This window comes from Novosphingobium sp. PhB165 (assembly GCF_004341845.1).
GTDB lineage: Bacteria > Pseudomonadota > Alphaproteobacteria > Sphingomonadales > Sphingomonadaceae > Novosphingobium.
Genome location: NZ_SLVB01000004.1, coordinates 109,641 through 165,899, shown reverse-complemented (window position 1 = coordinate 165,899; position 56,259 = coordinate 109,641). Strand labels below are relative to the sequence as shown.

The following is a 56,259-nucleotide window of genomic DNA, read 5'->3' as shown; positions in this document are numbered from 1 at the left end:
GGCCGATCGTCGCCAGCGCGGAACCGATGGCCAGGTTGAGGCTGGTCTGAACCCGATTGGCCCGCGCGGCGCTGAGCGCGGCAAGGCTTTCGGGCAGCAGCACCAGCGCGGCGATGATGATGCCGACCAGCGCGGGCGGCGCGCCCATCGCCGCAACGGCCGCCTCGATCGAGGGTGACAGCGCCTTGGCCAGCAGGACCACGGCGATCAGCGCCACCGGCAGCATCACCGCGGCGCCGATGGCCTTGGCGGCCGGCACCTTGTCGTGATTGCCGTCGTCTTCCTCGGGATAGAGGAAGTGGTCGCGGTGGCGGATCGTCTGGGCGACCACGAATGTCGCATAGAGCATCAACGCATCGATCGAGACGAAGATCAGCTGATTGTCGTTGTAGAACGGGCCGGCGCTGCTGGTGGTGAAGTTGGGCATGACCAGCGTCAGCACCGACAGCGTCGCAAGGATGGCAAGGCCGTGGTTGACGCCGGACTGGGTATAGCCCTGCTCGTGATGCCGCCCCCCGCCCAGCAGCAGGCAGACGCCGACGATGCCGTTGATGGTGATCATGATCGCCGCGATCACCGTGTCGCGCGCCAGTGCCTGCGCGCCGGAGCCTTCGCTCAGCATGATCGAGACGATCAGCGAGGTTTCGATCACCGTCACGGCGAAGGCCAGGATCAGCGTGCCGAACGGCTCGCCCACGCGGTGGGCGATGACTTCGGCGTGGTAGACTGCCGCCATCACCGCCCCGCCCAGTGCCACGGCGATGATGGTCGCCATGACAATGCTCGAAGGCTTGCCCAGCGCCACCGCGCAGAGCGCGATGATCGGAACAACCAGCGACCACGGCGCCAGGCCGTACGCGGAGAAGCGGGCGGCGGCCTTGGCGGCGGCGGGTTCGGAATGGCTCATGGCCCTGCACTATAGGCGAAATTGGCCGGGCGGCCAGTTGGATGAGTCGGGTGATGAATGCCCGCCATAAACGAAACGCGCCGGATGTTTCCATCCGGCGCGTCCTCCAGCCTATGCCCCCCGACACATGACTGGGCCCGTTGCGGTTGCGACCCGGCAGGCTCCGGGAGAAAAGCGATCGGAGGAAAGCTCAGGCGGCTTCCTTCTCGATCCACTCCGGATAGAAACAGGGTTCGCGATCGGACCAGCCGGGCGCGGTGGCAGCGGCTTCGCTGATTGAATGGAGCAGCAGCTTGCGGCGCTCCGGCGGGATCTGCGGCAGCGCGGCGGCGCCGCAGAAGGCGCCGGGCAGCCAGGGCCGGACCCAGGCGCCCAGCAGGCGCTCGTAGAGGAAGCGGAAGGACGCGAACGACGAAATCCGCTCCTGCGAAAGGTCGAAGGCGGCCACGCGTAGCAGCTTGCCCATGAAAACCTCGACATCGTCAAGGCTGACATCGTCCGGCCGCGCCGTGCGCAGGGCCTTGATGTCGTCATAAGCCGCATATTGCTTGCGGATCGAGATCACTTCGGTGGCGTTGCGCCCCCAGAGCTCGAAGGCATCGTGGCGGCCAAGCCCGACGTCGAGGCTGCGCCGGATATAGCGCTGCTCGCACGCGGAGAAGCTGGCGAATTCGCGCAGTTCGCTGATCGTGACTGTGGCCGTGCCAAGGTAGGTCATGCTCTGGCTCCCGTGATTCGGAAGATCGTCTCTTCCTCACGAGAGCCATTTTCCGCTCTCTCAGATTACAAAGAGCTTAAGCATGCAAAGGTTTGCTTACGGTCGCTCGCGGAAGCATTCCGAAACGATTTCGTTAACCATCAGATCAGGCCGGCAAGCGGGCTTGAAGGGTCCGCATAGCGGCGCTGGCCCATGCGGCCGGCAAGATATGCGTCGCGTCCGGCCTGCACGGCAAGCTTCATGGCGCGGGCCATGCGGATGGGATCTTTCGCCTCGGCGATGGCGGTGTTCATCAGCACGCCGTCGCAGCCCAGTTCCATCGCCACCGCCGCTTCCGACGCGGTGCCGACTCCGGCGTCGACGAGCACGGGCACCTTGGCGCCCTCGACGATCAGCCGCACCGTCACCTTGTTCTGGATGCCGAGGCCCGAGCCGATCGGCGCGCCCAGCGGCATCACCGCCACGGCGCCGCATTCCTCAAGCTGCTTCGCCGCAATCGGATCGTCCACGCAGTAGACCATCGGCAGGAAGCCTTCCTTGGCGAGGATCTCGGTGGCCTTCAGCGTCTCGCGCATGTCGGGATAGAGCGTGCGCGCCTCGCCCAGCACTTCCAGCTTCACCAGATCCCAGCCGCCCGCCTCGCGCGCCAGTCGCAGGGTGCGGATGGCGTCGTCGGCCGTGAAGCAACCGGCGGTGTTGGGCAGGTAGGTGATCTTCTTCGGGTCGATGAAGTCGGTCAGCATCGGCGCCTTGGGGTCCGACACATTGACGCGGCGCACTGCCACCGTGACGATTTCCGCGCCCGAAGCCTCGACCGCTGCCGCGTTCTGCGCGAAATCCTTGTACTTGCCGGTGCCCACGATCAGGCGCGAGTTGAACGTGCGACCGGCGACGGTCCAGGTGTCGGAAGCAGCGGTGGTATCGGTCAAGGTGCGCATCCTTTCGGGGGAGCGTGGATTCGGAAAAAAGGTGAGAGCGGCGCGTGTCGTCAGCCGCCGCCGACGAAGTGGACGATCTCCAGCACATCCCCGTCCGCCAGCACGACATCGCCCAGCGTCGAGCGCGGGGCGATCTCGCCATTGTGCTCGACGGCGACCTTCTTGGGGTCGAGGCCGATATCGGCGACGAGGTCGGCAATGCTGGAACCGGGCGCGATGCGGCGCGGTTCGCCATTGACGGTGAGCAGGATGTCTTCAGCCATGGGCCGCAGATAGCGCGGAGAACGGATTTGGAAAGTGCCCAATCGGCACTTTCCCGAAACCCTCAATGCGCGTGGCGCATGTTCCGGATGTGCGCGAAGGCCACGAAGGAGACGCCGATGATGGTCAGCACCGATTCGGCAAAGCCATGGCCCACAAGGATAGCGCTGGCCATCAGCGCAAGGCCGAGCCCGCCGATCACCAGCGGCGCGATCCGGCCGTGGCGGGCAACGCCGAAGCCGAGCGAGATCACCCCGACGATCACCGCCAGCATCAGGCCCACGCGGTGAATCTCGGGCGACAGCAGCACTTCGCCGCCCAGGAAGTCGCTACCGAGCCCGAGGAAGCCCACCAGCACCACGCCAAGAACACAATGAACGGCGCAAAGCCCGCTCAGGATGACGCCGGCCCGGTCCATCCGGTTTCGAATCGCGATCAGGGTGTTCCGCATGCCGCATTATCTATGTGATGTTGTAACATCATGCAAGACCCCCGAAGAGCCGAACTGCACAAACTCTCGCCCGGTCGGCACCGCTCGCCTCACGATGAACGTCACGGGGCCTTGCGCAATTCGTCGCAAGATCGCAGGGACATGGGCCATGAGAAACGCTGACGGTCGCCCCATCCTCGGAACCACCGACGACATCGTCCCCATGGTCCGCTGGCTCCTGTTCGTAGCCGCGCTGGTGGTGATGATCGTGGCGGTCGGCGGGATTACCCGCCTGACCGAATCCGGCCTTTCGATCACCGAGTGGAAACCGCTGACCGGCGCCATTCCCCCGCTGACCGAGGCGCAGTGGCAGATCGAATTCGACCACTACAAGCGGATCCCCCAATATATCGACGTCAACGGCCCGGCGGGCATGACGCTGGGGCAGTACAAGTTCATCTACTTCTGGGAATGGGTCCACCGCCTGCTGGCACGCCTGATCGGCCTGGCCTTCGCGCTGCCGCTGGCGTGGTTCTGGTTCAAGCGCACGATCCCGCTGGGCTACAAGCCGCGCCTGCTGGCGCTGCTGGCGCTGGGCGGGCTTCAGGGCGTGGTCGGCTGGTGGATGGTCTCCTCGGGCCTGACCGCCGAAGCGGCCGACCGGGTCAGCCACTTCCGCCTTGCCGCGCACCTGCTGGTGGCGCTGACGACGCTGGGCGGCCTTGTCTGGACCGCGCTGGACCTGCTGGAACTGCGGCGCGGACAGGCTCCGGCCCGCCTGACCCGCTTCGCCGCGCTGGCGTTGGCGATGCTGTTCTTCCAGCTGTTCATGGGCGCGATGGTGGCGGGCCTGCGCGCGGGCTATGTCGCCGGTTCCGGCTGGTTCAGCATGGACGCCTGGCCGCTGATGCAGGGCACGTTCTTCCCCGAAGGCGTCGAGTGGGCGGGCGGCGCGCTCCATGCATTGGTCAACGATCCCTACCTCACCCATTTCGTCCACCGCTGGTGGGCCTGGGCCGTGGTCGCCGTGCTGATCGTCATGGCCCGCAGGCTCAAGGCGATGCGTCTGCGGCTGACTTCGGTGGCGATCCACTGCGCCTTCGGCATGCAGGTGATTCTCGGCATCTGCACGGTCTGGTCGGGCGTTGCGCTCTGGCTGGCGGTGGCGCACCAGCTTTGCGCCGCGCTGCTGGTGGCGGCGACGGTCTGGGGCGCGCATGGCCTCGGGCGCCGCGATCAGGTAGGGTTCGGCATATGAACGAAGACGCGCCCACCTCGATCCCGGCCCTGATCTGGAGCCCCTTCCCGGACGAGGAGAGCGCGCTCTACGCTATCGAGACCCTGCTGGACGAACGGCTGGCGGCCTGCGGCAACCTCCTCCCCGGCGTGACCTCAGTCTTCGTCTGGAACGACGAGAAAGGCACCGCGCGCGAGTTCGGCCTGCTGGTCAAGACCAACGCCGCCCTGCTCGATGCCGCTGTCGCGCGGCTTGCCGAACTGCATCCCTACGAGGAGCCTGCCGTGCTCGGCTGGCGCTGCGATGCCGGTGCGCCGGGCACGATTGCGTGGCTGGCGGGGATCGGCGGTTAGGACCGCCGGAGGCGACCGTTCCGGCGTCTCATCACCCGCCCACCGTCCCCTCTCCTCGTACTTTTCCCGGTCATCCCCTTACTTTTTCCCGTCATCCCCGCGAAGGCGGGGATCCCGCTGCCTTGCGCATAACGATCCCATGGCAGACGGGCACCCAAACGGTCAGGTCGCGCGAAGGCAGAAGCGGGGCCCCCGCCTACGCGGGGGCGACGAAGTGTATGACCGGAGGCCGTGCTCCCCCCAAAAACGCCATGCACAACATCCCCCGCAAACCCAAACGGTATTATTTTACCTCTATGGAATCCCGCAGTCTGCTTGACTTGCACGTGCTTTTCGACGATTTGGCCGCCTTCCCGCAGTGCCGGAGATTCGTGAAAGCGAAGCATTCGGCCCCGCGACCTGAACATTAGGGATAGACCAGCCATGAAGGCGCTTACGAAGGTCACCCGGTCGATCAAGCCGGCCGAGGTGGAAAAGAAGTGGCATCTGATCGATGCCGAAGGTCTGGTGGTTGGCCGTCTCGCGGTCGTCATCGCTGACCTCCTGCGCGGCAAGCACAAGCCGAGCTTCACCCCGCACGTCGATTGCGGCGACCATGTCGTCGTGATCAACGCCGAGAAGGTGAAGTTCACCGGCAAGAAGCTTGGCGACAAGACCTACTACAAGCACACCGGCTATGCCGGCGGCATCAAGGAAGTGACCGCGGACAAGGTTCTCGCCGGTCGTTTCCCCGAGCGCGTGCTTGAAAAGGCTGTTGAGCGCATGATCCCCCGTGGCCCGCTCGGCCGCGACCAGATGCGTGCCCTGCACCTCTACGCCGGCACCGAGCACCCGCACGGTGGCACCCAGCCCGAAGCACTCGACGTCGCTTCCATGAACCGCAAGAACAAGGTTGGCGCGTAATGTCTGATACCGAAACCGTTCAGAGCCTGTCCGACCTCAAGGACCTCGGCGAAGTCGCCGTTGTTGAAACGGAAGAGACCTTCAAGCCCGTCGTGTCGAACGCTCCGCTGCGCGAGCAGCAGATCGACGCCCAGGGTCGCGCTTACGCCACCGGCCGCCGCAAGGACGCCGTGGCCCGCGTGTGGGTCAAGCCCGGCAGCGGCAAGATCATCGTCAACGGCCGTGACCAGGAAGTTTACTTCGCACGTCCGACCCTGCGTCTCGTGATCAACCAGACCTTCCAGGTTGCTGGTCGCGAAGGCCAGTACGACGTGATCGCCACCGTCAAGGGTGGTGGCCTTTCGGGCCAGGCCGGCGCTGTGAAGCACGGCATCGCCCAGGCTCTCTCGAAGTACGAACCGGCCCTGCGCGCTGCCGTCAAGGCCGCCGGCTTCCTTACCCGCGACCCGCGCGTCGTCGAGCGTAAGAAGTACGGCCGTGCCAAGGCACGTCGTAGCTTCCAGTTCTCGAAGCGCTAATCGCCTTCGAGAGCCTTACGGCTTTACGAAAAGGGGTCGCGGGAAACCGCGGCCCTTTTTTGTTGCGCGGTTTCGGCAGAGCTGGGCCCTAGAGAGGCACACCGGCTCGACCGGCTGAAATTGTCCCCGCCCCCAACTCCCAATCCCCATCGTCACCCTGAACTTGTTTCAGGGTCCATCGCGCCGGTCGAACCGCCGTGTAATTGGCGAAATGGATCCTGAAACAAGTTCAGGATGACGTTGCGGGCATCAGCCAGCGTCGGCGGGGGACGCTTTCCGATGTCAGGACCAATCCCGCGCGCCGCAGAAAACCGACGGTTTCCCAGCACAATACGCCCATCGCAGATGGCAAGGTACCTTCCTATGACAAGGTACCTTGCTACGCCCTGTATTTCTCAACGCAAGGTACCTTGCGTTACACAGTAGCTGGTTATATACACTCCTCATCCGCAGGAGATGATTCGATGTCCGAAATCGAAATCCAGTTGAAGAAAGGGGTGCTGGGGCTTTGCGTCCTGGCGCTGCTTTCGCGGGGTGACAGCTACGCTTACGAGATCGCCAGCCGCATGGCCGACGCGGTCGATATGGGCGAAGGCACGATCTACCCGCTGATGCGCCGCATGCAGTCCGACGGCCTCGTCGTGACCTACCTTGAGGAATCGCCCTCGGGTCCGCCGCGCAAGTATTACCGCATCACCGAAATCGGCCGCTCGCGGCTGGACGAACAGGTTGCCGAATGGCGCGGCTTCACCGCGGCTGTCGATGGCCTGATCGACGGCAGGATGGTCGCAGACGCGCCGGCAGCGGCGCCGCAGGAAGAAGGGGAGCCGAGCCATGACGCGTAACGAATTCATCCGGCGCCTGAAGGCAGGCCTGGCCGGAATGCCGCAGGACGTGATCGCCGAGATCGTCGCCGACTACGAAGAGCACTTCGAAGCTGGCGCCGCCGAAGGTCGCAGCGAGGAAGAAGTTGCCGCCGCGCTCGGAAACCCGGCAAGGCTGGCGCGCGAACTGCGCTTCGAGGCCGGCTTCAAGAACTGGGAGAGCGGCCGTTCGCCCTCCTCGGCCTGGGGCGCGATCCTGGCCTTCATGGGCCTCGCCACCATCGACATCCTGATCCTGCTGCCGATCGTGCTGCCGGTTCTGGGCGTGATGTTCGGCCTGTTCGTCGCCACCATCGTGATGTTCTTCGTCGGCGGCTTCGTGCTGATCGCGGGACCGTTCAGCGGCTTTCCGGGCGGCGTGCTGGTTGCCATCCTCGGCGGCCTCGGCATCATGAGCGCCTCGGTCGCCGTCGGCGCCCTGCTGACGCTGGTGAGCATCTGGATCATCAATGCCCTCATGTGGTTCGGCCGCCTGCATTATCGCGTGATCGAACCCGCCATCCACCCCGAAGACTGATCGGCACGAGAGAGAAAGGAACCAAGTGATGTTCAGGAAGCTGCTCATCGTATTCGCCAGTGGCGTGATCCTCTCGATCGTCGCCTTCGGTGCAGCCTGGGTCGTCGGCGGCGACAAGTTCCGGCAGGAATTCCGCGACAACGGCGGCTGGAGCTTCGAATTCGGCGATGACGAGAAGGACCACGGTCCCGAAAAGACCCGCACCTTCGCGCTCCAGCCCGGCACCCGCCTGGCCATGGATATCCCCGTCCAGCTGGTCTTCACCAAGGGCGACAAGTCCGAAATGATCGTCACCGGCCCGCAGAAGGTGGTGGACCGCCTGACCTGGAACGACGGCCGCCTCAGCATCGACGGCAGCCTGCACATGCACAAGGGCCTCAAGGTACGCATCACCGCGCCCGAGATCGCGGCGTTCGATTTCGACGCACCGGGCGACGTGACGCTGACCGGCCTCGATCAGGACAGCCTGACGCTGAAGGCACAGGGCGCGATCAACCTCGATGCCTCGGGCAAGGTCCGCAAGCTCGATGTCCAGACCGAGGGCGCCAGCAACCTCGACCTCGGCAAGCTGGAAGCGCAGGACGCCACGGTCAGCGTCGACGGCGTCGGCAGCGTGACGATCGGTGCCACCGGGAATGTCTCGGTCGCCATCGACGGCATCGGTTCGGTCAGGCTGGTCCGCAAGCCCGCCCACCTCACCACCGACATCAACGGCCTCGGCAAGGTCGACCACGACTACCAGTAAGCGCTCGAAAAGAGCCGCAAGGTTCAGGGAAAGGCCGCTTCCGAAATCCCCCCGCTCGGGACGGTCGATACGAAAAGGGCCGCAGCATCTCCACCGGATGCTGCGGCCCTTTCATGTATGGTTAGGTGTCGTCTGGGTGCAGTTCAGTGCACGCTTCAGTGTACGGGCGGATCGACCGGCGGAACCGCGCCGACCGGGGCCACCGGTTCACCCGGTTCGCGCGGCGGCAGCGCATTTTCAGGCACTTCGTCGATCTGCATCGCCACCGTCGGCAGATGTTCCAGATTGCGCGCGACGACGCGGATATCGTCGCCGGTAATGGTGATCTCGTTGAAGCTCGGCGGAGTCGAGCGGATGCGCTTCGACAGGGTGCCGGCGCCGATCATCCGCAGCGGCCCAGCCGGGGTTTCCGCCGTAAGGTCGAACGCATCGTGAATGTGCCCGGACAGCACCGCCATCACCTTGCGCCCGGCCAGAATTTCCATCGTCCGCGTGCCGTTGATGGTGAGCAGCTTGTTGTCCTTGGCTCGCCGCTCGATCAGCGGATGGTGCGCCGCCACGAGCACCCGCGTCCCCTCCGGCAACGCGTCGATCGCGACGAGAGTTTCGCGCAGGGCATGATCGGTAACCCAGCCGTTCGACCAGGGAAACCGCTGCCACTGCGCGCGGGTGGTCGTCCGAAGCGGCACGATGGCGAGCCCCGGCAGATCGAGCTGCGCCTCCACCTGTCGCTCGATCGAGCGAAACCGGCGGTAGGGATCGAAGAACCGCTGGTAGAGGTTGAAATAGGGAATGTCGTGGTTGCCGATCTCCACCGTGACCGGCGCGTCGAGCCCCTTGATCCACTGGCAGGCGGCGCGGAATTCGTGGTGCCGCGCGCGCATCGTCAGGTCGCCGGTGATGGCCACGGCATCGGGCCGCTCACGCGCGATGCAGGCCTCGGCCCAGGCGATCGCCTCCGGATCCTCCAGCCCGAAATGAACGTCGCTCAGGTGAAACAGCCGCAGGGCGCGGGGCGAAGCGGCAGGCGCGGCGGAAGCCTCAGGATTCATCGATCGTTGTCACCAGGTCGACCTCCAGGGTCGCGGGATGGAATTGCTCTTCCGTGCCGCCTTCGAACGGTTCGCCGTCGATCAGCAGACCCATCGGCTCGCCATCGGGGCAGACCAGCCGCAGACGGGTGTGCTTGCCGAGTTCGTCGTGCGGACCATCGCGAAAATCGCGATTGAGCAAGGCGATGCCCTGCCCGGCGAAATCGCCCAGCGTGTCGGCATAATAGCCGTTCGCTTCAAGTCCGGTCGGGTTCGGGGTCACAGTGATCGCGGCATAGCCGTCCTCGCGCCCGCAGTCGACCTCGGCGCAGACCACTTTCGGACCTTTAACCGACCATGCAATCGCCTCGCGCGTGGTGGCGACCACGCCCAGCACGTTCGCCGCGCGCATCGCCTCGCGCACTTCGTTCCAGACCGTGCCGGGTCCGGCCAGCACGCCGGTCAGCGCCATGCCGTGGCGCGTGGCGATCACCGGAGGACGGGTGGTGCGCAAGCGGCCGGGGGCGAGACGCCCGACCACGTCCGTCGCCGCCACGTCGCCATGCAGTCGCTTGGCCAGCATGTTCATGGTGCCGCCGGGCAGAACGAGCAGCGGGCCGTCCCAGCCGACCGCGCTTTCCACCACCGAATGCGTGGTCCCGTCGCCGCCGAAGACCACGAGCAGGTCGACTCCGGCAGCGGCCAGCGCCTCGGGCGCGGGGGAAGGTTCGTCGGGAAAGCGGAACGTACGCTCAGGCGGGAAACCCGCCTCGGCCAGTGCGGCGGCCACTTCGGCGACGGCCGCATCGTCATTGCTGCCGCTGGCGGCATTGCAGATCAGCCAGCAGCGGCGAGAGGAAGTATCAGAGTCTCCGATCATGCCGCCAAAACCGGCCAGAACCGCGCGGGTTCCCTGCAAGATGCGGGCAGCGTCACGCCCGTCCGGAGAAGATGAGCCAGGCGGCCAGCCCGTTGATCCCCGAATAGAACGCATAGAGCCAGGCCCAGGCGATCGATCCGGCGGCGACCATGATCATTGCCCCGACCAGCATGGCATATTCGACGATGAGGCTGAGGCGGCCGCCCATCGGCTCGACCAGCCAGGGAACGTGGCCAAGCATCGGATGGCCCGATTCGAGCACTGCCTTGTGCGCGGCGAAGTTGAACACGCCAAGGCAGAAGACGACAATAAGTCCCATAGCCATAGCGAACTGTACATGCGCCGATGCGATCTTGCCAGCGTCCAGCCGAATCATCTTATCGAATCGGAGAGATAGGCGATTGATCTTCGGCGCTTTGTCGCCTGTGCGCGGCAAGTCATTCGTCGGCCCGGAACGTCGTTCGTCCGCCTCCCTGCCCCTTCGTCGACATGCGGTGCGCTGCGGTCGAGGTCCGCGTGAAACGCCCCTCCGTGCGGTGCACAAGACACTCACCGGGCCGATACGGGACCCCCCGCCCAGCGGCCCACCCAGGAGGAAGACACGATGATCAAGACCACTTCTATCGCAGCCGCAGCCGCTGCCCTCGCCTTTACCGGACTGAGCCTGACCATTGCCGCTCCGGTCTTCGCCAAGGACGTTACCGTCCGTTACGCCGATCTCAACCTGACGTCTGTCGCCGGTCAGAAGACCCTGGAACGCCGTCTCAATGCCGCCGCCCGCGATGCCTGCGGCTACGACATGATCGATCCGGGTACGCGCCTTCGCAATCCTGATGCCGTGGCCTGCTACAACAAGGCGCTCGTCCAGGCCCATGAGCACATGGCTGCGGTCGTCGAGCGCGCCAACGGCACCCGCGTGGCCACGAACTGAGCGCCGTGGCCTTCACGAAGTCCCTAAAAAATAATCGGAAAAAAGACTGGCGGGTCCCCTAGCGGCCCGCCATTTTCTTGACCGATGGCAGATAGGTCCGCCCGATCCGCAGGGCCTCGCCATCGGCGGTCTCGACCGACCAGACCCCCAGCCCTTCATGACGCAGTCCCGAGACATGATCGCGCCGCAGGATGCAACTGCGATGGATGCGGATGAAGTGTTCCGGATCCAGCCGCTGTTCGAGGCTGGTGATCGTCTGAAGCAAGAGATAGCTCGCCCCCCGGACATGCAGGCGCACATAGTCGCGCTCGGCATCGATCCGTTCGACATCGGCGGCCGGCACGCGCACCAGTTCGGAACGGTGCGGAACCCAGAATTCCTCAAGCCACTTGCCGGTCGGCAAAGTGCGTTCGCCCCGCCGGGCACCGACGCGCGAGATCGCGCGTTCCAGCCGTTCCGGCGCCACCGGCTTGAGCACATAGTCCACCGCGTCGAGATCGAAGGCCTCCACCGCGAATTCGTCATGCGCGGTGACGAAGATCACGGCGGGCGCCTCAGCCAGTTCGCCCAGCCGGCGGGCGACGGTGAGTCCGTCCGTCTCCGGCATCGTCAGGTCGAGCAGGACGAGATCGGGCTCCAGCGCCTCGATCAGGCGCAGCGCGGCCTCACCGTCGCTGGCGGTACCGATCACCGAGATCGAGGAAATGCGGGAGCAGATCACCTGCATGCGCTCCACCGCAAGCGGTTCGTCGTCGACGATGAGCGCGCGCAGAGGCGCGGATTCCACGGACTGTAACGATTCAGGCACGAGCAAACTCCAGCGGCATGCGCAGGACCGTGGCGAAGCCGCCGGTCTCGCGCCGTCCGAACGTGATTTCCGCGGCGTCGCCATAGCGTGCCCGCAGGCGGTCGCGCACATTGCCCAGGCCGATGCCGAAGCCCTGCACGCCCTTGACGGTTCCGCCCGGGCCGTCGTCGCTCACGGTAATCTCAAGCATGTCATCCGCACGCCGCGCGCTGATGGCCACCGTCACCGGCCGCTGGGTAGCGGCGACAGCGTACTTGACCGAGTTCTCCACGAGCGGTTGCAGGATCATGCCCGGCACCATCGCATCCGAGACGGCCTCGTCAATATCAATCGTCGAAACGAGGCGTTTCGGGAAACGAACAGCCTCAATCTCGAAATAGAGTTTCTGAAGTTCGATCTCATCGACAAGCTTGAGGTCGCTTGTGGGATCTCCCGAGAGTGTCCGGCGATAGAATGTCGAGAGCGTCTGAATCATCGTTTCGGCATCGTCCTGCTTGCCGGTCATGATCAGCGCCGAAAGCGAATTGAGCGTGTTGAACAGGAAGTGCGGATTGACCTGATAGCGCAGCGAACGCAGTTCGGCGGCGGATGCGGCGCGGCGATATTCGCCCTCGCGCCGCTCGGCCGCGCGGGCTTCCTCGGCTTTGGCCAGCGCGAAATAGAGCGCCGCCCAGGCCAAGACCAGGAAGTAGCGCGTGAAGGCCGTGTCGGCCACCGTCGCCCAGCGTGCATATTCCTGTCCCAGCGCCTTGCCGGTGTGGATGGTGATCGCCGAGGCCTTGGTATCGCTGGTCGTGGTCGGCTCGGGCGGCGGGGGGGGCGGGGGCGGCGACACATCGCTGGCGCCATCGCTCGGCACACCCGGCGCGCCGGGGGCGCGGGGTACGGCGGCATTGGGCAGGTCGACAAGGATATTCCCGGCCTCGTCGCGGCTGATCCGGACTTTGCCCGATTTGACCGCCGCCGCGTCCTCTTCGTCGCCGTACGCCTGGCTCATCTCGATATCGGAGAAGACCGCGTCGTTGATGACGCTGAGCAGCAGCGCGAGCGGCAGTGCGCCCAGCAGCACGATGGTCAGGCGCGTGCCGCCCGATTTGCGCTCCAGCAGCTGGAGCAGCGGCCATACCGCCGCCATCACCAGCATGGACAGGATGCAGATCGTCAGCCGGCGCGAGAAGATCGGCCAGACGAAGTCATAGCCCATGACCGCGCCGCGCAGCGTGGCGACGAGAAAATAGCAGGCCCAGAGCGCTGCGAGAGAAAGGAGGACGACCCGCGCAGGTACGCGCGGCTGATTGGCGACATCCGACATGGTCTACCCGGATAGCGCGAAAGTTCCCGTCTGCGCCAGTTCGCAAATCGGACGGGAATCGACCTTCGTCGAAAGATGCCCGTTTTGGGGCGTTTTCTTTGGGGTTTCCCCGCCCCCGTCAGGGCTTACGGAGCGCGGCAATGCAGGCTGCGCGGTCCACGTCCTTGCCGTCGGATCCGCGCCGTGCGTCCACATACGTCGCCACCGGCTCCTTCGCGCCGGTGGGCGGATAGAGATAGATGTCGAGCAGGCAGGCTGTCCCGGTGAACTGCAACTTGCGGGCATCGCCTTCCATGACGTCGAGCCGAGGCTCGCCGAACAGACGCACCAGCTGCGTGCGGTCGGCGCCGATCACGCCTTCCACGCCCGGGATCGCCTGGAACTTGGGATCGCGCGCGACGTGGCTCGGCTGGCGCACGTCCGGCAGCCGCGATCCGCCGCGATGGACGGGCTTGCTGGGTGCCGGCGTGCTGGTGACCGCACCGCCGCCGCAGGCCGCGAGCAGGAGCGCCAGCGCGGCGGCCGTGAGCGGGCCCCTCAGGCGCCTATGCACGTTGTCGGGGCAGGCGTTTGCGGGAAGAGCGAACGGGATCGGGCTCGTCTGGGTCATGATTGCGCCTCGCATCGCCCGGAGCGCCGGTGCTGTCAACCGCCGCCGCGCTTGCGGAGCGGCCGGGCGCGCGCTAGAGCGGGCCCGGTTGTGAATGGAGGCAGCGCCCGGCCCGCTCCGGGTCTGGTCTGCCGCGTTTTTCCGAGCCTTTCGGGGATTTCCTCCGGCTTGAAAATCCTCCAGTCGCGGCCTGACTTCCCGACATTTCCAGAACCCAAGGATTTTCCAGCATGGCCCAACCCACCGTGCCGCCGACTCTCGATGTGATCGCCATCGGCAATGCCATCATCGACGTCATTGCCAACTGCCCCGATTCGCTGATCGAAGAGCTTGGCCTCTCGCGCGGCGGGATGATGCTGATCGACGCCGATCAGGCCAAGAGCCTTTATGAGGCAATGGGCCCGGCCCGCGAAATCTCGGGCGGTTCGGCCGCCAATACGCTGGCCGGCCTTGCCGCGCTCGGTGCGAAGTGCGCGTTCATCGGACAGGTCGCCGAAGACCAGCTGGGCGAAGTCTTCACCCATGACATCCGCGCCGGCGGCATCGAATTCGACGTGCCCGCCCGCGCCGGCACGCCGACCGCGCGCTGCCTGATCTTCGTGACGCCGGACGGCCAGCGCACGATGAACACCTTCCTCGGCGCCTCGCAGCACCTGCCCGCCGAAGCGCTGGACGAAAGCGCCATCGCCAGCGCCGCCGTGCTCTACCTCGAAGGCTACCTCTGGGATCCCGAGGAACCCCGCGCGGCAATGCGCAAGGCCATCGACGCGGCCCGCGCGGCCGGTCGCAAGATCGCCTTCACCCCGTCGGAATGCTTCGTGATCGACCGTCACGGCGCCGATTTCCGCGATCTGATCGACACCGGCAAGATCGACGTGCTGTTCTGCAACGAGCACGAGATGGCCGCACTGCTTGGCCATGACGATTTCGAGAAGGGCATTGCCGAACTCGCGCCGAAGATTCCGGTGCTCGTCGTCACCCGCGGCGCGGAAGGCGCGGTTGCGGTTTCGCAGGGCCAGCGCGTCGAGATCGGCGCCGAGCCGATCGAACGCGTGGTAGACACCACCGGTGCGGGCGACCTGTTCGCCGCCGGCTTCCTCTACGGCCACGTGCGCGGCAAGACCCTCGAACAGTGCCTCAAGCTCGGCGCGATCTGCGCCTGCGAAGTGATCTCGCACTACGGCGCCCGCCCTGAGGCCGACCTCAAGGTGCTGGCAGCAACTGTTCTGGGGTAATTCCCTCCTGACGACGCGCCATTGACGCGGCACAGACTCCGGGAGAGGTTGGGGGTTCGGTCCCCTCCCTCCCGCGAGGCCGCATGACGCAGACGATTCCGGCATTGATCGATTTCGAGGCAAGCTGCCTGCCCGAATATGGCCAGTCCTATCCGATCGAGGTGGCGATAGCCCGGATCGACGGCGAAAGCCGCGCCTGGATGATCCGCCCGCTCGACGCCTGGAAACACTGGGACTGGTCCGAAGAGGCCGAGGCGCTCCACGGCATCAGCCGCGCCATGCTGGAACTGGACGGCCTGCCCGCCCGTCAGGTGCTGGCCGAAGTGATTGAATTCGTGGACGGCTGCTCGGTCTATTCGGACGCCGAGCTGGACGAATACTGGCTGGAAGTGCTGTGCCAGACGCTCGGCACCGCCCTGCCCTTTCCGATCCGCTATCTCGGCGAATGGATGATGGATCGCGGCTACACCCGCCCGCAAGTCGTCGCAGCGCTGGAAGAGGCCAAGCAGCGCCTGCCCAAGGAACACCTCGCGCGCGAGGACGCCAAGCGGCTGGCCATGGTCGTGCGCTTGTTAATGGAGAGCGAGGCCGCGTGATGGGCAAGAGGGACTAGTAAACTCTCAACCCACCACTATCGCCCCTGTGCAAACCGCCGTCGTCCCCGCGAAGGCCGGGACCCCGCCTTTCTTGAGAAGTCGCGCTAAAAGGTAGCGGGGGCCCCGCCTTCGCGGGGGCGACGGAATGGGTCAGGAATCTTTCCGTTCGACCCTCGTCCTTCGGGAAATCAGTAACCCGCAGCCTGCGACATCGGAGCCTGCTGCATCGGCTGCGGCGCCATTTGCGGCACGCTCTGCTGCGGCAGGGGCTGCCCTCCACCTTGCGCCGCCTGAAGCCGCGCGAGGCACTCATTCTTGCGCTGTTCGCGCGCGTCGGAATAGCTCTGCGCGGTCGGGCCCGGGAGCGCGCAATCGCGCTCAGGACGGATCGGATGCTTGGCCCGGCAGCCTTCCTCGGTCGCGAAAAGATTGTCGCTGCAATCCTGGAACGCGGCAACGTCGGCCTCATGCTGCGCGTGGCAGCTCGCGGTCCAGCGCTCCTTGTAGGACAGCTCCGCGAAATTGAGGCAGTCCTGATATTCGAGCTGGGCCGATTCCTGCCGCTGCTGCTGCTCGGCCTGCGCCTTTTCGGCAGCCTTCTGGCGGGCCTGCTCGGCATCGCGTTCGGCGCTCTCGCGCGCTTCTTCGCGCGCGGCCTGCGCGGGCAGGACCACACCGTAGTAATAACCCACGCCCGAACCGGCGATCAGCGCCGCCGCCGCCAGCGCCAGCTTGAGCGCGGTATCGACCCTGCCCGCCATCGCCTTACGCGTCCTTCGCCTTTTCGCGCGCCACTTCACGCCAGCCGATGTCGCGGCGGCAGAAACCGGTGGGATAGTCGATGACGTCGACGGCGGCATAGGCCGCTGCCTGCGCCTCGGCGACCGAGCCGCCGCGTCCCGTCACGCTAAGCACGCGGCCGCCATTGGCCACCAGAACGCCGTCCTTGAGCGCGGTGCCGGCGTGGAAAACCTTGGCACCCAGCGCCTCGGCCTTGTCGATCCCGCCGATCGCGCCGCCCTTTGCGGGGGTGCCGGGATAGCCGTCGGCGGCCATGACCACGGTCAGCGCGGTCTCCTTGCTGAAACGCGGCGGCTGGATCGCGGCGAGGCGGTTTTCCGCGCAGGCATGCAGCAGTTCGACGAGGTCCGATTCGAGGCGCATCATCATCACCTGGCACTCGGGGTCACCGAAGCGGCAGTTGTATTCGATGAGCTTGGGCCCCTCAGCGGTGAGCATCACGCCAAGGAACAGCACACCCGAATAGGGCATGCCTTCGTTTTCCAGCGTGCGCACGGTCGGCGCGATGATGCGTTCGATCACTTCGGCTTCGAGCGCCGGGGTCAGCACCGGGGCGGGGCTGTAGGCACCCATGCCGCCGGTATTGGGGCCCGTATCGCCGTCGCCCACGCGCTTGTGGTCCTGCGCGGTGGCGAAGGGGACGATGGTGGAGCCATCGGTCAGCGCGAAGAAGCTGGCTTCCTCGCCCTCCATGAATTCCTCGATCACGGCTTCCGCGCCTGCCTCGCCGAAGCGGCCCGAGAAGATCTCGCGCACGGCTTCCTCGGCCTCGGCCATGGTCATGGCGACTGTCACGCCCTTGCCCGCCGCAAGCCCGTCCGCCTTGATGACGACCGGCGCGCCGAACTTGGCAAGCGCGGCCATGGCGTCGGCCTCGGTGGAAACACGCTCATATCCGGCGGTGGGAATGCCCGCCCGCTCGCACAGGTCCTTGGTGAAGCCCTTGGAGCCTTCGAGTTGGGCCGGCTCGCGGTTCGGACCGAACACCGGGAAGCCTTCCGCACGCAGCGAATCGCCCAGGCCGTCGACCAGCGGCGCCTCGGGACCGATCACGATCAGGCCGATCACGTTTGCCTCGCAGAAGGCCAGCACCGCCGCATGATCGGTGACATCGAGATCGATGCAGCTTGCCACTTCGGCAATGCCGGGATTACCGGGGGCAGCCCAGAGCGTCTGGCAGAGCGGGGATTGCGCCAGCTTCCAGGCCAGCGCATGTTCGCGGCCGCCAGAGCCCAGAAGAAGGATGTTCATTAGCCGTGCCTTTCGATGACGACGAATTTGACGATGGTCGTTCCGGGGGGCTGGTAGCGAAGCAAGCGGCCGGGGACAACGCCGCGCCGCTCTCGATCAGCGAGATTTCGAACCTGCTGAAGCGCACGGTGGAAGATCGCTTCGGCTTCGTGCGCCTGCGCGGCGAGCTTTCGGGCGTGAAGCGCGCGGCCTCCGGCCACCTCTATTGCGCGCTGAAAGACGACAAGGCGGTGATCGACGGCGTCATGTGGCGCGGCGGCGCGCAGCGACTGGCGTTCCGGCCCGAAGACGGCATCGAGGTGATCGCCACCGGCAAGCTGACGACATTCCCGGGCCGTTCGAAATACCAGATCGTTATCGAAACGATGGAGATTGCGGGCGAAGGCGCGCTGCTGGCGCTGCTGGAAAAGCTGCGCGCCCGGCTCGCCGCCGAGGGACTCTTCGCGCCCGAGCGCAAGCGCGAACTGCCGTTCCTGCCGCAAGTGATCGGCGTCGTGACGTCACCCACCGGCGCGGTGATCCGCGACATCCTTCACCGTCTGGCCGACCGCTTTCCCAGCCACGTGCTGGTCTGGCCAGTGCTGGTGCAGGGCGAAGGTTCGGCGCAGCAGGTTGCCGATGCCGTGCGCGGATTCTCCGCGATTCGCCCCGGCGGCCCGGTGCCGCGCCCCGATCTGGTGATCGTGGCGCGCGGCGGCGGTTCGATTGAGGACTTGTGGTCGTTCAACGAGGAAGTGGTCGTCCGCGCGGTGGCCGAATCGACCATCCCGGTGATCTCGGCCGTGGGGCACGAAACCGACACCACGCTTTGCGACTATGCCGCCGACCGTCGCGCACCGACCCCCACTGCCGCTGCGGAAATCGCCGTGCCCGTGCGCATGGAACTCGCCGCCACGCTCGACGAACTGGCCTACCGCAAGCGTCGCTGCGCGCTGCGCCCGGTCACGCTGGGACGCGAACGGCTGGAAGCGCGCGTGCAGCGCCTGCCCAAGCCCGAGGCGATTCTCGCGGCCAAGGCCCAGAAGCTCGACGAACTCTCCGAACGACTGCGCCGCGGCCTGCGGGACGAAGCGGGCGCGAAACGCGAGCAGTTGAATCGGGTTGCCGGCAAGCTCTCGCTGCCCCTGCTGCGTCACCGCGTGCAGACCTCGGCCGAACGCGTCGAGCGGCTTGGCCTCCACCCACGGTTGCTTCAGCGCCGTTGGGCGATGGCGCGCGATGCGCTGGCCCCGATGGCCCGCGTCTTGCCACAGCTCGATCCCGACAAGCCGCTGGAGCGCGGCTTCGCCCGCGTTACCGCGCTCGACGGGCGCACGCTGACCGGCCGCGACAAGGCTGCGCAGGAACCCGCGCTGATGCTGCGCTTCCGCGACGGCATGCTTACGGTCACCCCCGGTTCAGGCGCGCAAGGGTCTAGTGCCCCTACCCCGCCTGCGCCGGCCTCGGTCGAAACCCCGACTGCACCCCCGGCACCTGCTTCGGCTCCCAGGCGCCCGGCGCGCCCAAAAGGCGAAGAACCCCGGCAGGGAGATTTGTTTTGACCAGCGCGACCTGCTAGGATTTGCCCATGCTGATGTCTTCCGCCGATCGTCCCGCCAAGCTTCAATACGGCCCCAATGGATTCCGTGTGCTGAGTGGCGGCCACTTCGTGCTCTGCGCCGTTTCTGGCGAGAAGATCCCGCTCGAGGAACTCCGGTACTGGAGCGTCGAGTTGCAGGAACCTTACGCCTCCGCTGAAATCGCCACCCGGCGCCTGCTCGGGAAAGCGTGACCCGTCGCAAGGCCCCCGGGGCAATGCTCAAGGCATCGCTGGTCGCTGGCGGCATTCTTGCCATAGCCGGGCTTGTCGTGCTGGGCGGTACCTCTCCCGCCGCGACAACGGCCGTAGCGGGCCCTTCGGGCATCGCTTACGCCGGTGAGGTGACTCAGGGCGGTTGGGTTCGCGGCAAAGTGCCGCAGGGCACCCGCCTGCTCACGCTCGACGGCGCACCGGTGAAGATCGCTTCGGACGGCGCGTGGTTCGCCGCTTTCGATCGAGACGCCAAGCCGAGCGCAACATTGGTCGCCACGCTGGCCGATGGCCGCAAGGTATCGCAGACGATCGCCGTTGCCCCGCGCGCCTGGCAGATCGAGAATGTCGACATCGCTCGCAAACCGGGCGGCGCGACCGAGGATTTCATGAAGATCCGCCAGCCCGAGCTGGACCGGATCAATGCCGCCCGCGTGCTCCAGACCGATGCGCAGGGCTGGCGCCAGCACTTCGTCTGGCCTGCCAAGGGGCGCATTTCGGGCCGTTTCGGATCGCAGCGCGTCTATCGCGGTGAACCGGCCGCCTATCATTCCGGCCTCGACATCGCCACCGGCACCAGCGGCACGCCCTTCGTGGCCCCGGCCGACGGAGTGGTCATCCTTGCTGCCGAAAAGCCTTTCACGCTGGAGGGCAACCTCCTGATGATCGACCACGGCATGGGGCTCAACAGTGCATTCCTGCACTGCTCGCAGATCCTGGTGAAGGAAGGCGATCATGTGAAGCAGGGGCAGGTGATCGGCCGCATCGGCATGACCGGACGCGCTACCGGGCCACATCTGCACTGGTCGATCAAGTGGAACGACGCGCGGCTCGATCCGATTCTCTTCACCGGGCCGATGAACTGACCTTTCGGAGGTAGCGGGTGCTAATGCGCCTTGCGACGCGCCGCAGAATCCCTATCCCGCTCCTTGTGCGCCGCACCATAGCCCTTCTCGCCCTGCTGGCGCTCCTGCCGCTGACCTGGGGCCGTTCGCCCTATCCTGCCAAGCTGAAGCAGCTTGAACTGGACATCGTCCCGCTCGCCCTGCCCGCGCCCGATCGGATGGCCGCCCATCTGGGTGCGTTCCATCTTGAGCAGGCCTGGCAGATCCGCAGCCGCACGCATCGATTCGGCAGCTACTCCGCCCTGCTGATGCGCAAGGACGGGTCCATGCTCGGCCTCAGCGATTCGGGCAATTTCCTGCGCTTCCGGCCACCGGGCGAATCACAGGCCCATAGCCGGATCGGCGAACTCCCGCTTTCGAACGGAGAGGCCAAGGAAGACCGCGACGTCGAATCGGCCACGGAAGACAGCGACGGTACGATCTGGCTCGGCCTTGAGGGCAAGAATGCGATCTATCGCATGACGCCGAAGTTCCACGTGGAAAAGCGCGTGCAGCCCGATTCGATGCGGGACTGGGGCGTCAACACCGGACCCGAGGCCATGACCCGGCTCGCGGACGGGCGATTCGTGCTGCTGCGCGAGGGGTTCTCGGGCTGGAGCAGCCATCTCCACCCCGCCGTCATGTTCGCTGGCGATCCCACCGAAAATCCCGATGGCCAGCGATTCGTCTTCGACGGGCCGGACGGATTCAGCCCCACCGACATGGCGCAGATGCCCGACGGGCGGCTGCTGATCCTGATGCGCCGCCTGATCTGGCCGATGCCCCAGCATTTCGCCGGACGCATCGCCATCGGCGATCCCAAGACGATTCGCCCCGGGCAGACCTGGCGGGTGAAGGAAGTAGCGCGATTGTCCTCGGACCTGCCGATCGACAATTTCGAAGGCCTAGCCATCGTCCCGCGTGAGGACGGGCGGCTGACTATCTGGCTGATCTCGGACGACAATTACTCACCGCTCCAGCGCACGTTGCTCTGGAAGATGAGCGTCGACCCTGCTCAGCTGCCCTGAAATCTCGCCGATTTTCACCGCAACGCAGACATGCGAAAAGGCGCGCAAGGCCAAAGCCCGCACGCCATTTCACAAATCGTGCTGAAATCACGCTCCCCGACAGGGAGCGCGAGAAATCAGGCGGCGATCTTCTTCTTCAGCTCGCGCTTCACCTTGAGGGCGCGCGTGCTGAGCTTCTCGTCCGAAGACTTGAGCAGCCAGTTGTCGAGGCCGCCGTTGTGTTCGACCGAACGGAGACCGTGGGTCGAAACGCGGAACTTGAAGCTACGCTCCAGGCCGTCCGACAGAAGCGTAACGTTCTGCAGGTTGGGAAGGAAGACGCGCTTGGTCTTGTTGTTGGCGTGGCTGACGTTGCAGCCGACCTGGCGGGCCTTGCCGGTCAGTTCGCAGATGCGGGACATGTCTAACTCTCGCTCGAAAAATTCTGTGGCCGTAAATACGGGAAGGCGCGCCCTTAGCGATTCACCCGGGCATGGTCAAGTTGCACACAGCTTTTTGAGCCGCTAGCGCTGGATCATGACCCGTTGGCCGCTCCCCGAATACATGCAACTCGCCCTCGCGCAAGCCCGGGAAGCCGCCGATTCAGGCGAAGTGCCGATCGGTGCAGTGCTTGTGAAGGACGGAAAAGTGATTGCCGCCGGTCGCAACGGTCCGCGCGAACGCCATGACCCCACCAGCCATGCCGAGATCGAGGCGATTCGCGCCGGAGCGGCGATTCTCGGCAACGAGCGACTCGAAGGATGCGAATTGTGGGTCACGCTGGAGCCCTGCGCGATGTGCGCCGGCGCGATCTCCCACGCGCGCATCGCCCGCCTCTACTATGGCGCCGCAGACCCCAAGGGCGGCGCCGTCGAACACGGCGCACGCGTGTTCGAACACGACCAGTGTCTCCACCGGCCGGAAGTCTATTCGGGAATCGGCGAGGCCGAGGCGGCGGACATGCTGCGCAGCTTCTTCCGGCAGCGCCGCTAGGCTCAACTCAAAGCGGCGTGAAATCCAGCCCGATATCCGCTGCCGGGGCGCTCTGGGTCAGGCGGCCCACGGAGACGTAAGTCACACCCGAAGCCGCGATGGCACAGATGGTGGCCAGGTTCACGCCGCCCGACGCTTCGGTCGGCACGCGCCCGGCAACCAGCGCCACGGCTTCACGAAGCATGTCCGGGTTCATATTGTCGAGCAGGAGGTGATGCGCGCCGGCGGCAATGGCGGGTTCGATCTGTTCAAGGTGATCGACCTCGCAAATGATCTGCGCGACGCCTGCGGCCTTGGCGCGGGCCACAGCCGGGCCGACGCCGCCTGCGACGAGGACATGGTTGTCCTTGATCATCGCCGCGTCCCACAGGCCCATACGGTGGTTCCGGGCGCCGCCCATGCGGGTCGCGTACTTTTCAAGGTGACGGAGCCCCGGAATGGTCTTGCGCGTGTCCAGGAGCGTCGCATGCCCGTTCATGGCGTCAACATACTCACGAGTCATCGTGGCGATGCCCGACAGGTGCTGAACGGTATTGAGCGCAGCGCGTTCGCCGGTGAGCATTGCGCGCGCATTGCCAGTCAGGCGCATGAGATCCGCGCCAGGTTCGACGCGGGCGCCCTCCTCGACAAGGATCTCGATCTCCATCGCCGGATCCAGGCTACGGAAAAAGGCGGCGGCGATCGGCAGGCCGGCGACGGTGATCGCGTCGCGCGAATCCATCACGCCCGAAAAGCGCGCATCCGCATCGATCACACTTTCGGACGTAACGTCACGGCCTCCCCCCGGAAGGCCCACGCCGAGGTCCTCGGCAAGCGTTGCGTCAACAAAGGCGGCAAGGTCGAAACCCGGGATCGCGAAAGTGTTCATGGAGCGCGTCTTTCGCGCGTTCGAACAGGAATGTCGAGTTCCATGCCCGGGTTCAATGATCGTTGGCGGGATGGGCCTCGCGAAAGAGTTGCCATTCCTCGACCACGCGGCCGTCGGGCAAATGGCAGTAGCCGGTTTCGCCCTGCGCCTCCTGACGGATCTCGCTGCGACCGCCCTGTTCCACGCAGTATTTCGAGGCCGGATTGGCCATGCCGATAGGCGCGGGGGCCGGCTGCCCGTCAGAGGCGCAGCCCGCCAGAACGAGGGCGAGCGCCGGGAGGGCAGGAGCGACAACGCTTCGAACAGTCATCTTCGTTTCCCCTCGGAGAAAGAAAAAGGGGCCGGACTTCGAAGCCGGCCCCTTTCATCATCATATGCCTGCAATGCGCGATCAATGCGCCGCTTGGGCCTGATCGGTCGTGACCGGGGTGATCTTGATCTCCACACGACGGTTCTTGGCCCGGCCTTGCTCGGTACCGTTGTCGGCCACCGGGTAGTTCTTGCCCATCCCCTGCGTCTGGATGCGCGAGGAGGAAACGCCCTGCATGATGAGGTACCGCGCGACCGAATCCGCACGCCGCTTCGAAAGGTCGAGGTTGAACGCGTCGGAGCCGACCGAATCGGTATGGCCGTACACGTCGATCAGGCTGTTCGGATATTGCTTCATCGAATCGGCCACTTTGTCGAGCGCCTGCTGGAACGCGGGGCTGATCTCGGTGGAATTGAACGCGAAAGTCACGTCGGGCAGGTTGACGAGAATGCCGTCGCCTTCCTTGGTGACATCGATGCCCGAGCCCGAGGTCTGCTCCTTCAGCTCACGGATCTGCTTGTCCATCTGGCTGCCCACCACGGCGCCAGCAACGCCGCCGATGCCGGCCCCAACGATGCGCGCGCTGCGGCCGCCGATCACGGCGCCCAGCAAATAGCCCAGCCCCGCACCACCGGCTGTACCAAGTGCCGTGCGGGAGGCCTTCCGTTCACCGGTATTGGGATCCGTGACACAGGCCGAAACGGCAAGAAGCGAAAATACGGCAACGGTCGATGTCAGGAGACGTGACTTCATCTTGGCCCTTCCTCTGAGAATTACTTCCAGCAACTGTGTGTAGTCGTGAACGTGAATAGCATATGGACACGGCCCGAGGAACGAGTGCACCGCCCGAGTGTTCCCTTGCAAACAGTGGCTTGAGCTATCTCGGAGGAGCTTTTTACGTCTGCGCGTGTTTCTGGCGCGTTTCGGAATGCTGCATTTGCAACATGCGCTTCGCAGCGACCAAGAATTCTGCTAGCGCAGGTTTATTGTGACGCCCTTTCCCTGGACCGACCTCCTCATCATCGCCGGCCTGATCCTGATCAATGGCCTGTTTTCCATGTCCGAACTGGCCATTGTCTCGGCGCGCTCCGCACGCTTGAAGATCTCGGCCGACAAAGGCAGCAAGAGCGCGCAGACCGCGCTCGACCTTGCTGCCGACCCGGGTAAGTTCCTCTCGACCGTACAGATCGGCATCACGCTGATCGGCATCGTCGCCGGCGCCTATTCGGGCGCCAGCCTGGAACAGCCCGTAGCGGAGCGATTGGAGGCCTGGGGCGTCGCCGCGCGCTTTTCCCACCACACCGCGTTCACGCTGGTCATCATCGCCACGACATATGCCAGCCTTGTGGTCGGTGAACTCGTGCCCAAGCAACTGGCCTTGCGCGCCGCCGAATCGGTCGCGCTGGTCATGGCGCAGCCGATGGTCTGGATGTCGAAAGCCATGGCCCCGATCGTCTGGCTGCTGGACCGGTCCTCCGGCCTGATCCTGCGCCTGATCGGCGTGCGCCGCGGCGGCGAGGAGCAGATCACCGCCGAAGAGCTCCAGATGATCTTCGCCGAGGCCACCCGGTCGGGCGTGATCGAAGAGGAAGACCGCGCGATCATGGCGGGCGTCATGCGGCTTGCCGACCGGCCGGTGCGCGAGTTGATGACCCCCCGCAATCAGATCGACTGGATCGACGTCGACGCCGACGAGGCGACGCTGCGCGCCAAGATCGAGGCATCGCCGCACTCGCTGCTGCCCGTGGCGCGCGAATCCTCTCCCGATACGGTGCTGGGCGTGCTCAAGGTGCGCGAAGTGCTGGCCGCGCTCGTGGCCGGGCGGCCGGTAGAGATCGCGGCGATGATGAAGAAGGCGGAAGTCGTTCCCGACCAGCTCGACGCCATGGACGCGCTGCGCAAGCTCCAGCAGGCCGAAGTGCCGATGGCGATGGTCCACGACGAATATGGCCACCTTGAAGGCGTGGTGACGACGTCGGACATGCTCGCCGCGCTGGCGGGGACGTTCGTGAGCCATCAGGACGAAGGCGACGAGCCGATGGTCGTGGTGCGCGAGGACGGCTCGCTGCTGGTCTCCGGCGCGATGCCGGCCGATGCGCTGGCAGACCGCCTCGGCCTGACGCTCGACGATGACCGCGAATTCGCGACCGTGGCCGGCTACGTGCTGGCCGTGCTCAAGAAAGTCCCGCGCGAAGGCGAGCACTTCGCCGATCAGGGCTGGCGTTTCGAAGTCGTCGATATGGACGGGCTCAAGATCGACAAGATCCTGGTCTCCCGAATCGACGAGGATACCGGCGACGATGGGGTGTCCGGCGAGGGCTGAGCGGGTTTTCAGCGCTGGCCCACCTGACCAGCGCGGGCTCTCACGTCAGCGCGCTTAACCTATACGCTTGCATCAATCCTTAGTCGTCGCCCCCGCGAAGGCGGGGGCCCCGCTATCTTTTAGCGCAACAGTTCAAGAATAAGCGGGGTCCCCGCCTGCGCGGGGACGACGGAGTTTGATTTTGTCGGGGGGCCCTCCGCCCCAACGAAAAAGAGCCGGAAGCGGATACCGCCCCGGCTCTTTTCGTATCTGACCGAAAGGATCAGCCGCCGATGGCGGTCTGCGCGCTCTGGCCATCGCCTTCGGGGGCGGCGAGGATCGCGCGGGTCACCTGACCCTTGGCCACGGTGTAGGTTCCCGGGTCACCCACGGTCGAACGGATCGACGGTTCGGCCGGACCGGCAAGGCTCAGCGCCGACTTCTCGATATCGCTACGGGCCTGCGGACCACCGAACAGCGCGTCGAGCGTCTGCTGCTGAAGCGAATCGTCGCTGGGGCGCGGCTGGCCTTCCTTCGGCGGGCTGAGCGCGAAATCGGGCGGCACCACCAGCGGAGTCTGACGCTGAACGGCGAATTCGTCGGGACGGGCGTGATTGAACAGGCCAGTGCTTCCGCAGCCGGACACGAGCGCCGCGCCGGCGGCGACGAGAATCAGGGCTCCGGTCTTCTTCATGGGCATCAACTCAAATCTCCGGGGCGGCGTTAGCCGTGTCGTGTCCGCCATTCGTGTCCGGCTTGTCGCGCGAAAGCAGTGAACGGGCAAGGATAATCAGGACGCCGATGGTGATGGCGGCATCGGCGATGTTGAAAACGAGGAAAGGGCGGAATTCGCCAAAGTGCAGGTCGGCATAGTCAATGACATAGCCGTTGCCCGCACGGTCGCGGATATTGCCCAGCGCGCCGCCGAGGACCAGCGCGAGCGCAGCGATATCGGGCAACTTGCGCTCACGCAGCAGCCAGACCAGCACGAAGAGCGCGATGGCCGCCGTCATCGCGACAAGCGCCCAGCGGCCTTCGGGCGAACCCGCCGTGAACAGGCCCAGCGAGACTCCGTAGTTCTCGGTCCAACGCAAGTTGAAGATCGGCAGGATCTCAATCACGCGCTCAAGCGTCGGCAGCGTCTTGAGATGGAAGACCATCCAGATCTTGACCGCCTGGTCGATCGCGAAGACCGCAGCCGCGATCAGCAGCCCGATCAGGCGGTTGCGCCAAACGCTCATGCAGGGGTCTCCGTTTCGCCGACGACCTCGTCACAGCGGTCGCACAGGTCACCGTCTTCCGAGACTTCGGGAAGGTGGCGCCAGCAGCGGCCGCACTTGTGGTCGGTGGAGGGCGTGACAGTCACGTCCTCGCTCTGCCCACGCGTCACTGTCGCGGTGATGAACAGTTCGGCCAGATCGCCTTCCGGAGCATTCGCGGGAACGGTCACTTCGGCGGCGAGGCTGGAGCCGACGATCTTCTCGCGGCGCAGCGGCTCGATGGCTTCGGTCACCTTCACGCGCAGGGCGCGAAGCTCGGCCCAGCGAGCGGCATCGGCTTCCACGGCGGGGACTTCCGGCCATTCGAGCAAGTGCACGCTCTGGCTGCCCGGGAAGCGGCTCTGCCAGACTTCTTCGGCCGTGAAGACGGTGACCGGCGCGGCATAGCGCACCAGCGCGTGGAACAGCGTGTCCAGCACGGTGCGATAGGCGCGGCGCTTCGGATCCGAAGGCGCGTCGCAGTAGAGGCAGTCCTTGCGGATATCGAAGAAGAAGGCCGAGAGGTCTTCGTTGCAGAAATCCAGCAGGGTGCGGACGTAAGTGTTGAAGTCGAAGTCCGCGACGGCCTTGCGCAGCGTGGCGTCGACGCCCGCCAGCAGCGAGAGCACGTAGCGTTCCAGCTCAGGCATTTCCGAAACCGGCAGCTTCTCTTCGTCCGAGAAGCCGTCCAGCGCGCCCAGCAGGTAGCGCAGGGTGTTGCGCAGCTTGCGGTACTGGTCGGCCACGCCCTTCAGGATCTCGTCACCGATGCGGTGATCCTCGGTGTAGTCGACCGAGAGCGCCCAGAGGCGGATGATGTCCGCGCCGTTGGTCTCCATGACCTTGAGCGGGCTGATCGTGTTGCCCAGCGACTTCGACATCTTGAAGCCCTTGGCATCCATCGTGAAGCCGTGGGTCAGCACCGCCTTGTACGGCGCATGGCCGCGCGTGGCGCAGGATTCGAGTAGCGAGGACTGGAACCAGCCGCGATGCTGATCGCTGCCTTCAAGGTAAAGGTCGGCGGTGGGGCCGACATGGTCCTCGGCCGGCACCAGTTCGGGCCAGCGGCCGGATTCGAGCACGAAGGCGTGGGTCGAGCCGGAATCGAACCAGACGTCGAGAATGTCGACAACACGCTCGTAGTCATCGGCGCTGTACTTGGTGCCCAGGTATTCCTGCGCGCGCGCGTCCGACCAGGCATCGACGCCCTGTTCGCGGATCGCGTGGATGATGCGGGCGTTCACTTCGGCATCGACGAGATATTCGCCGCTCTTGCGATCGACGAACAGCGTGATCGGCACGCCCCAGGCGCGCTGGCGCGAAAGCACCCAGTCCGGGCGGCCTTCGACCATCGCGCCAATGCGGTTGCGGCCCTTTTCGGGGACGAAACGCGTCTCGGCGATGGCGTCGAGCGCCGCTTCGCGCAGCGTCGGCGAGGCTTCGGCGGTCTCGTCCTGCGGATCGATGGCGCCGCCTTCACCTTCCCAGCGACGTTCGGCGCGGGTCTTGGAGGGCAGGTGGCCGAGAACCTTGTCCATCGGCACGAACCACTGCGGGGTGCAGCGGAAGATCACCTTGGCCTTGGAACGCCACGAGTGCGGGTAGGAATGCTTGTAGTCGGCCGAAGCCGCCAGCAGTGCGCCAGCCTCACGCAGGTCCGAGCAGATCGGGCCATCGGGGGCGTTGAACTTCGGGTTGATGACCGAGCCCTGACCGCCCAGCCAGCCCCAGTCTTCACGATACTTGCCGTCAGCCTCGACCACGAACTTGGGGCCGATGCCGTGCGCCTTGCAGAGCAAGAAGTCGTCCTCGCCATGATCGGGCGCCATATGGACAAGGCCGGTACCGCTCTCGGTGGTGACGAAATCGCCCGCGAGCAGCGGACGCGGCTCGGCGAAGAAGCCGCCCAGCGCGTGCATCGGGTGGCGGGCGACAGTGCCCGCGAGGTCGGCGCCGAGATAAGTGCCGAGCGCATATTCGGAGAGATCGGCCTCACCGGTCACGCTTTCGGCAACCGGGCCAAGCCCGCTGCGCGCGAAGAACGCTTCGAGCAGCGGCACCGCGATCAGGAAGCGGCGGCCGTCATGCGCGCGGTAATGGTGGTATTCGACCTCGGGACCATAAGCGAGCGCCTGGTTGGTCGGGATCGTCCACGGCGTGGTCGTCCAGATCACCGCATGCGCGCCGACCAGTTCCGCAATCGGCGATTCGGTGATCTCGAAAGCCACGTCGATCTGGGTCGAGACGATATCCTCGTACTCGACTTCGGCCTCTGCCAGCGCGGTCTTTTCCACCGGGCTCCACATCACCGGCTTGGCACCGCGATAGAGCATCTGGTGCTCGGCAAACTTCAGCAGTTCGCCGACGATGGTGGCCTCAGCCTGGAAGTCCATGGTGAGGTAGGGCTTGTCCCAGTCACCATTGACGCCAAGGCGCTTCAGCTGCTCGCGCTGCACATTGACCCAGTTCTGGGCATAAGCGCGGCATTCGGCGCGGAATTCCTCGGCGGGAACCTCGTCCTTGTTCTTCTTCTTCTTGCGGTACTCTTCCTCGACCTTCCACTCGATGGGCAGGCCGTGGCAGTCCCAACCGGGAACGTAAGGCGCGTCCTTGCCCAGCAGCGTCTGGGTGCGGACGACCATGTCCTTGAGGATGTGGTTCAGCGCGTGGCCGATGTGCATGTCGCCATTCGCGTAGGGCGGGCCGTCATGCAGCACGAACTTCTCGCGGCCCGCGCGCGCGTCGCGGGTCTTGCGGTAAATGTCCTCATCCTGCCAGCGCGCAAGAATTCCCGGCTCCTTCTGGGGGAGCCCGGCCTTCATGGGGAAATCGGTCTTCGGCAGGAAGACGGTGCTTCTGTAATCGCGCTGTTCGGTCATATGCGCACGCGCACTAGAGCAAATGCGCGGCTCTTGGAAGTCCGTGCGCGTGTCAGCGCGGCCACGGTTCGAGCTGACAGCCGCGATCGGGCGCGAAGGTCGCGGTCTGGCTGGCGAGCAGGGGCACGCTGGCCTTGACGCTGAGGCTCTGCGCGTCCTCCGAAAGCATCAGCAGGCCGCCGGTCCTGCCGAGCCCCGCAACGGCGAGATCGGCCTTGCAGACTCCAAGGTCTCGCCCCGATACGAAACGGCACACGCAGCCGGTTCTGGCCGCATAGGAGGTGCTGACGAGTGCCTGCTGCCGCAGTCCCGGCCACGCGAAAGCCAGCGCCGCCACCAGCGCAAGTGCCGCCAGAAGCAGGACGTTCCGCAGCCAGCGAGATGGTTGCCTTGTCAGCCACCTGCTGTCCCCGGTCCTGTAAGTTCTGGCTGTTGCCATCCGTCCGCGCCTCGCACATCACACCCGCGTCATGCCGGTGCGCCGCCTTCCCCATATCCTCGCCCTCCTCGCCGTGCCAGCCCTCTGGTCCTGCGGAAAGTCCACGCCGGACGGTCCTCCACCGCCAAGTGCCGAGGCCGAGGCCGCGATCAAGGACAATGGCGGCGCCGCGCATGGCGCGCTGGGCCGCGCCATCGACGGTCTGTTCGAAGAATCCGAGGTAGGCCGCACCGAAGCGCTGGTCATCATGAAGCGCGGTTCGGTCGTTGCCGAGCGTTACGGCGCGGGAATCAAACCCGAAACGCGCCTGCCAGGCTGGGCCATGGGCCAGTGCGTCACCACGCTGATGATCGGCCAGCTGGTCAGCGACGGCCGCCTGCGGCTCGACGAATCGGCCCCGGTGCCCGAATGGCAACGCCCCGGCGATCCGCGCGGCGAGATCACCTTGCGCCAGCTTCTCCAGATGCGCTCCGGCCTGCGACATAACGAATCCAGCGCCATGCCCGCGGGCGGTGTCAGCGCCCAGTCCGACCGCATGCGCATGCTGTTCCTCGACGGGCGCGACGACATGGCCGCCTATGCCGAAGCGCAGCCACTGGAAGCTCCGGCGGGCGCGGTCTTCGAAAACAGCGCGGCGACGCCGGTGATTCTCGCCGATCTGGCCGCGCGCGTGCTCTCGCCCGACGCGACTCCCGACCGGCGCCGCGTGGCCGTGAGCGAGTACCTCAAGAACCGCGTACTGCTGCCGCTCGGCATGGGCTCGACGATGGTCGGCTATGATGCGCGGGGAACAATGATCGGCTCGGCCATGGTCCACGCCTCGGCGCGCGACTGGGCGCAATTGGGTGAGTTCCTGCGCCACACCGGCGCCGTTCGCGGCGCGCAGGTGCTGCCGCGCCGCTGGGTACAGTTCATGCTCGCACCCTCGCCGCGCAATGCTGCCTATGGGGCCGGAGTCTGGCTCAATCGCCCCAAGGCCAGCGATCAGGCAATCCTGTTCCCCGGCATGGCGCCGACGAATACCTTCGCCTGTCTCGGCGAATATGGCCAGTACGTGATCGGATCGCCCGACCAGTTGCTCACCGTGGTCCGTCTGGGTGAGAGCAGCCACGCGCAGGAAGGCGAGCTGCACGACCGGATCGGCAAGCTGCTCGCGCTGTTTCCCGGCGGCGTTTGATCCTTCTGTCAGGTGAACCTTGGCAGGTCCTGAAAAAAGGAACGTCCTTTAACCTGATGCGGCGCTTCAAGGCCCTTCGATTGAAAGCTGAAGAATTGAGGTGCCGGGCGGAGCGCACCGGAGCACCGGGCCGTTTTTCCTGCGTGAGCTGCGGGAGATGGAGATTGGTCGAGCCGTTTGTACGGGGGGATTGGGAAATCCAGCGGTGCGGCGCCTATGCTTCGAAACGGGAGAGGGCCGATGCCACGCTGAAAATGCTCCAATTAGCATTTTCCAATGGGCAGCAGCCCGGTAGCCGCAATGCCTCACTGCGAACCATCTGAAGTATAGGAAGTTGCCGCTGCTTCGGATTGCAATGTTTTAATAGCCCCATCCCAAACCGACGTTTTCTTCAGGAAAATCGTCATTCTTAGGGGCTCTGCGCGGGGAAAAAGACAAATCGCTCATGCGAATTGCTCCGTTATATCAGCTCCTTGCATATGCCTTTATAGACTTATTCATCCCTCCCCCATATGCCCGCGCCCCAGTACAGGGGGCATGAATATGGGGGCAATAATCCTTCGATTTCAGTCGATTTTCCACGGGCGCGTTTCAATAAAAACGCAATTGCGCGCCGGGTAGGTCGTTTAATCTTCTACACTAAATCGGGTCGATAATGCACGCTTGGGCTTCGCTATTCAGCGTTTCCAGGCGCCGTTTCGTATTGCCGTCTGTTCGATGGCCAAGGTTCATGGAGTATTGGAATGAGTAGTAATTCACGCGTGGCGCTCGCGGCGAGCGTCTCGGCGCTGGCGATTGTGCTTTCGGCACCCGCCTTTGCGGTGGCTCCGGGAACGCCCGGCGTTAGCCAGTCGGTCACGGGGGCCGATGTTCAATCAACGCTGGTCATCAGCAATGTCGGCGATGATACGGTCTTCGGCGAGGACCTCTCCGGCTCCGGCAACGTATCCGCAAACGTCACCACCGTCGCGAACGGCTCCATCAGCCAGGTCGGCACTGCGACCGGGACGGCCGCGCCTTTCGGCAATGCCCAGATCACGCTTACCAACAGCGGGTCGGCCCAGACTGCCGCCAAAGCTGTCGCCGTTTCTTCGGAAAGCGCAACTGCTGCAGGGGCGCAGGCCTACATCGCGACCGGCATCGATCAACAGGCAACCGGCAACTCCGCAGCCTCGGCAAGCCTGACGAATTCCGGCACGCTTGGCATTGGTGCGCAGGCTTCCGCTACAGCCACCGACACTGCCGATGCCTACGCCCACATCGACCGCGGCTTCAACCAGCAGGTTTCGGGGCAGGATGCAGCGGCGGCTGTCACCAACTCAGGAACTTTTCAGATCGGTTCGGTTGCCACGGCCGTTTCGACGTCGAGCGATGTCTACGCCAATGCGAACATCGATCGCGGAAGCTATCAGGTGGCCAACGGCGAGAGCGCGACGGTCGGGCTCGAAAACAGCGGAACGTTCGACATCCGCTCGGTCGCGACCGCTGAGGCGAGTGGATATGCTGAGGCAAATGCCCATGCTTACAGCAACGTAAGCCAGGTCGCAGACGGCGGCTCGCTTGGGTCAGTGACGCTTGCCAATTCGGCGAGCGGCATACTCACCATCGGCGCGCAGGCGACTGCCAGCGGAAGTTCGGCCCGAGCAGAGGCAGGAATCGGTTCGGCTGTCTACCAGAATGCCTCCGCTGCGGATGCCGGCGGCTCGGCCAGCGTCGCAATCACCAATGACGGCAGCATCTCGATTGCCGCCAATGCCGCTGCTACCGCCGCCAGCAGTTCGGCGTATGCCAACGCTTATGCCGATGGTATCTACCAGTACGCAAGTGCAACGGATGCTGGTGGTTCGGCCAGTGCCGCGATCACCAATGCCGGCAGCATCTCGATTGCCGCCAATGCCGCTGCTACCGCCGCCAGCAGTTCGGCGTATGCCAACGCTTATGCCGATGGTATCTACCAGCAAGCCCGTGGCAATGGAGCCGACGCCTCTGTTTCGCTGGCCAACACCGGCACGCTGACAATTTCGGCTGTCGCTGATACGGCTGCTGAAGACGCCAGAACCAATGCCCGGATCGACAACGCGTTTCGACAGGACGCGTATGTCTATGGCGATGGCGATGCCACCGTCGACCTGACCAATGCAGGCGATCTGGGCATCTCGCTCTCCGCCGGCGCCGCGGGTACCTATCAAGCAATCGCCACTGCTGCGGCCAATACGCTGTTTTACCAGTCTGCCGAAGCCAACGGAGCCGGCAATGCCCAGGCAACCCTTATCAATTCCAGCAAGGGTTCGATCGCCGTTGATTTCACGGCGGACGCCAAGGCCGAGAGCGATAACGCGTTCGCCAATGCATATGGCGACACGGAACTTGGCCAGCGCGCCTACACCTACGGTGGCAACGCAGAGATTTCGCTCTCCAACCAGGGGGCGGTCGCTTTCTCGACGAATGCGACGGCGCTTAGCGGCACAGGTGAAGCAAACTCCAATTCAAATCTGTGGTCGCTAATCAACCAGAACGCCGATGTGTATGGTAGCGGCACGGCAAGCGTAGTGCTCGACAACAGCGGCTCGATCACTTCGAACGCCGCGGCCGTTGCCACCGGCAGCCAGGCCACCGCGCAGGCAGGCTTCAACGGCATCTATCAGAATGCCTATGCCGGCAGTTCGAGCAGTGCATCGAACGGCGATGCCGCCGTCGCGCTCACCAATGCATCGTCCGGCAGCATTTCGTTGAAGGCCGAAGCGACCGCGACCGGCACAAGCGATTATGCACAAGCCTCGTCGTACATCGGCGCGGGCGTGGCCCAATGGGCGGACGCAAACGAGGGCAATGCCAGCGCGCAATTGAGCAACGCCGGACTGCTCTCGTTCGAGGCTGCGGCCACTGCCGATGCCGCTGGAGGCGGAAGCAATACCAGCGCCACAGCTTACCTCGGTAGTGCTCTCTACCAAGAGGCCTACTCGAATGTCGGGGACGCCTCGGTTACCCTGAAGAATTCGGGAACGATTGCCTTCTCTGCGGACGCGAATCTCTTGACTGCAAGCGCAGGCGAGGGCGGAACGGCGCAAGTCTATGCGGGGCGCTCCTACGCGAGTTCCTCCGAAGCGGCGGTATCTCAGGACGCCAGAGGTGCGACCGCAAGCGCGAACTTGGCCAATACGGGAACGATCGACGTTTCCATGAACGGCGGATTCGTCGGCGTCGGCGCAGCATCGGTCCAGGCAATCGGCATCGCCCTGTCCCAGGACGTCCATAGCTATGACGGCAATGCCTCGGCAACGCTGACCAATGCGGCAGGCAAGACGATCCACGTCGCCTCCTCCGCTTCGGGCGAAGGCAATGATGTCGGCGTCAATGCATTTGTCGGCGGCGTCAGCCAGAGGGCAGAAGCCAATGGAACGGACGCGGTAGCTTCGCTCCAGTTCACCAACGCGGGCACTCTCGACGTGGGAGCCAATGCGAACGCGGCAGGAGAGGACAACGGCGTCGCCACTGCCCTCGCTTACGGCGTTGTCCAAGGGTTCGACTACAACAACGGTGCGGCCGGCTTCGCCAATAGCGGTACGATCAAGGTCGCGACCATTGCGGCTGCATCCAACAACGCCATCGCCCAAGCCTATGGCTATTCGGCCTACGGCAACGGCACAGACAACGCCTTTGACGCGAACTTCTCGAACAACGGGACCTTCAACGTCAGCGTCTCCGCTCAGGGATCGGACACCGGTTTTGCGAACGCCGTCGGTGCCTCTATCTCTGCGTCGGAAATCACCGGGAACATCACCAACTCCGGCAAGTTCACCGTTGCCGCACAGGCATCGGCGGAAGGCAGCAGCACTGCCAGCGCCGTCGGCATTTCGATGCAGTCGGGAGCCAACACTGCCAAGGTCACCAACTCCGGAACCATCAACGTTTCGGCAATCACCAATGGCGGTCTGGCGTCAGCCGCTGCGATCCAGGTGACCGGAGGCGCAAGCATGGCCCTGGCGTCGGTGGCCTCAGCCAGCGCTTCGACAGTTCCAGCCTCGGTCGCGAGCGAGCCTCTCATAATCAACAACAACGGCGGCGTGATCGTCGCGCGCCAGAGCGTTGATGGTGGGACGACGTTCACGCATGGGCTGGCAATCGACACCACCCAGGCGGCCAATCCGGTTGAGATCAACCTGACCGGCAAGGGCTCGATCTACGGCAACATCGCTCTTTCGGCAGACGACGTGATCAATGTCTCTGGTGGCGAGACGGCGTTCGACGGTGTGGTCAATCCAAGTGGTGCTCTGGAAGGCCAGCTCAACATCGCGAACGGTGGCGCGCTCTATCTGGTGAACAACCCGAGCGCGAACCCGTCGTATGATGGACCGGCAAAGGTCTACGTCGACAGCCTGAACATTGCTGCCGGCGGCAAGCTTGCAATCCAACTGCCTGAACTCGCTTCGGGCGCGACGTCCGGGGTCGGCATCGTGGCGCAAACCGCGAACATCGCCGGTGCCGTACTGGAAGTACGTCCCACCACCGCGAACGGTCTCTACGCCAACACCGTAAGCTTCAACGACGTGATCGATGCGAACGTGCTGACCGGCAAGTTCGGTTCGGTTGTCGTGGCAGGTGGTTCGCCGCTGCTCAAGATCGCCGCAAGCTATGATGGCGGCGACAACGTCGACTTGACGCTCACCCGTGTCGCATTCGGCGCGGTTGCGGGGCTGACCACCAACGAAGCCGCGGTCGGTAACGGGATCGAAAACGTCTACAATCCCACTTCGACCGGCGCCTTCGCCACCCTGCTCGGCAATCTGTTCACCCTGGACGCCGCCGATTACTCGGCAGCGCTCGAACAGCTTTCGGGTTCACAGTACGCCACGTATCTACAATCGCTCACGGGTGTTGGCAGCCGCTTCAACAGCCTACTTTCCCAAGCTGGTGATTGTGCCGCAACTGCCGAGGACCGCAAGACTTGCCGCGCCGAAGGCACGGGCCGGATCTGGGGCCAGACGAACTACGGCCGCGTCTCCATGGACGGTGACGTCAACGCCCGTGGTTACAATGCCGATGACTGGTACATGGCACTCGGCGCGGACTTCAACGCCGGCGCCAATACCGTACTCGGCGTGGGTGCTGCGTACGTAAAGCATGACCTGAATGTCGACCGGGTCGACAATCGTTTCGGCGGCCGTGTCGATAGCCACGGCTTCCAGGTCGGCGCTTACGGTGCTTACGATCCCGGCCAGTTCTACGTGAAGGGTGCAGTCAGCTACACCGATCTCACGGCAGACGCGCGTCGTTTGATCGTGATCGGCACGATGTCGGGTATGATAAAGAGCAAGCCGGATGCGAACATCTGGGCTCTCAGCGGTGAAGCGGGATACCGTTTCGAACTGGGCAAGGTCTCGACTGTCGCACCTTATGCCTTGGTCGAATACACTGCCGCGAAGCTGAAGAGCTTCACGGAAACCGGCGTGGACGCGGCCAATCTCGACGTCTCCGGCAGCAACCACAATCGTGCTGCCACGGTTCTGGGAGCCAAGTGGGCGGGTTCGTTCGGCGGCATCGTTCCGCAGCTCGATCTCGGCTGGCGCCACCAGTTCGGCGGCCGCACCGCTGCGATCGACGCCGCGTTCGACATCGCACCCGGCAGCGACTTCACGGTTGTCTCGCCGCTCGACAAGCGGGATACCGCGATGGTCGGCGTGTCGGTCTCCGGCAAGCTGTCCAGCTCGGTTGACCTTCGTGTCGGCTACCAGGGCCGCTTCAGCGGCACGGCGCAGAGCAATGCTGGCGGCGTGGAAGTCAAGTTCAAGTTCTGATGTCTATCAATTCTTGATCTGAAGGTAAAAAAGGAGGGAGGCCGCGTGCCTCCCTCCGCTTTTTTATAAAATCATTCGTAAAAACATTTCGGCTGGAGTTTTTGGTAGGATGCGTGCGGTCAAGAGCCCGGAAGTCACTGAAGACCTGATGGCCAGAGTGCAGCACGGCAGTGCCTCGCTGAGCGAGGAGGGGGCCATCGAACTCGCTGGAGAATTCTATTCTCGCGGACGGTATCGGCAGGCGGTGAATGCTTGTCGGCAGATCATTGACCAGAAGCCGGTAGTGGCCGACGCGCACAATATCCTCGGCGTATCCCTGGCCGCCTTGGGGCAGGCCCGCGACGGAATCGCCAGCCTGCGGCAGGCCATTGCGCTTCGCCCGCTCGTGGCCAACTATCATGCGAACCTGGGCGAAATTTTGCGTACGTCCGGCGATCTGACGGGGGCACTGCCCGCATTGACCGAAGCCGTCCGGCTGGATCCGCGCAATGCCCAGGCGCTGAACAACCTGGGGATCGCACGGTACGAGCAGAAGGAGTTCGAGGCGGCGATCGCGTGTTACCGGGATGCGCTGCTGATCGATCCGAACTTCGCGGAGGCTTATAACAACCTCGGCAACGCCCTGCGCTTGACCGATCAGTGCGCGGAAGCGCGCGGGTCTTACGAGCGGGCATTGGCGCTTCGCGAAAACTATCCCGAAGTCTACAACAATCTCGGCACGCTCCTCCGGGAAGACGGCAAGAATGAACAGGCCGCGCATGCCCTGCGCAAGGCCATTCAGCAAAAGCCGGACTATCTCGATGCGCGACAGAATCTGGCCACCATACTTCATACCGATGGCGATGATCTGGAGGCTCTGCGCGAACTGTCGGAGATCCTGAAGATCTCCCCGCGCTCGGCAAAGGCGCTGCTTCTCGCGGCGCGCATCCAGACACAGCGCGGCAATCCGGCCGCAGCCGAACAGGCTTGCCGGATGGTGCTGGAGGATGATCCGGCAAGCAGCCCGGCTCACGCCGCGCTCGCGTCCGTCATGCACGATATCGACCGCTTCGATGAGGCGGTCGAGTGGGCCGCGAAGGCGGTCGAACTCGACCCCGAGGATGCCGAGGCACGCAACTTCCATGGCGTCGCTCTGAAATCGGTCGGGCGTCTGGACGAGGCGCGGAAGCAACTCCTCGAAGCGGTACGGCTCAATCCGGCGCTTTACGGCGCCTACGCGAATCTCAACGACCTCGTCGACTTTTCACGCGAACCCGAACTGTTCGCCGCACTCAGCGAGCAGATGGAAAAGGAAACCGATTCGTCGGGTGCGCATATCCTGCCGCTGCACTATGCCTATGCCAAAGCGCTCGACGACACGGGCGAGCCGGAACAGGCACTCGATCATTACATTCGCGGGGGACGCATCAAGCGCTCTGTCCTGAATTATGTCGAGACCGACACGGCGCAGTTTTTCGCCGATATCAAGGCGACCTTCAGCAAGGAATTCTTTCGCGAAACGACCTTCGCCGGCAACCCTTCGGAAAGGCCCATCTTCATCGTGGGTATGCCGCGCTCGGGCTCGACGCTGGTTGAGCAGATCCTGTCCGCCCACCCCGATGTCTTCGGCGCCGGAGAGGTCAAGCACCTCAACCGTGTGCTGCACGGATTGCGCGACCGGTTCCCGTCACTGTCGCATTATCCGCAGATCATGGGCGAATTGAGCGAGGCACACTTGGCAGGCATGGCATCCCGTTATCTGGAGATGGCGGGTGCCAATGTGGAAAACGCTCTGCGGATTTCCGACAAGCTGCTGACCAATTACTACTTTGTCGGCCTGATCCATGTGTTGTTCCCGAACGCCCGGTTCATCAACACGCGCCGTAATCCGGTGGATACGTGTCTTTCGGCTTTCACCAAGCTGTTCAAGGACGACATGCCGCACAGTTACGACCTTGCCGAACTGGGGCGCTATTACCGAATGTACGAAGACCTGATGGATCATTGGCAGGAGGTCTTGCCTGCCGGGGTGATGATGGCGGTTCAGTACGAGGATGTTGTTGCCCACACCGAGGAGACCGCGCGGGAGATCGTCTCCTTCCTTGGCCTGGAATGGGACGACGCCTGCCTGGCATTTCACGAATCGCGGCGGCCGGTGAAGACCGCCAGCGTGGCGCAAGTTCGCAAGCCGATCTACACCTCCGCGCTGGAGCGCTGGCGGCGGTATGGGCCGGGGCTTGCTCCGCTGATCGGCGCGATCGAGGGTGATCGGTAACGGACAGCGAGCGTACTCGCCGACTGGCCCGCGCAGGCGGACGCGCGGGCTGCCCCCTTCCACTCAGTCCATCGTCACCCGGATCGGCGGCAACACGTCCTTGCCCGCCGGGCCCACTTCATCGACCAGCCCTTCGGGATCGGGATGGATGATGATCTCCAGATCGGGGAACACGGCGTGGAGCCGATCCTCGATCGCATCCATGACCTTGTGCGCCTCCCGCACGGTCATCCGGGCATCGACCCAGACGTGGAACTGCACGAAATCCTTGTTCCCGGACGTGCGCGTGCGGAGGTCGTGAACCCCGGTGATGTCAGGATTCTGGGCGAGGACTTCGAGGAAACGCTGCTTCTTTTCGGCAGGCCACTCGTGGTCCATGAGCTGGTCCAGCACGGCCTGCGAGGCGCCCCATGCGCCCCAGCCCAGCCAGCCGGCGATGGCGAGCCCGAACAGCGCATCGGCGCCCGCGAACCCGAAATTATATTCCAGCACCAGCGCGGCGATCACGGCGATGTTGAGCATCAGGTCGGACTGGTAGTGGACGCTGTCGGTGTGGATGGCAATGCTGCCGGTGCGGCGGATCACATGGCGCTGCCAGCCCACCAGAATGAGCGTGATGACAACGGCGACGGCCGAGACCACGATCCCGGTTGCCGCGCCTTCCACTTTGCCGCCGGTGAACAGCCGTTCGGCCGCGCGGCTGGCGATACCGATCGCGGAAATCGAGATCAGCACGATCTGGAACAGAGCCGCGATCGCTTCGGCTTTGCCATGGCCGAAGCGGTGTTTGTCATCCGCCGGCTGCGCGGCAATCCAGACGCCCAGCAGGGTCGCGAGACTTGCCACGAGGTCGAGCGCGGTGTCGGCCAGACTGCCGAGCATCGCCATCGATCCGGTGGTCCAGGCAGCCCAGCCCTTGAGGCCCAGCAGAATCAAGGCCGCGCCAATGCTCGCCAAAGCGGCACTGCGGGTGAGGAAGGCGTTTTCGCTCATGGTCGGGCCGTCAGGGATAGAGCAGCGAACTGGTCCAGCCGCCCCCGGCCGATTCGTCGCGCACGAAGCGGCGGCGTTCGTGAAGGCGATAGGGCCGGTCCTGCCAGAATTCCATGGCGGCCGGAACCACGCGGTAACCGGTCCAATGCGCGGGCCGTTCGATCTCGCCGCCTTCGAAACGGGCCTTCACGTCCTCGTAGCGGTCCAGGAAAGTCTCGCGGCTGTCGAGCGGCGCGGACTGGTCCGAGGCAACCGCGCCGATCTGCGAATCGCGGGCGCGGGAGTGGAAATAGGCATCCGCCTCGGCGTCGGTGACGGGTGAGAGCACGCCCTCGATACGGATCTGGCGGCGCAGGCTCTTCCAGTGGAACAACAGCGCGACATGCGGATTATCCGCGATTTCGTGCCCCTTGCGGCTGTGCCCGTTGGTGTAGAACACGAAGCCGTCAGGACCGTAGTCTTTCAGCAGCACCATCCGCGCGGAAGGCACGCCGTCGGGAGTCGCGGTGGCGAGCGCCATGGCGTTCGAATCGTTGGGTTCGCTCTCGCGGGCCTCATCGTACCAGGCCTGGAACAGCGCGATGGGATCGCCGTGGGGAATGACCTCGCGCGCTTGTTCAGCTTCCATGTCGGGTTCCTGCGAATTGGGTGCCCAAGGGCACAGTTTACACGGTACCGGGACAGAAATCGCCCGGTTCGCCACATTCCCCGACTGCACCGCATCCGGATCGCCGCGACAAACCGGCAAATCCCGTTCGGGGGGAAGGACATGGCTGCGCCATACCGATGCGGGGGGAACTAGGAAAGCATCGCTTGCCGAGCGGCGCGCGCGATCCTAGCTAGGGGACTATGGCAGCAGACCCTTATTCCACCCTTGGCATATCGCGCACGGCCAGCGAGAAGGAGATCAAATCCGCCTATCGCAAGCTGGCGAAGGAACTCCATCCCGATACCAACAAGGACAATCCCAAGGCCGCCGACCGCTTCTCGGAAGTAACCTCGGCCTATGACCTGCTTTCCGACAAGGACAAGCGCGCCAAATTCGATCGCGGCGAAATCGATGCCGATGGCAATCCGATGGGGTTCGGCGGCTTCGGCGGTGGCGGCGGGGGCCATGGCGGTTTCGGATCGGGCTTCGGCGGTACCGGCCAGCGCGGCTTTTCGGGCGGCTTCGGCGGCAATGACGGGATCGACCTTGAAGACCTGTTCGGCGGGATCTTCGGCGGCACCGGCAACCAGCGCGGTGGTTTCGGCGGCATGGGCGGCGGGGCAGGCGGCCCTGGCGGACGTGCCCGCGCGGCGGCGCGTGGGGCCAACGTCTCCTACCGCCTCTCGGTACCGCTGCTCGACGCGGCTGAGCTGAAGCCCCAGCGCATCACGCTGTCCGACGGCAAGACGATCGACCTCAAGCTCCCCGCAGGTGTTGAGGACGGCACCCAGATGCGCCTCAATGGCAAGGGCGAGCCAGGTCCCGGCGGCGCGGGCGATGCGATCATCACGATCCAGATCCAGCCGCATGCCTTCTTCCGGGCTGACGGCGACGATCTCCGGCTCGACCTGCCGATCACGCTGGACGAGGCGCTGAGCGGTGCCAAGGTCAAGACGCCGACACCTTCCGGCGCGGTCATGCTCTCGGTGCCCGCAGGCGCCAGTTCGGGCAAGGTCATGCGCCTCAAGGGACGCGGCATGAGCCGCAAGGACGGCACGCGCGGTGACCTGCTGATAAGCCTGGAAATCTCGCTGCCCGAAAACGACACCGACCTGACCAAGCGCCTTGAAGGCTGGAAGGACGCGCGCGACGTGCGCGCAAAGCTGGGAATTTAAAGATTCTCCCCCGGCGGGGGAGGATCTTCAGTCCTCGATCGCGGGCGTCGTCCCGTCGATCCATCCGCCACCGATCACGCGATCTCCCGAGTAGATCACGGCCGCCTGCCCCGGCGCCACGCCATATTCGGGCTCGGCGAAGCGAATCGTGGTTGCCGCACCGTTACCGAACGGACCGTCGAGCGTGATCGGCACCGGCTTGGCCAGCGAACGCACTTTCGCCGTGAGCGGACCAGCGGGAAGCGGGCCGATTCGGTTCGTCTCGGTGATGCGCGCGGCCCCCACGCCCAGCAGGCGGCGCGGGCCGACCATCACCCGGCGACCTTCGGCCTCGATTCGGGTCACGTAGAGCGGTTCGGGCTGGCCGCCGATCTCGATCCCCCGGCGCTGGCCGACGGTATAGTGGATGATGCCGCGATGGGTGCCGAGTTCCTCGCCGGTTAGGGCATGGACGATCGGGCCCGTCGCATTGCCTTCAGGCCGCACTTTGGTGACGATCTTCGCATAGTCGCCATCGGGCACGAAGCAGATGTCCTGGCTGTCGGGCTTGGCCGCATTGCGCAGGCCAGCGGCTTCGGCAAGGCGGCGCGTCTCGCTCTTGGGCAGTCCGCCCAGCGGAAAGCGCAGGAAGTCGAGCTGGGCCTCGGTGGTACCGTAAAGGAAATAGCTCTGGTCGCGCGCGGGATCGGCGGCGCGGTGCAGTTCGGGACCGGCCGCTCCGACCACGCGGCGCACATAGTGGCCGGTGGCAAGGCAATCCGCGCCAAGATCGCGCGCCATTGTCAGCAAGTCGGTGAACTTGGGCCCCATGTTGCAACGGATGCAGGGAATCGGGGTGCGGCCCGCCATGTAGTCGTCCGCGAAGCGCTCGACGACTTCCTCTCGGAACTGGCTCTCGTGATCGAACACGTAGTGGGCGATGCCCAGCCGATCGGCGACAGCGCGGGCATCGCGGATGTCGTCGCCGGCGCAGCAGGCACCCTTGCGGCCGGTGGCGGCGCCATAGTCATAGAGCTGGAGCGTCACGCCAATGGTCTCGGCACCGGTAGCGGCGGCGAGCGCGGCGACGACGGAGCTGTCGACGCCGCCTGACATGGCAACGACAATTTTGCGCGCCGAAAGCGGCGCGGGGAGCTGGAACAGGTCGGCAGGATCGAGGCCGGCCACCAGTCCGGAAAGATCGGAGAGGGCGGTCATGGCCCGCCCCATACAGCGAGACGCGCGCGAATCCTACCTTTCTTGCATCATCGGCGAACGGGCGAGGGGCTCTGGCGGTATCGGCGGACGGTTAATCAAGGTGAAGGATGGGTAAACGCGGCCTTTACCGTCCTTTGACCAACCCTGTCGTAAAGACGCCATATGAACATCGCTTTTGAACATGAAACCGGCAAAGCGGGGCATGCGTCAGGTCGCGACGGCGAGGAGTTCATCCCGGAGATCGCACCGATCGACTGGTTTGCCTTGCGTTCCCGACTCTTCGCTGCCCATGATTTTCGCATGGCACTGGCAGAGGAACCGACACCTGTGCGGCAGCACCGCCGCGGCAGTTTTGCCGGCCCTGTCGCCAATGTGATTCACGCGTATGATGGGGGAGCACGAACCGTTAACCCAAATGATTTAACCATTCGCAAGTCAACGACAGTCAATTTCGCTTCCGTCGCCGGCGGACGCAACACCGGCGCACGAGGGTGATGATGATCGAGAACCAGAAGATTCGTCCCGCGCAAGTGATCGGGCCGCTCGGGGAACCGTTGACGCTCGACAGTCTGCCGCCGCCGAGCACCACACGCTGGGTCGTGCGTCGCAAGGCCGAGGTCGTGGCCGCCGTCAATGGCGGGCTGCTGACGATCGACGAGGTGTGCGAACGCTACAAGCTCACGCTTGAGGAATTCGCATCGTGGCAGCGCGCGGTTGACCGCTCGGGCATGCAGGGCCTGCGCGTTACCCGCATTCAACATTATCGCGATCTTTACGAGCGTCAGCAAAAGTACTGATCGCACTATCACAAAGGCCCGCAAGGGCCGGGCAAGCGGCGGTGGACCTCGGTTCGCCGCCGTTTTGCGTTTTTCTTCCGGGAATTCAGTAATTCCGGGTGCAATGGCCTGGCGAAAACGCCATCCTCGACGCTGGTCGATCTCGGTTAGCTACAGGCCGACAGTCGATTGCCACCGATCTGCCGCAGGTATATGGCGTTTCGTATGTTTTTTTCCGCCGAAACGGTGGCGTGTGGCCGTGTGTCCGCGTTGCATTCGGCGGCATGGTCCGGGCCACACCGATGGGTGGGGCCGGATCGTGGTGAGGGGGCCTATCGCAGGATTTGCGGTGATCATGAACTACGACAGCAGAATTGACGCCAAGGGGAACGAGCACGTGGCCATTTCCGGCAGCCCGCTGGAGGGTGACGTTGATCAGGAGCGCCGGTCGCACAAGTGGATATGGATGATCGTCGCTGCCGCCGTGGCCGTGGTGGGCATCTGGTTTTTCGTCCACAGCAGCGGCCAGGGTGACAAGTCCAAGGACTCCGATGTCCAGACCCCGGCGGTAACGGTCGTGGTGCCGGGCCGTACTTCGGTGCAGGGTACGATTTCCGCCACTGGCACGCTGGCGGCGCGCCGCGACATGCCGGTCGGTTCGGTGGGTGAGGGCGGGCAGGTCCGCTCCGTTCTGGTCGAACCGGGCGCCTGGGTGTCGCAGGGGCAGGTTCTCGCCGTGGTCGACCGTTCGGTGCAGAACCAGCAGCAGGCCAGCCAGTCCGCGCAGATCTCGGTTTCGCAGGCCGACGCCCGTCTGGCGCAGGCCAATCTGGACCGCGCGCTCAAGCTGGTGGACCGTGGCTTCATCTCCGCTGCCGATATCGACCGGCTGACCGCAACGCGCGATGCCGCCATGGCGCAAGTCAAAGTGGCGCGCGCGCAGCTCGGCCAGCTTCAGGCACAGGCTGCCCGACTGAACATTCTTGCCCCGGCGGCGGGCCTCGTGCTCGAACGCAATGTCGAACAGGGGCAGGTCGTCGGCGGCGGCAGCGCCGTGCTGTTCCGACTGGCCAAGGATGGCGAGATGGAACTGCTCGCCCAGCTCAGCGAGGACGATCTTGCCCGCATCGGCGTCGGTTCCGAAGCCCGCGTGACTCCCGTTGGCTCGAACCAGACGTTCATCGGCCATGTCTGGCAGATTTCGCCGGTAATCGACCCGACCAATCGTCAGGGCGTCGCGCGCATCCTGCTCGCCTACAATCCGGCCCTGCGTCCGGGCGGCTTTGCCAGCACCACGATCGGCAGCGGCACGGTTGATGCGCCGGTCCTGCCCGAATCCGCGATCCAGAACGACGACAAGGGCCCGTTCGTCTACGTCGTCGACAGCAAGAACAAAGTTCACCGCCGCGCGGTGCAGACCGGTCTCGTCACCGCGCAGGGCATCGTCGTGAAGTCGGGCCTGCAAGGCAACGAGAAGATCGTGCTGCGCGCCGGCGGGTTCCTCAATGATGGCGACACCGTCAAGCCGCGGCTTGTCACTGTCGCCAAACCCGATTGATCGGACGCCCGCGATGAGCCTTCGCAACATCTCGGCATGGTCGATCCGCAATCCGATCATACCGATCGTCTTCTTCATCGGCGTGATGGTCGCCGGCGTCGTCGCGTTCATGCGCATGGACGTCAACAACATGCCGGATATCGAGTTTCCGGGGGTCCATGTCTCAGTCTCGCAGCCGGGCGCGGCGCCAACGGAAATCGAGACGCAGATTACCCAGAAGATCGAGGCCGCCGCACGTTCGGTGCCCGGCGTCGAGGAAATCCAGTCGACCGCCTCGGAAGGCAATTCCTCCACGTTCGTGCTGTTCTCGATCGGTACCAATCCGGATGTTGCCACCAATCAGGTGAAGAATGCGGTCGACCAGATCCGCAGCGATCTGCCCGAAGGTATTCTCGAACCGCAAGTCATCAAGGTTGAAGCGGGTGGCGATTCGCTCGGCTATTTCGCGGTCAGCGCCGATGACATGACGATCGAGCAGCTGAGCTGGTTCGTCGACGACACCATTTCCAAGCAGCTCCTCGCAATCGACGGCATGGCCTCGGTCGAGCGCAACGGCGGTGTCGACCGCGAAATCCGCGTGGTCGTCGATCCCGAACGGATGATCGCGATGGGCGTGAGCGCCAGTGCGGTCAACAACGTGCTGCGCCAGGTCAATACCGACGCGGCGGGCGGTCAGGCCGAAATCGCCGGCTCGCGCCAGTCTGTGCGCGTGCTCGGCAATGCCGAGACGGCCTACGACCTCTCGCAGACGCGCATCAATCTGGGCGGCGGACGGCAGGTCAAGCTGTCCGACATCGCCCATGTCTATGACGGTTATTCGGAACGCACCCGCATCGCCAAGCTCCATGGCCGCGAGGTCGTGACTTTCGGATTCCAGCGCGCGCTCGGCGCTTCGGACGTCGCGGTCTACGATTCAGCGATGACGGTGCTGGACAAGATCCGCAAGGAAAACCCCAACGTCCACATCACCCGCCTGTTCTCCGACGTGGACTACACCAAGGGACAGTACACCAGCTCGATGGAAGCGCTGGTGGAAGGCGCCGTGCTGGCCATCGTCATCGTCTATCTGTTCCTGCGCGACTGGCGCGCGACGCTGATCTCCGCGATCGCGATCCCGCTTTCGGCGATCCCGACCTTCTGGTTCATGGAAATGCTCGGCTTCACGCTGAACTTCCTCTCGCTGCTGGCGCTGAGCCTTGTGGCGGGCGTGCTGGTCGATGACGCCATCGTCGAGATCGAGAATATCGTGCGCCATATGCGCATGGGCAAATCGGCCTATCAGGCCTCGATCGATGCGGCGGACGAGATCGGTCTGGCGGTTGTCGCCACCACGTTCTCGATCGTCGCGGTGTTCCTGCCCGTCGGCATGATGCCGGGCATTTCGGGCCAGTTCTTCAAGGCATTCGGCCTGACCGTCGTCGCCGCAGTGCTGATGAGCCTTGCCGTGGCGCGTCTCATCACGCCGATGGTCGCGGCCTACTTCCTCAAGGCTCACGGCCACGCGGAACACGGCGGCGGCAAGGTGATGGACCTTTACATGAAGGTGCTCGCCTGGACGCTCGACAGCACGGAGGCGCACCGTCTGAAGGCCTTGCTTGTCAAAGCCGAGAGCCGCTGGTGGTACTATCCCTTGGTCGCCGTCGCGCTTCTGGTGCTGGCAGCGGCGGGAATTGGCCTGGCTGTACTGATCTTCATGGGCGCCAAAATGGGGTTCGAGAAGATCGGGCTCGATAAAGCCGCGCTCGTGCTGGCCGCAGCCGTAGCGCCGCTCGGCGTTCCTGTCGGCATCTTCGTGCTCGGCTGGATCCTGCGCATCCTGGCGCGGACCGTCGGCAATTTCGGCACCTGGTATCGCTACTTCACCGACCGCATCATCGCACGCATGCACGATCACCGTTTCTTCGCGTTCTGCGCGGGGATGTACGCGCTGGTCGTGACGTTTGCTCTGCTGGCGGGCCTGCCGTCCCAGTTCCAGCCGAACACCAACAACGACACGAGCCAGGTCAACATCGAAATGGTGCCCGGCACCACCATCGAACAGACCGGTGCCGTGGCGGATCAGGTGACGGCGCTGATCGAGAAGCAGCCCGAAGTCGAACGCGTGCTGGAAGCCACGCGTGAGGGCAAGGCCTCGCTCTATCTGGCGCTCAAACCCGCCAAGGAACGCGACACCACCAGTATCGCGTTCGAACGGCGGCTCGCTCCGCAGCTTCAGGACATACCCGATGCCCGCGTGACGTTCGCCACCCAGTCCGGCGGCACCGGCAGCGGCCGCGACATCTCGGTCATGCTCTCGGGCAGCGATTCGGAAGTGCTCAGGAAGACCGCGCAGACGCTGGCTGACCAGATGCGCAAGATTCCCGGCGTCGTCGCCCCCCGCATCGCGGCGGATATGCAGCGTCCGGAACTGGTGATCGTGCCACGTGTCGATCTGGCCGCGCAGCTCGGCGTCACCACCGCCGCGCTCAGCCAGACGATCCGCATCGCCACGCTGGGCGAGATCGACCAGAACGCCGCCAAGTTCTCGCTGAGCGACCGTCAAGTACCGATCCGCGTGATCCTTGCGCGCACTTCGCGCCGGGACTTCTCGACGATCGAGAACCTGCCGGTCACCACCGCCAGCGGCGGCTCGGTTCCGCTGAAACGCGTGGCCGAAATCCGCTTCGGCGCCGGCCCCACGCAGATCCAGCGCTACAACCAGTCGCGCCGCATCTTCGTCGGCGCCGACCTTGGCGCGGGCCAGGTCAAGGGCCCGATCATGGAGCAGATCCAGAAGCTGCCGATCATGAAAAACCTGCCGACGGGCGTTTCGAACGCACCGGTGGGCGATGACAAGTGGCAAGCGGAGATGGTGCAGAGCTTCGTCGTTGCGGTGATCAGCGGTATCTTCCTGGTCTTCGCAGTGCTGGTGCTGCTCTATCGCCGCTTCGTTTCACCGCTGGTCAACATGGCTTCGCTGCTCCTCGCGCCGCTCGGCGGCCTGCTGGCGCTGGTGGTGGTGGGACAGCCGGTCTCGATGCCCGTCTACATCGGCATCCTGATGCTGCTCGGCATCGTTGCCAAGAACTCGATCCTGCTGATCGACTTCGCGATCGAGGAGATGGAGAAGGGCGTCGACAAGCTTACCGCGATCATGGACGCCGGGCACAAGCGCGCCCAGCCGATCGTCATGACCACGGTCGCGATGACGGCGGGCATGGTGCCGACCGCGCTCTCGCTCTCGGGCGACGCGGCCTGGCGCGCGCCCATGGGTATCACCGTGATCGGCGGCCTGCTGCTTTCGACGATGCTGACGCTGGTGATCGTACCGGCCGCCTTCAGCCTTGCTGACGGCTTCGAAAAGCGCCTCGGTCCGTGGTTGCGGCGCAAGTTGCTGACAATTGAATCGCACCATCTTCATGAACACGGCGGCCACGCGCCTGGTCATGGGCATCAGGCCGGGCCTGAGCCGGTACCCCAGCCGGTCGCCGCAGAATGATGCCGTGCCAATCTCTTGGGAGGAACCTTGCCGCTGCCCATGCGTAGCATCAAAGTGGCAAGGGAAGACCTGCTAAGGCCCGACAGGGCAAGACGTATGCGGATGTTCGCGACGGGGCTGCTGCTGTTCATGGCGGCAGCCTTCATCGTGTTGAAGCGGCTATCGGCGCTCCATCCCGAATGGGGCGTCCCGCTCGGCTACGCGATATCCTTCACCGAAGCGGCGATGGTCGGCGGCCTCGCCGACTGGTTCGCGGTGACCGCGCTGTTCCGCCATCCGCTCGGCCTGCCAATTCCTCACACCGCGATCATCCCGGTGAACAAGGACCGCATTGCCGATACGATGGCGAATTTTCTGCGCGACAACTTCCTCACGCCGCAAGTCGTCGCGCGCCGCCTCAACGGCTTCAACATTGCCGCCAGCCTCGGCTCCTTCCTCAGCGATCCCCGCCGCGATGAGCAGTCCCGCATCCGCGCCGGCGCCGCGCAACTGATCGGCGATGTTCTGGAATCGCTCGATCCCGAAGAAATGGGCGGCATGGTCAAGGCCGGCCTCCGCCGCCAGATCGAGAAGATCGACGCCGCCCCACTGCTCGGCCAGATGCTGGAAAGCGCGATTGCCGAAGGGCGCCATCTGCCGGTGATGGAAAGCCTGCTGCGCAAGATCGGCGAGGCCATCGAAGCCAACGAACCGATGATCCGCGAGATGATTCACCAGCGCGCCAACTCCATCATGCGCTGGACCGGCCTTGATGAGCGACTGGCCAACGGCGTACTGGACGGCGCCTACCGCCTGCTCGCCGAAGTGATCGTCCAGCCCGACCATCCACTACGCGCCAAAGTCGACGAGGCTCTGGCCAAGCTCGCGCAGGACCTGCGGCACAATCCCGAAATGCAGGCACGAGTAGAGCGGATCAAGACCGACCTGCTGGAGAATCCGGCCATGGCGGCGTGGATCGACGGCATGTGGGAGCGCGCTCGCGCCGGTCTGCTGAAGGCCATTCGCAACCCCGACAAGGCGCTCTCGGGCGCGCTGGGAGAGAGTCTTTCCCAGCTGGGTCAGGCGCTTGGCGACGATCGCAAGTTGCAATACATGGTCAATCGCTTTGCGCGCCGCACACTGGTCGGGGTCGCGTCACGCTATGGGAGTGAGATCGTGCGGCTGGTATCGGAAACCGTGAAACGCTGGGATGCCAGGACTGTGACCGATCGCATCGAAGGCGCGGTGGGGCGCGACGTCCAGTTCATTCGCATCAACGGTACGCTGGTCGGCGGCCTGTTCGGTCTCTGCATCCACGTGGTGGACCAACTGCTGTGAGTGCCGGGGAAGAAAATCGTCCGTTCCTCAAGACCAAACGCTTCGAGCTGTGGAAGCCCGCGGCTGGCGATCTGGATGGCCTCTGCCGCCTGATCGCGGACGAGGACATGCGCCGATTCCTCGGCCCCGCCAGCCCCGATCCGATGGAGCAGTTCAACCGCCTCGGCCGGAATGCCGGAAGCTGGGCGCTCTATGGCTACGGCAGTCTCTACGTGCGCCGCCCGGGCGAGGCAGACCTGCTGGCCAACTGCGGCGTGTTCCATAGCTGGCGCGGCTTCGGCAAGGGCATGGACGATACGCCCGAGGCCGGCTGGATCGTGCGCAAGGATTGCTGGGGGGAGGGCCTGGCGCAAGAAGTGATGCACACGGTGATTGCGTGGTTCGATAAGACCCATGGCCCGAAGCGCATTGCCTGCATGATCGAGGAAGGCAACATCGCGTCGGAACGCGTTGCGGCAAGACTGGGCTTCATGCGCTACGGCCGCCACGAGCCCGAAGATGAGCGCGGCGCCGCCGTCAACCTTTTCGAGCGGATAAGCTCAAATACGACGACCTAAGGGAACCCCCTCTCTTGTTTTATCGTCAATGGCTCGGCCACGGCAGCACGCTTGATACGACGAAATAAGAGCGAACCGGATTGCCGTCCTTATCAAGGGCGGGGTGAAAATGCGCGTTCTTCAACAATTGCGTGCAGGTACTAGTCGCAAGATCGGGAACTTCATCGGCATCGAGAGGCTCGCACTTGATCGGTTCACCCGCTTCGTCGATATCCACGCGCACTTTCAGCTTTGTCTGATTGCTGACGTTCCTTGCCGTCTCCGGGTAGCGGATCCAGTCCCTTGGATTCCCGTTAATTCTGGGTTTCTGGCTCAGCGCGTGTTGTACCGCAGGATCATAGCCCCATTTCCGGACCAGATCGTCGGTGCATTTGGTCAGGGCTTCTAAAACCGTGTCCATCCGGCCGACTTCGGCTTCCAGCGTTTGCTGGTCCCATTGGAACGTCACTAATGTGGATGTTTGCGTGCTCGCGCCATTGGAGAGGCGATCCTGGTCGCCTAGCTTCGCGTAGCGGATCAACACGCCCGGGATGGCTTTGCCGCCGCCAGAGGGGACGTGGATGAGCAGCCATCCGCTTTGGGCGGGACTTGGCTGGTCGCTCCCAACCCGAAATTGGAAGTTGCTGCCGTAGGAAATGCTGCCAAATGGATTTCCTATCAACGTCAGCGTCCCCAAAGTGTCAGGAGAGACCACTTCGAAGCGGAAGCCGATGATCTCGGTGCCCCTGCTGAAAGTTCGCGCAAGGACACAGCTTTTCGCGGCGTAATCAATCGCCCACCCGCTTGTAGGTGTGAAAATCTGTGGTTCAGCGGCACTCGCTGGCGATGCATTCATTGCCATTGCGGTCGCAATTTCCACCACTATCCGCATTTTTTTGCGCATTGCCATGCCTTGGCCCCCCGGTCCCCAGTCGCTCGGATGAGTGACCTGAAACCGCGCATCAAACAAGTGCCGGAGCAAGTCCCATCGAGATGATCATAAACGAAAACCCCGGCCGTTTCCGACCGGGGTTCCGTCATTTCAATTCTTTAACGCCGTTCAGAGCTTGCCGGTCAGTTCCGGCACGGCGCTGAACAGATCCGCCACGAGGCCGACGTCGGCGACCTGGAAGATCGGGGCGTCCTCGTCCTTGTTGATGGCGATGATGGTCTTGGAGTCCTTCATGCCCGCAAGGTGCTGGATCGCGCCCGAGATGCCGACGGCGATGTAGACTTCGGGAGCCACGATCTTGCCGGTCTGGCCGACCTGGTAGTCGTTCGGCACATAGCCCGCGTCCACCGCAGCGCGCGAAGCGCCGACGGCAGCGCCGAGCTTGTCGGCGAGCGGCATGATGTACTGTTCGAACGTCTCCGAGTCCTTCAGCGCGCGGCCGCCCGAGACGATCACCTTGGCGCTGGTCAGTTCCGGACGTTCCGACTTTGCGAGTTCGGCACCCACGAAGCTGGAAAGGCCGGCGTCACCGGCACCTGCGACGTCTTCGATGGCAGCCGAACCGCCCTCGGCAGCGGCCTTCTCGAAGGCGGTGCCGCGCACGGTGATCACCAGCTTGGCATCGCTCGATTCGACGGTGGCGATGGCGTTGCCGGCGTAGATCGGGCGCGTGAAGGTCTTCTCGCCCTCGACCGAGAGGATGTCCGACAGCTGCATCACGTCGAGCAGCGCGGCAACGCGCGGGGCGACGTTCTTGCCGGTGGTGGTGGCGGGCGCCAGGAACGCGTCGTGGTGGCCCATCAGTTCCACGATCAGCGGCGCGACGTTTTCGGCCAGCGCATGTTCGTAGGCGGCGTTATCGGCCACGTGGACCTTGGCGACGCCGGCGATCTTCGCGGCAGCCTCGGCAGCGGCACGGCAGCCGGAACCGGCAACCAGCAGGTGAACTTCACCCAGCTTGGCGGCAGCGGTGACGGTGTGGAGCGTTGCGTCCTTGACCGACGCGTTGTCGTGTTCGACCCAAACGAGCGTCTTCATTAGGCGACTCCCAGTTCCTTGAGCTTGGCTACCAGCGCATCGACGTCGGCGACCTTGACGCCTGCGACACGCACTGGCGGCTCCGAGACCTTGAGGGTCTTGAGGCGCGGAGCGATGTCGACGCCGTAATCGGCGGCGGTCTTCACATCGAGCTGCTTCTTCTTCGCCTTCATGATGTTCGGCAGCGAAGCGTAGCGCGGCTCGTTGAGGCGCAGGTCGGTGGTGACGATCGCAGGCAGCGAAAGCTTAACGGTCTCCAGACCGCCATCGACTTCGCGCGTCACGGCAACGTGGTCACCGTCGATCTCGACCTTGCTGGCAAACGTGCCCTGCGGGCGGCCCAGCAGCGCGGCGAGCATCTGGCCGGTCTGGTTCGAATCGTCGTCGATCGCCTGCTTGCCGAGGATCACGAGGCCCGGATTCTCTTCGGCAACGATCGCCTTGAGGATCTTGGCGACGGCCAGCGGCTCAACCTCTGCGTCGGTCTCGATGAGGATCGCACGGTCTGCACCCATGGCGAGTGCGGTGCGCAGCGTATCCTGCGCCTTGGCCGGGCCGACCGAGACGGCAACGATCTCTTCAGCCTTGCCCGCTTCCTTGATGCGGATAGCTTCTTCGACCGCGATCTCGTCGAACGGATTCATGCTCATCTTGACGTTGGCCAGGTCAACGCCCGTGCCGTCCGCCTTTACGCGCGGCTTCACGTTGTAATCGATCACCCGCTTAACGGGGACGAGGATCTTCATGCGATCGGGTCCTCTCTCTTAGACTGCGGCGACGGTTTAGCCGCGCGATTAAATTCGTTCAAGCTCCCCATTGCCGCCACTTAACGTATACGTCAAGCGGCTCCCGCGCCGAGTGGGGGCACGATCGGGATCGATCGCTCCATAACGCAATTCTGCGGGATTGCGCATCGCCACGGCAGAAACTTCGGGCAGAAATGAGGACAGAACAGTGAAACGGCCGGACGAAAACCGCCGGGGCAGAAACGGAAACGGCGAGGGCTTGTGACCCTCGCCGTATTCCTTGTTCGATCCGGGGCTATCGCCTCAGCGTGATCAGGCCGCGTTCTCGACTTCGGCCACGATCTTCTTGGCGGCGTCGCCCAGGTCGTTGGCGGGGACGATCGGCAGGCCCGAATTGGCCAGGATGTCCTTGCCCTGCTGGACGTTGGTGCCTTCGAGGCGAACGACGAGCGGAACCGAGAGGTTCACTTCCTTCGCCGCGGCAACGATGCCCTCGGCGATGACGTCGCACTTCATGATGCCGCCGAAGATGTTGACGAGGATGCCCTTAACGGCCGGGTCCGAGAGGATGATCTTGAACGCCGCGGTCACCTTCTCCTTGTTGGCGCCGCCGCCTACGTCGAGGAAGTTGGCCGGGAACTTGCCGTTGAGCTTGATGATGTCCATCGTCGCCATGGCGAGGCCGGCACCGTTGACCATGCAGCCGATGTCGCCATCGAGCTTGATGTAGGCCAGGTCGTACTTCGAAGCTTCGACTTCCGCCGGATCTTCTTCGGTCTCGTCGCGCAGGGCCTGCACGTCGGGGTGACGATACAGCGCGTTCGAGTCGAAGCTCATCTTGGTGTCGAGGACGAGCAGCTGACCGTCCTTGGTTTCGACGAGCGGGTTGATTTCGAGCATGTCGCAGTCGAGCGCCACGAAGGCCTCATAGAGCTGCTTCGAGATCTTCTGCGCCTGCTTGTTGAGGTCGCCCGAAAGGTTCAGAGCGAAAGCAACGGCACGGCCGTGGTGCGGCTGGAAGCCGGCAGCGGTGTCGATGGTGACGGTGGTGATCTTCTCGGGGGTGTTGTGGGCAACATCCTCGATGTCCATGCCACCTTCGGTCGACACGATCATGGCGACGCGGCTGGAAGCGCGGTCGACGACCATCGAGAGGTAGTATTCGGCGGCGATGTCGACGCCATCGGTCACGTAGAGGCGGTTCACCTGCTTGCCGGCTTCACCGGTCTGCACGGTGACGAGCGTGTTGCCGAGCATTTCCTTGGCGAACGCTTCGACTTCCTCAACCGACTTGGCGAGACGCACGCCGCCCTTGGCGTCGGCAGCGAGTTCCTTGAACTTGCCCTTGCCGCGCCCACCGGCGTGGATCTGGGCCTTCACGACATAGAGCGGTCCGGGGAGCTGCTTTGCGGCGGCAACCGCTTCCTCGACAGTGAGGGCGGGGATGCCGGCGGGAATGCCGACGCCGTACTTCGCAAGCAGTTCCTTCGCCTGGTATTCGTGAATGTTCATCGCTGAAATCGCTTTCTGCTGGAGTGTCCGAGGAAAGGATGTGGTCCAAAAGCGCGGAGGGAGGCCCCGAACTTGATCCCGGCCGCATAAGCACATCCCTGCGCGCTTGAAAAGTCCCGTTCCCTCGCGCAATGGCGTGCACAAGACGCGCACCGGCGTGCGGGTCGCCCGCCGTTCCCGACCAGACAACGCCCCAAGGCCCCGCGCATGATCGACCGCGACAGACTCGAAGCTATCGTCCGCGAGGCAGGACGTATCGCGCTGGCCGGATGGCCCGGAGACGGCCATGCTCTTGAACATTGGGAAAAAGTTCCGGGCAGCCCGGTCTGCACGCTGGACCTCGAAGTCGACGCTTTCCTCCGCCGCGAACTTTCCGCGCTGCTGCCTTCGGCCGGCTGGCTCTCCGAGGAAACCGCCGACTCGCACCATCGCAAGGCCCACGAATTGGTCTGGCTGGTCGATCCCATCGACGGGACGCGCGATTTTATCGCCGGGCGGCCCGGCTGGGCG

At 64.5% G+C, this 56,259-nt stretch carries 55 protein-coding genes (2 of these 55 running past the window's edge); 27 read left to right on the top strand and 28 right to left on the bottom strand.

Annotated features, from left to right (window positions below; all coding sequences use genetic code 11):
* From EDF56_RS12360 to EDF56_RS12340, 5 genes are all read right to left on the bottom strand, one after another.
* Positions 1-907, bottom strand: partial view of an ionic transporter y4hA gene (locus tag EDF56_RS12360; RefSeq protein WP_132387804.1) — the 5' portion only. Its footprint begins 203 nt before the window's first position; only the first 907 of its 1,110 coding nucleotides appear in the window; it begins with the start codon at positions 905-907; the stop codon falls past the left edge of the window.
* A gap of 190 nt (positions 908-1,097) precedes the next feature.
* A complete protein-coding gene (locus EDF56_RS12355; RefSeq protein ID WP_132387802.1) occupies positions 1,098-1,625 on the bottom strand; it encodes a hypothetical protein in 528 nt (175 codons plus the stop codon).
* Positions 1,626-1,765: 140 nt separating this feature from the next.
* Positions 1,766-2,554, bottom strand: a complete 789-nt coding sequence (locus EDF56_RS12350; RefSeq protein ID WP_347812981.1) for a bifunctional sulfur carrier protein/thiazole synthase protein — start codon at positions 2,552-2,554, stop codon at positions 1,766-1,768.
* A gap of 59 nt (positions 2,555-2,613) precedes the next feature.
* A complete protein-coding gene (thiS, locus tag EDF56_RS12345; RefSeq protein WP_132387798.1) occupies positions 2,614-2,826 on the bottom strand; it encodes a sulfur carrier protein ThiS in 213 nt (70 codons plus the stop codon).
* A gap of 62 nt (positions 2,827-2,888) precedes the next feature.
* On the bottom strand, positions 2,889-3,275 hold the full coding sequence (locus tag EDF56_RS12340; RefSeq protein WP_132387796.1) for a MerC domain-containing protein: 387 nt from the start codon (positions 3,273-3,275) through the stop codon (positions 2,889-2,891).
* A 148-nt stretch (positions 3,276-3,423) separates the two neighbouring features.
* On the opposite strand from EDF56_RS12340, the gene EDF56_RS12335 reads away from it, so the two are divergent.
* The 7 genes from EDF56_RS12335 (at position 3,424) to EDF56_RS12305 (ending at position 8,411) form a co-directional block, all read left to right on the top strand.
* Positions 3,424-4,512, top strand: a complete 1,089-nt coding sequence (locus EDF56_RS12335) for a COX15/CtaA family protein (protein WP_132387794.1) — start codon at positions 3,424-3,426, stop codon at positions 4,510-4,512.
* A complete protein-coding gene (gene cutA / locus EDF56_RS12330) occupies positions 4,509-4,844 on the top strand; it encodes a divalent-cation tolerance protein CutA (protein ID WP_132387792.1) in 336 nt (111 codons plus the stop codon). The genes EDF56_RS12335 and cutA overlap by 4 nt, the downstream gene beginning before the upstream one ends.
* A 423-nt stretch (positions 4,845-5,267) precedes the next feature.
* A complete protein-coding gene (gene rplM / locus EDF56_RS12325; RefSeq protein WP_054442085.1) occupies positions 5,268-5,747 on the top strand; it encodes a 50S ribosomal protein L13 in 480 nt (159 codons plus the stop codon).
* A complete protein-coding gene (gene rpsI, locus EDF56_RS12320; protein WP_132387790.1) occupies positions 5,747-6,265 on the top strand; it encodes a 30S ribosomal protein S9 in 519 nt (172 codons plus the stop codon). Before rplM ends, rpsI begins: the two co-directional genes overlap by 1 nt.
* Before the next feature lie 464 nt (positions 6,266-6,729).
* Positions 6,730-7,110 (top strand): PadR family transcriptional regulator, encoded by a 381-nt coding sequence (locus EDF56_RS12315; RefSeq protein WP_132387788.1) that lies wholly within the window; start codon positions 6,730-6,732, stop codon positions 7,108-7,110.
* Positions 7,100-7,666 (top strand): DUF1700 domain-containing protein, encoded by a 567-nt coding sequence (locus EDF56_RS12310; RefSeq protein ID WP_132387786.1) that lies wholly within the window; start codon positions 7,100-7,102, stop codon positions 7,664-7,666. The genes EDF56_RS12315 and EDF56_RS12310 overlap by 11 nt, the downstream gene beginning before the upstream one ends.
* 28 nt (positions 7,667-7,694) lie before the next feature.
* A complete protein-coding gene (locus EDF56_RS12305) occupies positions 7,695-8,411 on the top strand; it encodes a DUF2807 domain-containing protein (RefSeq protein ID WP_132387784.1) in 717 nt (238 codons plus the stop codon).
* Between the two features lie 155 nt (positions 8,412-8,566).
* Here EDF56_RS12305 and EDF56_RS12300 read toward each other — a convergent pair whose 3' ends face one another.
* From EDF56_RS12300 to EDF56_RS12290, 3 genes are read right to left on the bottom strand one after another with little or no spacing between them, the layout of a single operon-like run.
* Entirely contained in the window at positions 8,567-9,463 is an 897-nt protein-coding gene (locus tag EDF56_RS12300; RefSeq protein ID WP_132387782.1) for a metallophosphoesterase, read from the bottom strand.
* On the bottom strand, positions 9,453-10,322 hold the full coding sequence (locus EDF56_RS12295; protein ID WP_132387780.1) for a diacylglycerol kinase family protein: 870 nt from the start codon (positions 10,320-10,322) through the stop codon (positions 9,453-9,455). Before EDF56_RS12295 ends, EDF56_RS12300 begins: the two co-directional genes overlap by 11 nt.
* 52 nt (positions 10,323-10,374) lie before the next feature.
* A complete protein-coding gene (locus EDF56_RS12290; RefSeq protein ID WP_243652561.1) occupies positions 10,375-10,647 on the bottom strand; it encodes a hypothetical protein in 273 nt (90 codons plus the stop codon).
* A gap of 279 nt (positions 10,648-10,926) precedes the next feature.
* On the opposite strand from EDF56_RS12290, the gene EDF56_RS12285 reads away from it, so the two are divergent.
* A complete protein-coding gene (locus tag EDF56_RS12285) occupies positions 10,927-11,253 on the top strand; it encodes a UrcA family protein (RefSeq protein ID WP_132387778.1) in 327 nt (108 codons plus the stop codon).
* A gap of 58 nt (positions 11,254-11,311) precedes the next feature.
* On the opposite strand, the gene EDF56_RS12280 is transcribed toward EDF56_RS12285, so the two are convergent.
* The 3 genes from EDF56_RS12280 to EDF56_RS12270 form a co-directional block, all read right to left on the bottom strand.
* Positions 11,312-12,061, bottom strand: a complete 750-nt coding sequence (locus tag EDF56_RS12280) for a LytTR family DNA-binding domain-containing protein (protein WP_279389713.1) — start codon at positions 12,059-12,061, stop codon at positions 11,312-11,314.
* Positions 12,054-13,373, bottom strand: a complete 1,320-nt coding sequence (locus EDF56_RS12275) for a histidine kinase (protein ID WP_132387774.1) — start codon at positions 13,371-13,373, stop codon at positions 12,054-12,056. Before EDF56_RS12275 ends, EDF56_RS12280 begins: the two co-directional genes overlap by 8 nt.
* A gap of 118 nt (positions 13,374-13,491) precedes the next feature.
* The gene (locus tag EDF56_RS12270; RefSeq protein ID WP_243652560.1) at positions 13,492-13,983 is read right to left on the bottom strand and encodes a hypothetical protein; all 492 of its coding nucleotides are present in this window, start codon (positions 13,981-13,983) and stop codon (positions 13,492-13,494) included.
* A 230-nt stretch (positions 13,984-14,213) separates the two neighbouring features.
* On the opposite strand from EDF56_RS12270, the gene EDF56_RS12265 reads away from it, so the two are divergent.
* Together EDF56_RS12265 and EDF56_RS12260 are read left to right on the top strand one after the other, a co-directional pair.
* Positions 14,214-15,218 (top strand): adenosine kinase, encoded by a 1,005-nt coding sequence (locus EDF56_RS12265; protein ID WP_132387772.1) that lies wholly within the window; start codon positions 14,214-14,216, stop codon positions 15,216-15,218.
* An 83-nt stretch (positions 15,219-15,301) separates the two neighbouring features.
* On the top strand, positions 15,302-15,814 hold the full coding sequence (locus tag EDF56_RS12260; RefSeq protein WP_132387770.1) for a hypothetical protein: 513 nt from the start codon (positions 15,302-15,304) through the stop codon (positions 15,812-15,814).
* Positions 15,815-16,002: 188 nt separating this feature from the next.
* On the opposite strand, the gene EDF56_RS12255 is transcribed toward EDF56_RS12260, so the two are convergent.
* Positions 16,003-16,575 (bottom strand): hypothetical protein, encoded by a 573-nt coding sequence (locus EDF56_RS12255; protein ID WP_207904692.1) that lies wholly within the window; start codon positions 16,573-16,575, stop codon positions 16,003-16,005.
* A 4-nt stretch (positions 16,576-16,579) separates the two neighbouring features.
* Positions 16,580-17,866 carry a phosphoribosylamine--glycine ligase gene (gene purD / locus EDF56_RS12250; RefSeq protein ID WP_132387768.1) on the bottom strand — a complete coding sequence of 429 codons (1,287 nt, stop codon included), beginning with the start codon at positions 17,864-17,866 and terminating at the stop codon, positions 16,580-16,582.
* Positions 17,867-17,871: 5 nt separating this feature from the next.
* On the opposite strand from purD, the gene xseA reads away from it, so the two are divergent.
* The 4 genes from xseA (at position 17,872) to EDF56_RS12230 (ending at position 21,567) form a co-directional block, all read left to right on the top strand.
* Complete coding sequence (gene xseA, locus EDF56_RS12245) at positions 17,872-19,407, top strand: exodeoxyribonuclease VII large subunit (RefSeq protein ID WP_132387766.1); 1,536 nt, start codon at positions 17,872-17,874, stop codon at positions 19,405-19,407.
* Positions 19,408-19,433: 26 nt separating this feature from the next.
* Positions 19,434-19,637, top strand: a complete 204-nt coding sequence (locus tag EDF56_RS12240; RefSeq protein WP_132387764.1) for a DUF2093 domain-containing protein — start codon at positions 19,434-19,436, stop codon at positions 19,635-19,637.
* The gene (locus EDF56_RS12235) at positions 19,634-20,521 is read left to right on the top strand and encodes a M23 family metallopeptidase (protein WP_243652559.1); all 888 of its coding nucleotides are present in this window, start codon (positions 19,634-19,636) and stop codon (positions 20,519-20,521) included. Before EDF56_RS12240 ends, EDF56_RS12235 begins: the two co-directional genes overlap by 4 nt.
* Before the next feature lie 65 nt (positions 20,522-20,586).
* Complete coding sequence (locus tag EDF56_RS12230) at positions 20,587-21,567, top strand: esterase-like activity of phytase family protein (protein WP_165912176.1); 981 nt, start codon at positions 20,587-20,589, stop codon at positions 21,565-21,567.
* 116 nt (positions 21,568-21,683) lie between these two features.
* Here EDF56_RS12230 and rpmB read toward each other — a convergent pair whose 3' ends face one another.
* The gene (rpmB, locus tag EDF56_RS12225; RefSeq protein WP_132387762.1) at positions 21,684-21,968 is read right to left on the bottom strand and encodes a 50S ribosomal protein L28; all 285 of its coding nucleotides are present in this window, start codon (positions 21,966-21,968) and stop codon (positions 21,684-21,686) included.
* 115 nt (positions 21,969-22,083) lie between these two features.
* Here rpmB and tadA point away from each other — a divergent pair, with 115 nt between their 5' ends.
* Positions 22,084-22,539, top strand: a complete 456-nt coding sequence (gene tadA / locus EDF56_RS12220) for a tRNA adenosine(34) deaminase TadA (RefSeq protein WP_132387760.1) — start codon at positions 22,084-22,086, stop codon at positions 22,537-22,539.
* Between the two features lie 7 nt (positions 22,540-22,546).
* Here the strand turns inward: tadA and nadC are convergent, their stop codons facing one another.
* The 3 genes from nadC to EDF56_RS12205 form a co-directional block, all read right to left on the bottom strand.
* On the bottom strand, positions 22,547-23,407 hold the full coding sequence (gene nadC, locus EDF56_RS12215; RefSeq protein ID WP_132387758.1) for a carboxylating nicotinate-nucleotide diphosphorylase: 861 nt from the start codon (positions 23,405-23,407) through the stop codon (positions 22,547-22,549).
* Between the two features lie 52 nt (positions 23,408-23,459).
* A complete protein-coding gene (locus EDF56_RS12210; protein WP_132387756.1) occupies positions 23,460-23,717 on the bottom strand; it encodes a DUF333 domain-containing protein in 258 nt (85 codons plus the stop codon).
* Between the two features lie 81 nt (positions 23,718-23,798).
* Entirely contained in the window at positions 23,799-24,470 is a 672-nt protein-coding gene (locus EDF56_RS12205; RefSeq protein WP_132387754.1) for an OmpA family protein, read from the bottom strand.
* A gap of 235 nt (positions 24,471-24,705) precedes the next feature.
* Between EDF56_RS12205 and EDF56_RS12200 the strand changes: the two genes are divergently transcribed.
* On the top strand, positions 24,706-26,040 hold the full coding sequence (locus tag EDF56_RS12200; RefSeq protein ID WP_132387752.1) for a hemolysin family protein: 1,335 nt from the start codon (positions 24,706-24,708) through the stop codon (positions 26,038-26,040).
* A gap of 262 nt (positions 26,041-26,302) precedes the next feature.
* Here the strand turns inward: EDF56_RS12200 and EDF56_RS12195 are convergent, their stop codons facing one another.
* From EDF56_RS12195 to EDF56_RS12180, 4 genes are read right to left on the bottom strand one after another with little or no spacing between them, the layout of a single operon-like run.
* A complete protein-coding gene (locus tag EDF56_RS12195) occupies positions 26,303-26,719 on the bottom strand; it encodes a DUF3035 domain-containing protein (RefSeq protein WP_132387750.1) in 417 nt (138 codons plus the stop codon).
* A 4-nt stretch (positions 26,720-26,723) separates the two neighbouring features.
* Positions 26,724-27,260 (bottom strand): signal peptidase II, encoded by a 537-nt coding sequence (gene lspA, locus EDF56_RS12190; protein ID WP_132387748.1) that lies wholly within the window; start codon positions 27,258-27,260, stop codon positions 26,724-26,726.
* Positions 27,257-30,157, bottom strand: coding sequence for an isoleucine--tRNA ligase (gene ileS / locus EDF56_RS12185; RefSeq protein ID WP_132387746.1), 2,901 nt, complete (start codon positions 30,155-30,157; stop codon positions 27,257-27,259). The genes lspA and ileS overlap by 4 nt, the downstream gene beginning before the upstream one ends.
* A gap of 52 nt (positions 30,158-30,209) precedes the next feature.
* Positions 30,210-30,596, bottom strand: a complete 387-nt coding sequence (locus EDF56_RS12180) for a hypothetical protein (protein WP_132387744.1) — start codon at positions 30,594-30,596, stop codon at positions 30,210-30,212.
* A gap of 31 nt (positions 30,597-30,627) precedes the next feature.
* On the opposite strand from EDF56_RS12180, the gene EDF56_RS12175 reads away from it, so the two are divergent.
* The 3 genes from EDF56_RS12175 to EDF56_RS12165 all read left to right on the top strand — a co-directional run bounded on the left by EDF56_RS12175 (position 30,628) and on the right by EDF56_RS12165 (position 39,822).
* On the top strand, positions 30,628-31,773 hold the full coding sequence (locus EDF56_RS12175) for a serine hydrolase (protein ID WP_132387742.1): 1,146 nt from the start codon (positions 30,628-30,630) through the stop codon (positions 31,771-31,773).
* Between the two features lie 743 nt (positions 31,774-32,516).
* Entirely contained in the window at positions 32,517-37,568 is a 5,052-nt protein-coding gene (locus EDF56_RS12170; RefSeq protein WP_132387740.1) for an autotransporter outer membrane beta-barrel domain-containing protein, read from the top strand.
* A gap of 109 nt (positions 37,569-37,677) precedes the next feature.
* Positions 37,678-39,822 carry a tetratricopeptide repeat-containing sulfotransferase family protein gene (locus EDF56_RS12165; protein WP_132387738.1) on the top strand — a complete coding sequence of 715 codons (2,145 nt, stop codon included), beginning with the start codon at positions 37,678-37,680 and terminating at the stop codon, positions 39,820-39,822.
* Positions 39,823-39,885: 63 nt separating this feature from the next.
* Here the strand turns inward: EDF56_RS12165 and EDF56_RS12160 are convergent, their stop codons facing one another.
* Together EDF56_RS12160 and pdxH are read right to left on the bottom strand one after the other, a co-directional pair.
* Positions 39,886-40,815: a cation diffusion facilitator family transporter gene (locus tag EDF56_RS12160; protein ID WP_132387736.1), complete on the bottom strand. Its 930-nt coding sequence runs from the start codon at positions 40,813-40,815 to the stop codon at positions 39,886-39,888.
* A 10-nt stretch (positions 40,816-40,825) separates the two neighbouring features.
* The gene (pdxH, locus tag EDF56_RS12155) at positions 40,826-41,443 is read right to left on the bottom strand and encodes a pyridoxamine 5'-phosphate oxidase (protein ID WP_132387734.1); all 618 of its coding nucleotides are present in this window, start codon (positions 41,441-41,443) and stop codon (positions 40,826-40,828) included.
* Between the two features lie 221 nt (positions 41,444-41,664).
* Between pdxH and EDF56_RS12150 the strand changes: the two genes are divergently transcribed.
* Complete coding sequence (locus EDF56_RS12150; protein WP_132387732.1) at positions 41,665-42,639, top strand: DnaJ C-terminal domain-containing protein; 975 nt, start codon at positions 41,665-41,667, stop codon at positions 42,637-42,639.
* 27 nt (positions 42,640-42,666) lie between these two features.
* Here the strand turns inward: EDF56_RS12150 and mnmA are convergent, their stop codons facing one another.
* Positions 42,667-43,836: a tRNA 2-thiouridine(34) synthase MnmA gene (mnmA, locus tag EDF56_RS12145; RefSeq protein WP_132387730.1), complete on the bottom strand. Its 1,170-nt coding sequence runs from the start codon at positions 43,834-43,836 to the stop codon at positions 42,667-42,669.
* 162 nt (positions 43,837-43,998) lie between these two features.
* On the opposite strand from mnmA, the gene EDF56_RS12140 reads away from it, so the two are divergent.
* From EDF56_RS12140 to EDF56_RS12115, 6 genes are all read left to right on the top strand, one after another.
* A complete protein-coding gene (locus EDF56_RS12140; protein ID WP_132387728.1) occupies positions 43,999-44,331 on the top strand; it encodes a hypothetical protein in 333 nt (110 codons plus the stop codon).
* A gap of 2 nt (positions 44,332-44,333) precedes the next feature.
* On the top strand, positions 44,334-44,633 hold the full coding sequence (locus EDF56_RS12135; protein ID WP_132387726.1) for a DUF1153 domain-containing protein: 300 nt from the start codon (positions 44,334-44,336) through the stop codon (positions 44,631-44,633).
* A gap of 334 nt (positions 44,634-44,967) precedes the next feature.
* Entirely contained in the window at positions 44,968-46,170 is a 1,203-nt protein-coding gene (locus tag EDF56_RS12130) for an efflux RND transporter periplasmic adaptor subunit (RefSeq protein WP_132387724.1), read from the top strand.
* Positions 46,171-46,183: 13 nt separating this feature from the next.
* Positions 46,184-49,648: an efflux RND transporter permease subunit gene (locus tag EDF56_RS12125; protein WP_132387722.1), complete on the top strand. Its 3,465-nt coding sequence runs from the start codon at positions 46,184-46,186 to the stop codon at positions 49,646-49,648.
* A gap of 96 nt (positions 49,649-49,744) precedes the next feature.
* Positions 49,745-50,965, top strand: coding sequence for a DUF445 domain-containing protein (locus tag EDF56_RS12120; RefSeq protein WP_132388545.1), 1,221 nt, complete (start codon positions 49,745-49,747; stop codon positions 50,963-50,965).
* Positions 50,962-51,522, top strand: coding sequence for a GNAT family N-acetyltransferase (locus EDF56_RS12115; RefSeq protein WP_132387720.1), 561 nt, complete (start codon positions 50,962-50,964; stop codon positions 51,520-51,522). Before EDF56_RS12120 ends, EDF56_RS12115 begins: the two co-directional genes overlap by 4 nt.
* A 25-nt stretch (positions 51,523-51,547) precedes the next feature.
* On the opposite strand, the gene EDF56_RS12110 is transcribed toward EDF56_RS12115, so the two are convergent.
* From EDF56_RS12110 to sucC, 4 genes are all read right to left on the bottom strand, one after another.
* Positions 51,548-52,411, bottom strand: a complete 864-nt coding sequence (locus EDF56_RS12110) for an energy transducer TonB (protein WP_132387718.1) — start codon at positions 52,409-52,411, stop codon at positions 51,548-51,550.
* Between the two features lie 150 nt (positions 52,412-52,561).
* Positions 52,562-53,491: an electron transfer flavoprotein subunit alpha/FixB family protein gene (locus EDF56_RS12105; RefSeq protein WP_132387716.1), complete on the bottom strand. Its 930-nt coding sequence runs from the start codon at positions 53,489-53,491 to the stop codon at positions 52,562-52,564.
* Positions 53,491-54,237, bottom strand: coding sequence for an electron transfer flavoprotein subunit beta/FixA family protein (locus tag EDF56_RS12100; RefSeq protein ID WP_132387714.1), 747 nt, complete (start codon positions 54,235-54,237; stop codon positions 53,491-53,493). Before EDF56_RS12100 ends, EDF56_RS12105 begins: the two co-directional genes overlap by 1 nt.
* Positions 54,238-54,549: 312 nt before the next feature.
* Complete coding sequence (sucC, locus tag EDF56_RS12095; protein ID WP_132387712.1) at positions 54,550-55,749, bottom strand: ADP-forming succinate--CoA ligase subunit beta; 1,200 nt, start codon at positions 55,747-55,749, stop codon at positions 54,550-54,552.
* 207 nt (positions 55,750-55,956) lie between these two features.
* On the opposite strand from sucC, the gene EDF56_RS12090 reads away from it, so the two are divergent.
* Positions 55,957-56,259 carry the beginning of a 3'(2'),5'-bisphosphate nucleotidase CysQ gene (locus EDF56_RS12090; protein WP_132387710.1) on the top strand. Its footprint extends 504 nt past the window's final position, so the window shows 303 of its 807 coding nt (coding positions 1-303); its start codon is at positions 55,957-55,959; the stop codon falls past the right edge of the window.

Coding starts and splice junctions, on each gene's coding strand:
- EDF56_RS12100 (WP_132387714.1), bottom strand. CDS start 54,237: ATGAAGATCCTCGTCCCCGTTAAGCGGGTGATCGATTACAACGTGAAG.
- EDF56_RS12120 (WP_132388545.1), top strand. CDS start 49,745: ATGCGGATGTTCGCGACGGGGCTGCTGCTGTTCATGGCGGCAGCCTTC.
- rplM (WP_054442085.1), top strand. CDS start 5,268: ATGAAGGCGCTTACGAAGGTCACCCGGTCGATCAAGCCGGCCGAGGTG.
- cutA (WP_132387792.1), top strand. CDS start 4,509: ATGAACGAAGACGCGCCCACCTCGATCCCGGCCCTGATCTGGAGCCCC.
- EDF56_RS12140 (WP_132387728.1), top strand. CDS start 43,999: ATGAACATCGCTTTTGAACATGAAACCGGCAAAGCGGGGCATGCGTCA.
- EDF56_RS12150 (WP_132387732.1), top strand. CDS start 41,665: ATGGCAGCAGACCCTTATTCCACCCTTGGCATATCGCGCACGGCCAGC.
- EDF56_RS12275 (WP_132387774.1), bottom strand. CDS start 13,373: ATGTCGGATGTCGCCAATCAGCCGCGCGTACCTGCGCGGGTCGTCCTC.
- nadC (WP_132387758.1), bottom strand. CDS start 23,407: ATGAACACTTTCGCGATCCCGGGTTTCGACCTTGCCGCCTTTGTTGAC.
- EDF56_RS12195 (WP_132387750.1), bottom strand. CDS start 26,719: ATGCCCATGAAGAAGACCGGAGCCCTGATTCTCGTCGCCGCCGGCGCG.
- thiS (WP_132387798.1), bottom strand. CDS start 2,826: ATGGCTGAAGACATCCTGCTCACCGTCAATGGCGAACCGCGCCGCATC.
- EDF56_RS12290 (WP_243652561.1), bottom strand. CDS start 10,647: ATGGCTATGGGACTTATTGTCGTCTTCTGCCTTGGCGTGTTCAACTTC.
- rpmB (WP_132387762.1), bottom strand. CDS start 21,968: ATGTCCCGCATCTGCGAACTGACCGGCAAGGCCCGCCAGGTCGGCTGC.
- EDF56_RS12285 (WP_132387778.1), top strand. CDS start 10,927: ATGATCAAGACCACTTCTATCGCAGCCGCAGCCGCTGCCCTCGCCTTT.
- EDF56_RS12315 (WP_132387788.1), top strand. CDS start 6,730: ATGTCCGAAATCGAAATCCAGTTGAAGAAAGGGGTGCTGGGGCTTTGC.
- EDF56_RS12110 (WP_132387718.1), bottom strand. CDS start 52,411: ATGGCAATGCGCAAAAAAATGCGGATAGTGGTGGAAATTGCGACCGCA.
- EDF56_RS12175 (WP_132387742.1), top strand. CDS start 30,628: ATGCCGGTGCGCCGCCTTCCCCATATCCTCGCCCTCCTCGCCGTGCCA.
- EDF56_RS12210 (WP_132387756.1), bottom strand. CDS start 23,717: ATGACTGTTCGAAGCGTTGTCGCTCCTGCCCTCCCGGCGCTCGCCCTC.
- EDF56_RS12340 (WP_132387796.1), bottom strand. CDS start 3,275: ATGCGGAACACCCTGATCGCGATTCGAAACCGGATGGACCGGGCCGGC.
- tadA (WP_132387760.1), top strand. CDS start 22,084: ATGACCCGTTGGCCGCTCCCCGAATACATGCAACTCGCCCTCGCGCAA.
- EDF56_RS12160 (WP_132387736.1), bottom strand. CDS start 40,815: ATGAGCGAAAACGCCTTCCTCACCCGCAGTGCCGCTTTGGCGAGCATT.
- EDF56_RS12240 (WP_132387764.1), top strand. CDS start 19,434: ATGCTGATGTCTTCCGCCGATCGTCCCGCCAAGCTTCAATACGGCCCC.
- ileS (WP_132387746.1), bottom strand. CDS start 30,157: ATGACCGAACAGCGCGATTACAGAAGCACCGTCTTCCTGCCGAAGACC.
- EDF56_RS12335 (WP_132387794.1), top strand. CDS start 3,424: ATGAGAAACGCTGACGGTCGCCCCATCCTCGGAACCACCGACGACATC.
- EDF56_RS12295 (WP_132387780.1), bottom strand. CDS start 10,322: ATGATCGGAGACTCTGATACTTCCTCTCGCCGCTGCTGGCTGATCTGC.
- EDF56_RS12255 (WP_207904692.1), bottom strand. CDS start 16,575: ATGGCGGGCAGGGTCGATACCGCGCTCAAGCTGGCGCTGGCGGCGGCG.
- EDF56_RS12265 (WP_132387772.1), top strand. CDS start 14,214: ATGGCCCAACCCACCGTGCCGCCGACTCTCGATGTGATCGCCATCGGC.
- EDF56_RS12130 (WP_132387724.1), top strand. CDS start 44,968: ATGAACTACGACAGCAGAATTGACGCCAAGGGGAACGAGCACGTGGCC.
- sucC (WP_132387712.1), bottom strand. CDS start 55,749: ATGAACATTCACGAATACCAGGCGAAGGAACTGCTTGCGAAGTACGGC.
- mnmA (WP_132387730.1), bottom strand. CDS start 43,836: ATGACCGCCCTCTCCGATCTTTCCGGACTGGTGGCCGGCCTCGATCCT.
- rpsI (WP_132387790.1), top strand. CDS start 5,747: ATGTCTGATACCGAAACCGTTCAGAGCCTGTCCGACCTCAAGGACCTC.
- EDF56_RS12170 (WP_132387740.1), top strand. CDS start 32,517: ATGAGTAGTAATTCACGCGTGGCGCTCGCGGCGAGCGTCTCGGCGCTG.
- purD (WP_132387768.1), bottom strand. CDS start 17,866: ATGAACATCCTTCTTCTGGGCTCTGGCGGCCGCGAACATGCGCTGGCC.
- EDF56_RS12355 (WP_132387802.1), bottom strand. CDS start 1,625: ATGACCTACCTTGGCACGGCCACAGTCACGATCAGCGAACTGCGCGAA.
- EDF56_RS12305 (WP_132387784.1), top strand. CDS start 7,695: ATGTTCAGGAAGCTGCTCATCGTATTCGCCAGTGGCGTGATCCTCTCG.
- EDF56_RS12125 (WP_132387722.1), top strand. CDS start 46,184: ATGAGCCTTCGCAACATCTCGGCATGGTCGATCCGCAATCCGATCATA.
- EDF56_RS12135 (WP_132387726.1), top strand. CDS start 44,334: ATGATCGAGAACCAGAAGATTCGTCCCGCGCAAGTGATCGGGCCGCTC.
- EDF56_RS12260 (WP_132387770.1), top strand. CDS start 15,302: ATGACGCAGACGATTCCGGCATTGATCGATTTCGAGGCAAGCTGCCTG.
- EDF56_RS12300 (WP_132387782.1), bottom strand. CDS start 9,463: ATGAATCCTGAGGCTTCCGCCGCGCCTGCCGCTTCGCCCCGCGCCCTG.
- EDF56_RS12205 (WP_132387754.1), bottom strand. CDS start 24,470: ATGAAGTCACGTCTCCTGACATCGACCGTTGCCGTATTTTCGCTTCTT.
- EDF56_RS12310 (WP_132387786.1), top strand. CDS start 7,100: ATGACGCGTAACGAATTCATCCGGCGCCTGAAGGCAGGCCTGGCCGGA.
- pdxH (WP_132387734.1), bottom strand. CDS start 41,443: ATGGAAGCTGAACAAGCGCGCGAGGTCATTCCCCACGGCGATCCCATC.
- EDF56_RS12270 (WP_243652560.1), bottom strand. CDS start 13,983: ATGACCCAGACGAGCCCGATCCCGTTCGCTCTTCCCGCAAACGCCTGC.
- EDF56_RS12180 (WP_132387744.1), bottom strand. CDS start 30,596: ATGGCAACAGCCAGAACTTACAGGACCGGGGACAGCAGGTGGCTGACA.
- EDF56_RS12105 (WP_132387716.1), bottom strand. CDS start 53,491: ATGAAGACGCTCGTTTGGGTCGAACACGACAACGCGTCGGTCAAGGAC.
- EDF56_RS12165 (WP_132387738.1), top strand. CDS start 37,678: ATGCGTGCGGTCAAGAGCCCGGAAGTCACTGAAGACCTGATGGCCAGA.
- lspA (WP_132387748.1), bottom strand. CDS start 27,260: ATGAGCGTTTGGCGCAACCGCCTGATCGGGCTGCTGATCGCGGCTGCG.